Raw genomic sequence first — 51,491 nt, forward strand, 5'->3', positions numbered from 1 at the left:
CAGCTCCCCTGCAGGTAAAAATTGGCTAGGCGCAAACGCTAAATTACGACCACTCGCTCCAGCCAATACACTTAATGTTTTATTATGACTTGGCCAATCAAGCTTTGCAGTCACGTAGCTGTCGGCGTAATACCACGGCTTTACTTTAGTGCCGGGTGATTTAAGCGCCTCTTGCCATGCTTGCTCAATTAATACTTGAGCAAGCCATGCTTTTGCCTGCATATAAGCACCGTGACCAAATAATCCAAGCCCAGCTATTAGTAAACCCGCGCTTAGCCACTTTTTCATTTACGTGCCCTGCTTAATTTAAATGATCGGTTTATTTTAAGGGCGCCAAATCCTAATAATAAAATACAGCCTAGTAATATATTTAACCTGCTTTGCCCATCGGTTTGCGGTAAACGCATTGCCATACCTTGTGGTACTGCATTAGTAGCTTGCGCCGTTTGCTCTGCCACTTCTTTTATTTGAGTTTGTTCAATCGCTATAAAAGCAGTAAACGGGCTAAGTAATTGATGAGTAAGCGCAAGCTCCTGTACTTCATCTTTAACTACACTTTGCTCGTTGTATAAAAGTAATGACTTGATTTTTTGGCGCGCCCATAGTTTTGCAATACCTTGAGCGTTTGAGCTATTTTGTGTACTTAATTTAATACTTAAAGGACCTTGTGCTGTTTGCCCAGCAAGTACCAAATTTTTAGCATTATTAAGTTTTATAGCGACCATGATAGGCTCGCCAAAATATAAATCAGGTAGTGGTGACGGCCAAAAATCTAAGCTGTTACCGCTTTCATCGCTTAGCCCAAAATTAGTAATAGCCGGATGTGCAAGCTTATCAAACAACTGCTGCATTTTAGGTTGCACCTCGCTTGTGCTGCCTATAAAGGTAAATGAGCCTTTGCCTATATCTGCCGCTCGGCGCATAAAAAAGCTATTCGGTGCGCTGCCAATACCCACTGTAAATAAGCGGCTATCGCCTAACTTACCTTGAATATTTTTAAATAATGCATCTTCATTACTTACGCTGCCATCAGTTAAAAATACAACTTGGCGTACAAAACCATCAAACTCGCTGCCATCAAGTACGGCATTAAGCGCACCTTGTATTTCAGTGCCGCCGTCGGCCTCTAGGCTATAAATAAATCGCTCTGCACGGCGTAAATTAAAGTCACTGGCTATAAGTGGTTTATCGCTCATTGGAGTCACTATGTTGTCAAAACCAATAATGTTAAAGCTGTCGTCGCTATCAAGTAATGAAAGTGCATAAAACAACGCTTTTTTAGCTTGCTCCATAGATTGCCCGTGCATAGAGCCTGACGTATCAACTACAAATACCATTTCGCGAGGTAAGCGTTGAGTTTGTGTAAAGTGATCCCCTGGTGGCATTAGCATAGCAAGCCCGTATCGGTCACCATTTTCAAACTGCTGAGTAAAAAATGCGGCTTGAGCTTGCTCTTTTTGCAGCGGTTTAAACTCAAGTACAAAGTCGCGATTAACTGCATTTGTCTCATTTAACGCTATTTTATATTGTCCAAACGCGGTGTTTAGCACATCAACATTGTGAAATTTAGAATTGATATCCACCAGCTCTAAGCCTACGTCTATATCTATGTTTAAGCTAAATTGGCTGCTTGGTACGTTATCATTTTGATTACTGCTTTTAATACTGTAAACAGGGCTTAACCATCCCGTTGGGAGTGAGTTAACGTGCGTTTGGTTCTGAGTACTCACCTCAACCTCACCACTAATCGCGTGATAACGCGGTGTAATGGTAGTAGGAAATCTAATAGCAAATGTGCCGCTGCTGTAATCAATTATTTCTTGATACTCAAGCTCAATAATTACTTGCTCACCAGGGCCAATATTTGCCACATTCGTAATAAACATATTGGCGCGTTGCTGGCGTACAAGGGCCGCTTGCTTACCTGCTTTTTTAGCCTCCTCGTATTTTTTTTCGGCCTCTACCTTTTTATCAATTTGGCCTTTAATGACTCGCTCACCTATACGCATAGTCATGGCATGTACGGCGCTTTCATCAGGCAATGGAAAAACGTAGCGCGCATTAACCGCAAACGGGTTTTCGTTTTGATAGGTTTGCGTGACTACAACATGATTAATCAGGCCAGTTAAGGTCATATTGGCGTCGCTTTTTAATATTATTGCTGGGCCTGCTGGCGCACCATTGCTATCAAAAAGCTCTAACTTGGGTGATTGCGCATGGCTTTTGAAGCTCGCTAACAGCACAATCGCTATGAATATAAAAATGCTTACTTTAGTAAGCATTTTGGTCGGTTTACTCAACATAAAATCACTCCATCGAACGCTTTTTTTTACTTAGATTCAGTTAGATTTAGTTACTCGCCGTTTGGCCATTTACTGGATTCATTGAGCGAGTGGTAAGCGTTACGCGTCTATCAAAAAAGTTATCTTCCACCGTGTTGCTGTTAGCCAATGTTTGCTGCTCGCCAAATGCCTGCGTGCTTAAACGTTTGTGGCTCACACCGTGCTTTATTAAATAGCTTTGCACGGCAATTACACGCGCTTTAGAAAGTAAAAGGTTGGCTTGCTCATCGCCGCGCTGATCGGCAAAGCCACTTAAATCAAGTGCGAGTTGTGGTTGGTTGTTTAACAAGGTAACCAGTTGGTCTAACTGCAGCGCAAAATGCGGGGCAATAACACTTGAACCTGTTTTAAATTGCACCGTCATCGCCAATAAGTTATTAATTTGAACTTGAGTTAACTGCTCATTTTGATTGGCAAGTACTTCTAACTGCTTCTCTAACATATTGTTGTGGTTAAGCACGTGTTGGTAATCGCTGGTCTTTTCTTTCATAACCTTAATTGCACGCTCTTGCTCTGCAATTTTGTTATCAGCTACTTTTGAATCGCCTATTAAACCACCGGCAAATGCCCCAATAAACGCACCTATTGGCCCGCCCACTACGCCGCCAATAATAGCGCCTGCACCTAGTCCAATAGCCGTTTCTTTATGGGCTTCTTTTGATGGCGTGTTAGATGTTGAGGCAATTGCTGGAGTACAAAAACTAGCAACGAGTGTTAATGCAATTAATGTCTTCTTCATGACGTGATCCTTAAACTTACTTTTTAATTTGTGATGTTTTGTTTTGATGGGTGTATTAAAACAAGCTCAAGTGGCAGCAAAGGGGATCAAAAATGGCAAACTGCTGAGCAATTGTGGCAAAAAAATGGCAATTGCCTTTTTAAGCGTACTTAGCTTAAAAACTTCGATATAGTGCACAACAGAGCCGATAGGATAATGATTAAGATGAAAAAAATAGCCATCGTTGAAGATGAACCCGCAATCCGCGAAAACTACATAGAAATGCTGAGCGCACAGGGCTACCAAGTCAGTGGCTTTGAAAATCGCGCCAGCGCTGAAGCTGCATTTAAAAATGCCCTGCCCGATTTAGCCATTGTTGATATTGGCTTAGGCCATGAAATAGATGGTGGTTTTTTACTGTGCCAAACATTGCGTTCGCTTTCTAAAACGCTGCCTATTATTTTTTTAACCGCCCGCGATAGCGAAATAGATACCGTATGCGGCCTACGCATGGGCGCCGACGACTACCTAACAAAAGACATAAGCTTGGCTCACTTGGCTGCGCGTATTGGTGCGCTATTTCGCCGCATGGAAGCTCTTGAACAACCTGCTGATGCGAATGCACTCATAACACGCGGGCAGTTAACGCTCGACACACAACGTATGCAGGTATTTTGGCAGCAACAATTAGTTGATTTAACCGTAACCGAGTTTTGGATGCTGCATTCACTCGCCCAGCGACCAGGCCATGTTAAAAGCCGTAACGATTTAATGAGCGATGCAAAAATTTATGTAGACGACAGCACTATTACTTCACACGTAAAGCGTATTCGTAAAAAATTTATAGCACTCGACAGCTCCTTTGATTGCATAGATACCGTGTATGGCATGGGCTACAGGTGGGAACAATACTAATGCTACGATTTGGTCTACGCAGTAAATTTATATTACTTTCATGTTTTTTGTTTTTGCTACCGTGGCTTGGCTACGAGTACGTATGGGAAATGGAAAAGTTTTTACGCCAAGGCCAAGAAAAAACCCTCGTAGGCACCACTCGTGCACTTGCTACTGCATTACATGAGCGCCCTGCATTATTTGACGAGCAAACCAACTTTTTAGACCAAGTTGTAAAAGGTCGTGATTTATACGCTTATAATCTTAAAAACCCTATTCAGCTCGACGGTAAACTTAACGATTGGGACAGCTATCAACCGCTATTTTGGCATTACGACAAGCGCTACTTACAAAAAACAGATAACAAACATCAAGCCAGTGACTTATCGTTTGATCATATGGTTGGCAAGTTTGATAACTACTTATACGCCGCATTTAAAGTCACCGACAATACCCTTATTTATCGCGCTAAAAATAGTTTAAGCATTACCAATAACGATTATTTACAAATTGGCTTAAAAACACCTGACGGCCAATTTAATACCTATATAATTGCGCCACGCCAAGATGGCTGGGTTAATGCGTTTGATGCAAATACCAAAGCCCCTTTTACAAAAATTCAGGGCTATTTTGAAAGTACCGAATCAGGTTATAACGTAGAGCTGCGCTTTCCTATTAGCATGCTGGGCAACAAACTTGGCTTTGCTATTGTTGACATTGATAGTAAAGAGGCATTGCTAGAGCCTAAAATAATGTCGACCTCAAACTTAAATAACCCAAACGATTTAGGCTCGGTATTAGTCCCTTCCCCAGAAATTAGCCGTATTTTAAAAGGTATGGGCCACAGTGGTAGCCGCATTTGGGTGGTTGATAACCATCATCGTGTACTTGCGCAATCGGGTACTATTCAAAATGCAGATGGCGTATGGGCTGATGGACTTGCTAACAAAGCACCTGAAACTTGGTGGCAGCGCTTTGAGCAAAATTACTTACACCCAATTTACTATAAAATATTAACGCGCCCCGAAAATGAGTTTTTAGATACCCTGCACGATGTAGCTTCTATGCAGGGCACACATTTAGCGAAAGCATTAAAAGGACAACCTGCATCGTCTTGGCGATTAACACCCGACAGTAAAGCCGTTATTTTATCGGCCGCTTACCCTATTTGGATTCAAGACCAAGTAATTGGCGCGGTAATAGCAGAGGAAACCACAAACGGCGTACGTACGCTGCGTAACAAATCGCTCGAAAAACTCTTTAACGTTATTTTAGCTGTGATGCTAATTGGTACTGTCACCTTGTTCTTTTTTGCCTCACGTATATCGAACCGAATTAGGCGGCTGCGCGATACCGCTGAGCAAGCAATTGATGCACAAGGGCGTGTTACCGGCAGTATTAATTACAGCGATGCTAACGATGAAATTGGGGATCTGTCTCGTAGTTTTTCAAATATTGTAAGCCGACTTGGTGGCTATACCGATTACTTAGAAAATATGTCGTCACGGTTATCCCACGAGCTGCGCACGCCAGTTGCCGTAGTGCGCTCATCACTCGAAAACTTGCAAAGCTTGCCACAAAACGAGCTGAGTCAAAAATACCTCGACCGCGCCAGTGAAGGCGTTGAACGCTTAGGTAAAATAATAACCACCATGAGCGAAGCCACCCGCCTTGAGCAGAGTATTCAAAGCAACGAGTCTGAGCCTTTTGATTTACAAAAAGTAATAAATGGTTGCATGCAAGGCTACCAGCTTACTTACCCAAACCAGTTATTTACGCTTGATGTATGCCAAAGCAAATTACCTATGCAAGGTGCACCGGAGTTTATAGCCCAGCTGCTTGATAAACTTATTAGTAACGCGCTGGAGTTCAGCAAAGCCAATACGGCTATTAATGTAAGCCTTAAGCAGAGCGAAAATAAAGCAACATTAACAGTGAGTAATACTGGTCCTGCTTTACCTGAAGGACTCACTGAGCATATTTTTGACTCTATGGTGTCGGTACGTAGCCAGCAAATGCAGCAACAGCCACATTTGGGGTTAGGGCTTTATATTGTAAGGCTGGTGTGCGATTACCATAAAGGCAGTGTAACCGCGCAAAACAACGAGCAAGGTAATGGTGTAGTGTTTACCGTAACACTGCCGTTAGCTAATGGTTAGGGCTGTATTTATACCGTTATATTTGTACCGTTATATTTGTACCGTTATATTTATAGCCACAGCATTATATGCAAATAGTAAGTACGTAATAAATTAAGCTGTATATTTTTAGTTAAAAAGAGTTACTTTAATTTATCTTAACTCTATATAAATTAACAAATAACCCCTCTCATCCCTTAAAAGCTGCCGGTTACAATTTAGTACAACTTCAAATGTAACTATTCACTTTTTATTCAGTCGAATGACCATACCCTACATCATATTAAAGTATTAAATTGAAGGAATACTCATGAAACCATCACTAGAGCGTGAAGAACTAGACTTTATTTTTGACTTATACAGGCCCTCTAAAAAGCCCAAGTCCGAAGAGGTAAAACCAAAAAACACCAATTACAAAGAGCTAAGAAAGCACGACGCGACTAAAAACCAAGGTGTATCGCACTACTTAGTCTAATTTTATTACGCTTGGGACTTCTCATGTTCTAAAAATGCTTTAATGCAGTTTATTTCTGCAAGTTTTACTTCTTCGCCTATTTCAGGGCCTTTTTTGCCATTTTTAAGTGCATCTTGCACTACTTGTTTCTTATCCATTTTTTGCAGTTCAGTATGAATTGCTCGCAGCTTAGCTGCTTGCGGGTATGGCTTATCGACCAGTGTTTCACCACGCCCTTGTGCATCACATTGGCATGCTTGGGTAAACGCTATAAAACGTTCTGGGTGTACCAACGCATTTAAGTTAGTCACTATTAGCTTGTGAATGGTTTGCGGCCTTAACTGATCAATTGTATGGCAAAGGGTGTGATTATCACTGGTGAGTACGCCAACATCACGAAAACGGTTAGGCACTTTTAAGCGCTCACAAAACGCCTCAATAACTGCAACACCTTCGCGTTCGTGCCCACGTAGGTTTCCATGCTTTTTAAAACTAAGCGCTTTACCAAAATCATGGGTAAGTGCAGCAAAACGTGCTTCTAAGTTAAAATTTAAATCAGCTGCACGCCTAAGTACCAACATAGTATGAACAAATACATCCCCTTCAGGATGATGGTTTGCCGGTTGCGGTACATTAACCATGCGCTCAAGTTCTGGAAAAATACCTAAACCTTGCAGTGCTTCAAAATAAAGCTCAGGGTGCTTTTCACCCAGTGCTTTTTCAGTTTCAAGCCACACGCGCTCAGATACTAAATGATTTAGCTCACCTTTATTTTTAAGCTCGCGCATTAATGCATAGGTACTTGGGTGAATACGCCAATCACTGCCATAGCGCGCTAAAAAACGGGCAATACGCAGTACTCGAACAGGGTCTTCTACAAATGCCTCAGTGGTGTGGCGCAGTGTTTTATTTTGTAAGTCAGTTTGGCCATTAAACGGGTCAATAATATTACCGTGTTCATCAAGCGCCATTGAATTTATGGTCAAATCACGCCTTGCTAAATCTTCTTCTAGCGTAACGGTTGGGCTGGCATCAACCACAAAGCCTGTATAGCCTTTGCCACTTTTACGCTCTGTGCGCCCTAGTGCATATTCTTCTTTTGTTTTTGGGTGTAAGTAAACCGGAAAGTCACTACCTATTGGCACAAAACCAAGCGATTCCATCGTTTTTGGTGTTTCCCCAATCACTACATAGTCGTTATCTTTTGATTTTATATTTAGCAGTTTGTCGCGCACTGCACCGCCAACGAGGTAAACTTGTTTTAAGTTACTTTTCACTTTATTCCCAATAACACTTGCCCAATTATTTGACGCTAATCATATCATTAATTAAAAAATTCTGCGGTATTTGCCAAGCTTAAGTAAGCTCATTACAATGGCGCATTATTTTTAGCTATAGCCTCACAATTAATGAAAAACCATTCATCAAAAAAAGAACTCATGTTACTACCCATTTTATTAGTGGTTATTTTAATGTGTGTGGCGGGTCACTTTTTACTACAAGCAAATTTTCAAGACAGTAATGTGGTTGAATACATGTTGGCAGCACTGCCGTTTGCTATGTTTGGGTTGGTTATTGTGGCGTTTAAAATGGCGGCTAAAAGCGAAAAAGATGAGCAAAACGAGCAGGACTCTTAATCCTACTCTGTTTTAGCTACTTATTATAATTTAAAGTATGTGATAGCCAAACCAGTCTGGCTTTATCGGCTGCGATATACCGCTGGGCGTGAGCTTAATGTTTAGCTGGCTGTCGAGTAAATCAATGGCAAAGCAATCGTCCACATCATGTAAATCATCTTTATGAATATGACTAAGCCCTGCGAGCAAATCGTTTTTAGCGCGCTCTTTAGCTTCATGGCTACTGCTTGCAACATACAGTGCAAAGTCATGTTGCTCAGCCATGGAATCACTTCTGTAAGCGCCTAAATTTACAAAATAGAGTTGTTTATTTTGCTCCACATAGCTATCAACAACTTCTACTTTAAAGCCATCAATATGATTAATTGCCATGTAGCTATCCATGTGAACACTACTTCTGTCTCCTACCCACTGGCTTTTTAACTTTGAGTAGGTTTGCTCTATATTCTCCCCTACTACAAAACGAATATCATGCATTTCAATATGGCAACCTTGAATCCGGCCACCTAAATACACCATAAATAACTGCATGCTTTTCCTTAACCTAAATTATCAACATCAATATTATGCTTTTTAATCAACTTATAAAAATCTGAGCGATTGCGCTTGGCAAGCTTAGCGCCTTCAGCTACGTTACCACCTGCCATTTTTAAAGTGTTAATTACATAGTCGCGCTCAAACTCTTTTTTAGCGTCGTTTAGTGATAATGGTTCTACGTTTGTTTCGTTACTATTTAGCGCAGCTAACACTAAATGCTCTGAAATAACATCGCTTGGCGTTAATGCTACAACCTGCTCTACTACGTTTTGTAATTGGCGGATATTACCTGGCCAGTCGTAACGTACAAGCGCATGCATAGCATCGCTTGCAAAGTGTTTTTCAGTTTGGTTCATGCGCTTAGCAATGCTTGCACTAAAGTGCTGTGCTAATAAGCTTATATCTTCGCGGCGCTCACACAGTGGCGGTAATTTTAAATTAACTACGTTTAAGCGATAGTATAAATCTTCTCTAAATTGCTGGTTTAAAATAGCTTCAGGAAGATTTTTATGTGTTGCCGACACTATGCGTACATCAATTGCTACCTCTTCTTGAAAACCTACTGGGCGAATTGTTTTTTCTTGTAATACGCGCAGTAACTTAACCTGTAAGTTAAGCGGCATATCGCCAATTTCGTCTAAAAATAACGTGCCACCCTGTGCTTGTTGAAACAAACCTTGGTGATCTTTAATTGCACCCGTAAACGAGCCTTTTTTATGACCAAATAATTCGGACTCTAAAAGCTCCCCTGGTACAGCGCCGCAGTTAATTGCAACAAAAGGGCCACCGCTTACATGGCTATGCTGGTGAATCGCCTGTGCGAGTAATTCTTTACCAGTACCACTAGCCCCCGAAATAAGTACATTAACTTGCGTTGGCCCAAGTAGTTTTACTTGCTCTAACAAGTGCAGCATTGCACCACTGCGCGTAACTATATTACTTTTAGGTGCAGCTTCATCGGCGTTAACACCATGAATTTCTATCGCTTTTGCAAGGCTGTCAAATAGCTCATCTTTATCCACTGGTTTAGTTATGAATGCAAAAATGCCCTGCTTAGTTGCCTCTACTGCATCAGGAATTGAGCCGTGCGCTGTCATCATAATGACAGGTAATGCAGGGTAGCGGCTTTGCAGCTGACGATGCAGTGCCATACCATCCATTTCATCCATGCGTAAGTCGGTTATTACGGCGTCAAACACTTGGCTTTTAAGTATTTGTAGTGCGGTTAAGCCGCTTTCGCAGGTTGTTACTTCGTATCCTTTTGATTCAATACGAATAGCGAGCAGTTTTAATAAGCTAGCGTCGTCGTCTACGAGTAATACTTTTGCACCTTGTACTTTAGTTGCGGCCATAGTTACTGCTCCTTCGTTTCTTCTCGTAGTAAAAGTTGCTGCTCAATCGTTGCTAACGATGAGAGGGTTTCTTGCATTTTATTATTAAGTGCTTGCTGCTCTTTTTTAGCATTTATTTGCATAGTTACTTGCTGCTTTTGAAGCCATAAATATTGCTTTATGTCATCAGGCCAAAAGTAAGCAAGATCGAGCTTTAGCAACTGAGTCATTACCGTATTTGGATCATTATTTATGTTTAAGCACATAAATTTAAAAAAGCGTTTAAGCTCGTTTTCGCCTGTAAAAACATTTTTGCTAGGTACCAATTTAAACCCGCCACACTGATTAGCGTGCCATGCAATAACTTGCTCTGCAGGAGGATAGCTTGGTTCAATTTTTGGTCTAGGTTTTGGACTAGGGTTACTGTTTTTGTCGGTCGTTTTTTTTGTATCGACCACAGGTGCAGGTGTAATTGACACACGCTCTTCTTGCCCATTATTAATTTCACAACCTGATATAACCATGCTGCTACTGAGCACACATAAAATAGCGATTAAACGCAAGCGCATGTTAATTAACTCCTAGATTTTTTGTTATGGGAATTTTAATTGAAAACCGGCAACCATGTGGCTCGTTATGCTCAACACTAAGTGTACCTCTTAGCTGTTCAACAGACTCTTTTACAATAGTTAAACCCAGCCCACTGCCTTGCAGCGTAACATTTTTACTGTGTTTACCTTGATAAAATGCGCTGAAAATTTGAGTTTTTTCTTGCTCTTTAATACCGCACCCTTTATCAAGTACAACGATACAAAGCTGGTTTTGCTCAAGCGCTAAATTAATAGTAACGCTTTGCTTATCTTCTGAAAATTTTAAGCCATTTGAAATAAGCTGAATTAAAATCATCTCAATAAGCTCACTAGGTAAAGCAAGCGGTTTGTTAGGTAAAGTATTTTGCCACTGCAGAGCTTGCTGACGCGCAGTTAAGCGATGCTCAAAATGGCTATTAATTTTATTAATAAGAAGACTAAATTCAACTTCGCTTAGGCTATCTTTACTGGTGCGAATAGCATTATAACTCAGCAAGCTGTCAATCATTGTACGAAGGCGCACCATAGATTGGCTAATAAGCTCAAGCACTGCTTTTTGCTCAGCGGTAATTGGACCTACTATTTCATCAGTTAATAAGTCAGTGCCTTCGACCATTGAAGCAAGCGGCGTTTTTAGCTCATGAGTTACATGGCGTAAAAAAGTATCTTTTTGCTGCTCAAGCATATGAAGCTGTTCTTGTACCCATTGGAGCTTTTCTCCTAGCTCAACAAGCTCAGCTGAACCTTTCACAGATATTTTTTGCTGCCAATGCCCCTGCCCAAGCTTATCAATAACCGTAGTTAACCCTTTTAGCCGCCCACTTATGCGCCATAAAAAACCTCCCCCAACAATTAAAGTCAGTGGAATAAGTGCCACCAGCCAATTTATAAATGACGCTTGCAGGCTTGTAAGCTCTTTTTGGTTATTGGTAATTTGCGCTTCGTTTTTATCACGTAACCATAAAGTAAGTTCAGCAATTAAATCGCTCACTGGCACAAATAGCTCAGCTTGTTGTTGTTTTTGCTCAACGAGTTTTACATGCGCGGTTTGTAAGGTGGTATATAAGCGTTGCCATTGGTTGATATACTCTTTATTCGTGTTTACAAATTTGAGTTCATCAATGCTTTGTAGGGATGATTGCCATTTATCGACAATGAGCTTATCAAGCGATTCACTTTTTAATACCCAGTTTTGTCTAGTGGCGCGTTCAAGGCTGTTGAGTTCTTGCTTTAAAGTGTTAAACGATTTGGTAACTTGGTAGTTGCTACTCACAATACTTTGAGTAACCGCTAATTGCTTATTAAGCGCATTTAAAAATACGATCACCACTATAGAAAGCGGCAGTAACGAAAGCAGCATACTCATTGCAAATTGCCCAATTAAATTAGGCCGCCAGTTAAGCATTGCTTGGTATTTTTTAGCTATGGTTGCTGGCATTTCGTTTAGTCCTTTTAAGTTAAGCGTTCTATTATTAAGTGCTTACCTTATACACTAGCTGAACCAGCAATTATATTTAATACGATTAACAGCCAGCACTACAAAACAATGTGTCGCCAAATAGAGACAACGTAACTCGTTGATTTTAATAAACTCCCTTTTAACCCCGCTAAATAGTGTTGCAAAAGGCGCACAAAAATTACAATAAACCCAGTAAAAACTTCTCACTGGCTTAAAGCTAAAACAATAACCAGTTGAAAAATAACAACAATTATTATTGGCACCATTTTTGTAATAGGAGTAATAACTTTAATCAATAAGGAAATAATTATGAACAAACGCATTTTAGTAATTTCATCATTACTGGCTTTAGGCTTTTTAGGCGCTAATGCACACGCAATGGACGTTCACGCGACTTTTAACGAACTTGATAAAGACAGTAACGGCACATTAAGTGAAGCCGAAGCAGGTGAAGATGCTGTGTTACACGAGAATTTTTCTCAAATTGATACTAATCAAGATGGGCAATTGTCGCTAGATGAATTCAAAAAATTTATTCAATAAACTCATTTAATAAGGAACGTGATTATGAAACAACTTATAGCCGCTTTTTCATTAATGTTTTTAGCAATTAGTGCCACTGTAATTGCATCGCCAACAAATGTGCGTTTTGCCCACTTAGATAAAGATATGGACGGACAAATATCAATTGCAGAAGCAAAGGAAGACAAGGAAGTAATGAGACAGTTTGCCGACTTAGATGAAGACGGTGATGAAAAAGTCTCAAAAAAAGAATTTGAAAGCTTTAAACCTTAATGAGTAATTACTGATTAAGCTTTACTTAAGCTTGTTATAGGTAAACTGGAATTAAAAGCATTTGCCATAATCCCTGAGGGAGTGTGTAAAAGGATTTAATGTTGGGAGTTAAATTACGGCAAGTGCTTTTTCCTTTTCACTTTATTTTAGCCACAAACTTTAAATACATCTTTTGGAAGGAACACCATGAAGATACTTCCCCTTATTATAAGCATCTTAATGCTATTAAGCTTTGATGCCGCTGCACTTGATGTAAAGCAACGCTTTGATCACCTCGATAGCGACAAAAGTGGCTATTTAACGCATGACGAACTTGATCCCCAACCACAACTATTAAACACATTTGTAAAATGGGACAAAAACCAAGATAACCAAATTTCGTTAATCGAATTTAAAAATTACCTTACCAATAACCTCTACTGAGTATTTTTCATGAAAAAAACAAGCTATATAGCGCTTTTTGCGTTTAGTATTTTTAGCACATTAGGCTTTGCTGCAAGCAACAATGTTGCAGAGCAATTTGAAAAACTTGATAGAAACCAGGATGGTTTTTTAACACGTTCAGAAACCGCTGTAGACCCCGCTTTGTGGTCTCGGTTTTCAAGCTATGATCAAGACAAAGACGGCAAGCTAACGCTAAGTGAATACAGTTTATACGCTAGTAAATAAACCCTTTCAAAAGCTAGATATTTTATGTTCTAGCTTTACTGCTTTTTTCTTCATCATAATTTGTCTCACATATTGGTATTATAAAGTTGGGTTTGCTAGTGTTAACGCACTAACAATAAAAAATAATGCCTTATGTCGCTCAAAAAAATAATAAAACCACTCATACTAGCCAGCCTTTGCGCTAGTTCTAGTTACACTATTGCACAAACAAAAGTAATTTATAATGCCAACGGTTATACCCCTTTATATCAAGGTGAAGTACAGCAGTTTACTACCCTCGTTATTAAAAATGGCAAGGTAGTAAAACTAGGTAGCGATACACTTAAAGATAGCTACCCAGATGCCAAGCTAATTGACGCGCACGGTAATACCTTATTACCAGGCTTAATTGATGCTCATGGGCACGTTATTGGCCTTGGCGATAATTTATCGCAACTTGATGTACGCGGTGCAAAATCGGTTGATGAAGTAACGAATAAACTAAAAGTATTTGCCGATAACAAACAAGGTTGGATCATAGGGCGAGGTTGGAACCAAGAGCTATGGCCTGATACACGCTTTCCTACGGCTAAAGATTTAGACAAAGTAGTTAACGATCGACCTGTGGTGCTTTCTCGAGTTGATAGCCATGCCATTTGGGTTAATTCAAAAGCGCTCGAACTTGCAGGTATTACCGCCCAAACAAAAGCACCTGAAGGCGGTGAGATAATTAAAGACGAATTTGGCAATCCTACGGGTATTTTTGTAGACAAAGCAGAATCGCTAATTACACAGCATATGCCAGCCCCTTCAAAACAAGATATAAGTGACTCACTAGATGCAGCTGGTAAACATTTATTAAGTTTAGGCATTACCTCTACTCACGATGCAGGTATTGATAAAACCACATGGGAGGTTTACAAAGAGCGCGGCGACCTTGGTAATTTACCACTGCGTATTGTGGCAATGTTAAGTGGTGCAAGCCCTGATTTAGACACAATGTTAAAGGCAGGCCGGTACCACGACAAAAATGACTTTATGGAAATTCGCAGTGTTAAAGTTTACGCCGATGGCGCACTGGGCTCTCGTGGTGCAGCACTTATTGAAGAATATGCAGACAGACCTGGTCACCATGGTTTAATGCTTGAAACACAAGAGAAACTCGAAGCACTCTTTACACAAAGCTTTAAAAGCGGCTTTAGCGCAAATACTCACGCCATTGGCGACAAAGCAAATAAAGTAGTACTTGATGCCTATCAAAATGTGTTTAAAAAAACGGGCGGTATATTACTGCGAAACCGAATAGAGCACGCCCAAATTGTAACCCCTGATGATATCCCTCGCTTTAAAGCGTTAAAAATAATCCCTTCAATGCAGCCGGTGCATGCCACTTCAGATATGCATATGGCAGAGCAGCGTTTAACTGAAAAACAACTAAGCGGCGCCTACGCGTGGCAAACATTTTTACAGCAAGGTTCGGTGGTTGCTGCGGGCTCTGATTACCCTGTAGAGCTTGCAAATCCATTTGATGGTTTGTATTCAGCCATTACACGCATGGATCATAACAAACTACCGGAAAACGGCTGGCGAGCAAGTGAAGTACTAAGCCGCGAAGATGCATTACGTGCATTTACTCTCGGTGGCGCCTATGCAGCTCATCAAGAATTTAAGGTGGGTAGTTTAGAAAAAGGTAAATGGGCCGACTTTATTTTAGTTGATAAAGACTACTTTAAAGTACCTGTTGAGGAGATATACAAAACAAACGTACTGCAAACATGGGTAGCAGGAATAAAGCGATACGAAAAAACTAAAACAGAAAATACCACCGAAAAATAAAACTAAAAAAGGGTTAACGCAAGTTAACCCTTTTTGGTTGTGTAGGAAGGCACTTTTAGCTAAACATGTTTTTCACATCTTTTAGCATGTCGTTGTACTCATCACTTGTGAATAATTGCATAGACGGTATAACGCCTTTGTCTATATACGTTTGCAGCGCTGCAGACTTATCAGAAACCTGTAACGTGCCCTCTAAAATAGCCCCTACTCGAATAAAATCCACGTAACTAACTTTTTCAGGTTTGTAACTTGGGTCAGCCCAGCTCTGAGCTACATCAACAAACTCTTTAGGGAATTCCCACGCTTGCATAATAGATGAGCCAATTTTTCCACTCAGCTTTTGAATTGCATGAGCCAAAAAGCTTGGATTAGCAAATACCTCTGGGTGGCGCTCAGCTTCGGTTAAAATTGGTAATACACCAATATTATAAACAAGTGCGGCGAGTGTAATAGAATCACGATTTAGTGACGTGTGCTTACTATTTTTTAAATAAAATTCCATGAGTGATATTGAATGGCTAGCAACAGTTAATGTTTTTTGCCATGCCTTACCCATGTAGCCTTTAATTAGCTCATTATTTGATACAAATAATTGTTCCATAGCCATAGCTGTAGCAATGTTTTTAATTTGACGTAATCCAATACGAGTCACTGCTTGTTGTAAATTAGATACTTTTACAGAACGTCCCATAATCGCACTATTAGCTACTTTTATCATACGAGCTGAAAGCGCTGGATCTTGTGAGATTACATCTGACATTTGGATTAAATTCACATCTGGGTTATCTGCAGCTTGGCGAACCTTAATCGCTACTTCAGGTAGCGTTGGTAAAACCAACGTATCGTTATTTATTCTATCGACTAGAATCGTTAATAAAGCGTTTTCTGTAGACATAAAGCTGCCATCCTTTTGTGTTCAGCCTGTAAAGTAACTGCAAACTCAGGCAGTTAATTTTCGTATTAGTAATATAATTAGTATTGTCTAACTTACCGATAAAGTTAAGAAAATTATAGAAGTTTATTTTTATTTATAATGCTTTACCGCTCATGCTTGCCTTACAACGCCAAATACTTGCTATTTACCATTTAGTTTTGCTTTAATGCACTCACAATAAGGAAGCGTTTGTACATACTTAATATTTTAACTAAAGCAGTACAAATTATTAAACTTACTTTTTAACAGGCAATATAATGATCTTAAATAAAATTAGCCAAGCAATTATGCTCTCTGGTGTTGTTTTTCTTAGCGCATGTTCTGAACAAGCGCCGTCTTCTACCGACAACACAGCCGTAGAGCTTGCTCAAAAAAGCAGTGCACAGTCAGGCCCTAAGCTTATTAATGCAGATAAACAACGTTTAGATATTTACACCGACTTTAGCTTACAAAGTGATTTATTGCACTTAAGCGATAATCAACGAGCAATGGTTGCAAAGCTTATTGACGCTTCAAAAATAATGGATGAGTTATTTTGGAAGCAAGCATTTGGTGAAAATAAAGATGCTTTTTTAGCAAAACTAAACGATGAAAAAGTACGTAAATTTGCTGATATTAACTATGGTCCATGGGATCGTTTAAATGGTGATGAAGCATTTTTATCCAGCTATAAAGAAAAACCTCTTGGCGCACAGTTTTACCCTGCTGATATAACCAAAGAAGAGTTAAACAATGCAGACGTTGAAGATAAAACAGGGCTTTATTCTGTAATTAAGCGTGATGAGCAAGGTAAGCTTTACAGCGTGCCTTATTCAAAAGAATACGCTGATGAGCTTGCAAAAGCCGCTGATATTTTACGTGAAGCAAGCAAACTTGCTGACGATAAAGAATTTGCTAACTATCTAAACTTGCGTGCCGATGCTCTACAAAAAGATGACTTTCAAGTATCTGACTTTGCTTGGATGGATATGAAAAATAACCCAGTAGATGTGGTTATTGGTCCAATTGAAACTTATGAAGATCAATTATTTGGTTACCGCGCAGCTTATGAATCTTACGTACTTATTAAAGATTTAAAATGGAGCGAACGCTTAGCTAAATTTGCAGCATTTTTACCTGAGCTTCAAAAAGGCTTACCTGTAGATGCTAAGTACAAACAAGAAGTACCAGGCTCTGACGCCGACCTAAATGCATATGATGTTGTTTACTACGCTGGGCATTCAAACGCGGGTAGTAAAACAATAGCAATTAACTTACCAAACGATGAGCAAGTACAGCTAGAAAAAGGAACTCGTCGTCTGCAACTTAAAAACGCAATGCGTGCTAAATTTGATAAAATTTTAGTACCAATTTCAGAGCAGTTAATTGTACCAGAGCAGCGTAAACACATTACTTTTGATGCATTTTTTGCCAATACGATGTTCCATGAAGTGGCTCACGGTTTAGGTATTAAAAATACAATCACAGGTAAAGGTACTGTTCGTCAATCACTACAAGAACACGCAAGTGCACTTGAAGAAGGTAAAGCCGATATTTTAGGTCTATACATGATTGAACAGTTACTTAAAAAAGGCGAAATTACTGAAGGCACTATTGAAGATTATTACACGACCTTCATGGCAGGTATATTCCGCTCAGTTCGTTTTGGCGCATCAAGCGCGCATGGTAAAGCAAATATGATCCGCTTTAACTTTTTTGCTCAAGAAGGTGCTTTTTCTAAAAATGAAGAAGGCTTATACCGCGTTAATATGGAAAAAATGAGCATTGCAATGGCCAAGCTTTCTCGCTTAATTTTAACTCTGCAAGGTGATGGCGATTACGAAAAAGTAGATCAACTAATTGCAACGCATGGCGACATTAAAGAAGAACTTGCTAAAGACTTAGAAAAACTAAGCAAAGCTAATATCCCTGTAGATGTAACATTTAAGCAAGGTAAGGAAGTACTAGGGCTTAAATAAGTTTAGTTAAACTTAGTTAAACCCTAAAAAAGCGTTGCAGCTTAAAACTGCAGCGCTTTTTTTAGCTCTGTGATTTGTAGATCTGTATAAGGCACTGCTGGGTGTTTACCCCATATTGGCGCAGGCCATGCAGCATCACTCGTAAAACGCGCAATATGATGAATATGTAATTGCGGCACCATATTACCTAAAGCCGCTATGTTTAATTTATCAGGTTTAAATACATCCATTAATAATTTACTTAGCTTGGCTGACTCTTTTAAATAAACAATTTGATCATCCTCAGATAAATCAATTATCTCTTTTAAGTTAGCCTGCCTAGGCACTAATACAAACCACGGATACAAGCTGTCGTTCAATAAAAGTACTTTACACAACGGCCAATCGGCAAGTTCTATACAGTCGCGTTTAAGTTCTGGCGCTAGTTTAAATTCAGGGTGAGTCATTGCTATGTCCTACTTTGTCTTTGATAATCGCCACTTTATAGCATTTAGTTGCAGTTGCACACGCTTGGCTTTACCATCAAAGCAATATTTATAATAAGCTAAGGCAACCTTGTGCTAAAAAAAATAAAACACCTCTCACTAGCTATACCGTTAATGGTTGGCGCTATTAGTGTTCAAGCAAAACCTTTATCGCTGGAGCGAATTTTTGACGATCCGAGCCTTTCTGGTAAATCACCTGTACAACTTAAATTTTCGCCTGACGGCAGCCGTGTAACTTACCTACAAGGCAAAAGCGATGACTACAACCGCTACGATTTGTGGGAATACAATCTAAAAGATAACACCAACCGTGTGCTAGTTGATTCAGCAAAGTTATTTTCAGGCCCAGAAAACCTATCAGATGAAGAAAAAGCACGCCGCGAACGCCAACGTATTTTTGGTAAAGGCATACTTGAATACAAATGGTCTAAAGATGGCAAAGCACTTTTATTCCCACTCAATGGCGACCTTTATTATTACGATTTAGCCTCTGCTAAAAGTAAAAAACTAACCGACACTGAAGCATTTGAAACCGATGCACGCTTTTCACCTAAAGGTAACTACGTATCGTTTATTCGAGAGCAAAACCTTTATGCTTTAGAGCTTGAGTCTGGTAAAGAGATTCAGCTTAGTAAAGATGGCGGCGGCGTAATTAAAAATGGCATGGCCGAATTTGTTGCTCAAGAAGAAATGAGCCGTATGACAGGTTACTGGTGGTCAGGTGATGAAACTAAAATTGCCTATACCCGCGTTGACGAAACCCCTGTAAAAGAAGCTATCCGTAACGAAATTTACGCTGATGAAGTTAAATTATTTAACCAGCGCTACCCGTTTACAGGTACCGATAATGTTAAAATTCAACTTGGTGTGGTTAAGCTAAACGACCAAAAAGTAGATTGGATTGATTTAGGTAAAGATGAAGACATTTACATTGCACGCGCTAAATGGCTAAAAGACGGCAATACACTGTCGTACCAATGGCAAAATCGCTCGCAACATAAATTAGAACTGCGTTTTTATAACAGCGAAACTAAAGCCCAAAAAGTAGCGCTGACCGAAAATAGCGAAACGTGGATAAACCTACATTTTGATCTTGAGTTTTTAAAAGACAAAAAACACTTTGTATGGGCATCTGAGCGCGACGGCTTTAAACATTTATATCTGTATCGTACAAACGGTCAACTTGTTCGCCAAATTACCTCAGGTGACTGGGCTGTTGATAGCTTAAAAGGTATTGATGAGAAAAAAGGCATTGTTTACTTTGCCGGTCGAAAAGATACACCGCTTGAAAGCCATTTATACAGCGCGCCTTTATTTAAAAAAGGCGATGCCAAACGTATTACCGAAAAAGGTCAGTACCACAATGTTGTGCTAGCAAAGGACAGCAAAACCTTTATCGATAATAGCTCTTCTGATAATAAACCAAACTCAGCAGCACTTCGTAAAGTAAACGGTGAATTTATTACCTGGCTTGAAGAAAATAAGCTTGATAGTAGCCACCCCCTTACTCCTTATTTAAGCGACTTAACAAAACCAGAATACGGCACAATTAAAGCCGATGATGGTCAAGTTATGCATTACCGTTTATTTAAGCCTAGCACCATTGCTGATGGCAAAAAGCACCCTGTTATTGTTAACGTATACGGCGGCCCGCATGCTCAACGAGTGACGAATAGCTGGCGCAGTAAAAACTTGTACTTTCAGTACATGGCGCAACAAGGTTATGTAATTTTTCAACTGGATAACCGTGGTTCGTACAACCGTGGTAAAAAGTTTGAAGATGCTATTTATAAACATTTAGGTGTGGTTGAAGTTGCCGATCAAATTAAAGGCGTAGAGTTTTTACGTACACTTGATTACGTTGACCCACAACGTATCGGTGTTTATGGCCACAGCTACGGCGGCTACATGGCGCTTATGACTATGTTTAAAGCGGGCGATTACTTTCAAGCCGGCGTATCAGGTGCTCCAGTAACCGATTGGGCTCTATACGATACACATTACACAGAGCGTTATTTAGGTCACCCCGATACAAATGCTAAAGGCTATGAAGACAGCGCAGTATTTCCATATGCTGATGGCTTAAAAGGCCCATTAATGATTTACCATGGAATGGCTGATGACAACGTATTGTTTACGCATTCAACTAAGTTATTTAAACAACTGCAAGATAACGAAAAACAGTTTGAAATGATGACCTACCCAGGCTCTAAGCACAGCCTACGCGGTAAACAAGTGCAAACACACTTACATCAAACAATTACAAACTTCTTTAATCGCCATTTTGACGTTAAATAAGCAAGTAAGGTAATAACAGACTAAAGGCTGATTGATAAATCAGCCTTTTTTTTGCATTAATAGGCGTTAAGCCTAGATTAAACTCTTTTTTTAGCTACGCTTATTCTATGCGCTAAAGCGCACACTTTTTGAGGATAAATGTATGCCTAATCTACGAAGTTTTAGTATATCCCAGCGTTTTTCACTGTTAATAGCCATCGTTGTATTTGGACTAATAATACTTAGTATATCGAGCCTAACTCATCAATATAGTTCGCTAAAAGACGAGCAATACATAAAAACACAAAATGTAGTAGAAACGGCGTACAGTATAATCGAGCACTATTATGCGCTTGAACAAGATAACACTCTCACTCAACAACAAGCTCAATCACAAGCACTTAATGCAATAAAAGCACTGCGCTACGACAAAACCAATTACTTTTGGATTAACAATTACCAGCCAACAATGGTTATGCACCCTATAAAACCTGCGCTTGATGGAAAAGATTTAACTAATAACAAGGACCCTGACGGCAAAGCATTGTTTGTTGATATGGTAAATATAGTTAAACGCTCTGGCGAGGGATTTATCCCTTATAAATGGCCAAAACCAGGTAAAGATAAACCGGTTGAAAAAATCGCATTTGTTAAAGGTTTTAATCAATGGCAGTGGATTATTGGCTCGGGTGTTTACCTTGATTCAATTGAAGAAGCATTTAGCGAGCAACGTAACCTTATAGTCATCAGTGCAATAATTATGATTATTGCTGTTATTTTACTTAGTTACTTTATAGGTAAGAGTATTTTAATACCGACTCGCTTAGCAGCCGATATGATGAAAGACATTTCTCAAGGCGAAGGCGATTTAACCCGTAAATTAAATGAATCCGGTAATGATGAAATATCTGAACTATCACGTTCATTTAATTTATTTGCTCTAAAAATGCGAGAGTCACTTGTTCATGTAGCACAAAGTGCAAACGATGTAAGCGAACATGCGCATACAGTTGACGATTCAAGTAGAACAAGCCACTCATTTATTGAGCTTCAAAACGATAGTTCAACCCAAGTTGCAGCTGCCATGGAGCAAATGACTCACCAAATACACGATGTGAGCCGTAACGCTGAAGCAGCAGAGCAAGCAGCTAAGGATGCAGCACAAAACGCATCAACGGGTAAAAATGTGGTTGCGCAAACAATTACAGCAATAGAAACGCTCTCAAGCAACATTGAAACAGTCAGCCGTGTAACAGAAGATTTAGCCAACGAGAGCCATAATATAGGCTCTGTGCTTGATGTAATAAGAAGCATATCGGAGCAGACAAACTTACTGGCATTAAACGCTGCCATTGAAGCAGCTCGCGCAGGAGAGCATGGTCGAGGATTTGCTGTTGTTGCTGATGAAGTAAGAACACTGGCCAGTCGTACAGGGCAAAGTACTGACGAAATTCAAACCATGATCACTAAACTACAAGAAGGTGCAAAAGCAGCAGTAGAAGCAGTTAAATCAAGCCAAGCACTTTCAGTTTCTACCGTAGAGCAGGCGTCATCAGCCAATACTTCACTTAATGAAATAGAACGACTTGTTTCAATTATTACCGAAATGAACAGCCAAATAGCACGTGCCACAGAGCAACAAACGCAAGCTGCCGACGAGGTTAATTTGCGTATAAATGAGCTATCTCAATCAACTGAGCAATCATTAAATAATACTAAGCAGCTTACCGATGCCAGTGATAATCTCAAACAAAGTAGCGAAGGTCTTTCGAGCGTAGTTAATCGTTTTAAATTAGATTAATCGATAGCGTTCTCATAAAATGCAAAAGCCCTGAATTAACAGGGCTTTTTTATTACATGTAAGTTTTTAGCTTACAAACAATAACGTGCAAACAAGCTCGTTACTGATGCAGCTGTTGGCTTACCATGCTGCCAATCACCGCCTTCAACACCGCTACCTGCTATATCCATATGAACATAAGGTAGAGGCTGTGCAGAGTCATTACCGTGCTTATCAAGCCCACCAACAATAGCCATAAACGCCATAGGGAACTGATGTCCACGAGCAGTAACGGCAGATGCTGCGTTATTGCTAGATAAAACATCGTCAGCTAGCGTACGTGGTTTAATAAAGTCGTAGTCTTCACGGCGTGAACGCGATACTTCAGCGCCATCGGCCCACAAATCTCCAAGGTCAGCTATTTGACGTGAGACACCAGCACTACGAGCTGGACCATTTTCAACATACGCACCGTAAGGACCCATTGCACGTGCCGCATGACCCGTTAATGTAGCAACAGTAAACAGCGTTGGGTTAATCTCACCTTTAGCTAAATCTTTCATTTCGCTAAGCAGGTCGCCCATTGCTAAACGCCCTTCTGCATCGGTATTACCAATACGTACACGAACACCTTCACGGCTAGTAATAATTTCATCTGGCACAAAACAATCTGAGCCAATAGAGTTGCGAACAACAGCTAAGTACGAGACCACTTTAACGCCTTTAGGCTGATAATCAGCAACGGCTTTCATAAAGCCCGCAACAGAAGCTGCGCCGCCTTTATCACGGCTCATGCCTGCCATATGGCCGCCTACTTTTAAATCTGCACCGCCTGTATCGTATACAAGGCCCTTACCTACAAACATAAGTGTGCGAGTAATTTCGCCCTCTGGTACATATTCAAGCTTAACAACTCGTGGGTGATGGCGCTCAACTGCATACGATGCGCGAGCAACTGTACTTAGCATTGGGTAGTTTTTATCAATAGCTGCAATATCATCAATTACGTCAACCGCAATGTTTGAGCCTTTAAACAATTCAACGCAGTAATCAGCAAAACGTGGGGGAGCCATACGCTCAGGTTCAGTACCACACAGGTCACGCGCTGCATATTGGCCTGCTGCAATTGCATTAACAGCTTTAATAGTTTGCTCGCTCGCGCCAACTAAACCAATCTGTGTAATTGGTTCAATGCTTTCACCGTGATATTCACGCGCTTCTAATGGCTGCCATAAGGCTTGGCAAGCGCCTAAATAAGCAACTTCTAAAGCATGCTGATAACGGCTATCGCCATTTAAATTTGGTAAAAATAATGCAGGGTTAACACTGCCCGACGCTTTTGCTTCGTTAATTGCTAATTTAGCAGCATCAAAATAACGACGCACGTCGTCGTAATCTCTATTTAACGGACCGGTTGGCGCAAGTACAACGCGCTTGTTTTCAATTACTAATAAAGTAACTTGCTTACCGATGCGAGAATCTACGTTTGCTTGAGCTAAAATAGCATCACGTAATGAGTTATTTGGTAACTGAGAAAAGTCATTACTAATAATAATAAGCGCATCATGAGATGTGCATTCAAGGCTTGCACTAACCGCTTGAGGGTATGCCATAAATAAGGTCCTGTTAGAAAACATAAGCCCCTATTATCGTCGATTTAAATATTGAAGACCAGTAAGGAGCGATGAGCTAATCACATAACCTATCAATAAATGGCAACTTGGAGTTACAGGCTTTACAGCTTAATCGAGAATACTAAGTTGGAAGTTTTGCTCTGGCTCGTTTTTAATGCCAACGCCTATGCCAAGTAATCTTACAGGCTGTTGTAGCCCACGCTGGTAGGCCTTAGTAAGTAGTTGAACAAATATTTCTGTATTTAGCTCGTGGTATACCTGATCGGCAGAGGTCACTACAAAATTTGCAAACTTCACCTTAACACTCAATTTATTAATACGGTTTCGTAACTGCTGTTTATTAAGCCTTAAAACTAATTCGTCTAACAACCTTGGCAGCTCATCTAAGCACTCTTGCAAACTTGTTTTGTTGTACTCGTAGGTATGTTCAACACTCAGCGATTTTCTTATACGATCTGTGGATACTTTACCAACATACTCACCTGCACATTTTTGATAAAGCGACACACCAAAATTACCCACATGTTGCTGCATCCAGTTAACGCCTTTTTCACGTACATCCTTGCCGGTATATAAGCCTTTTAAATTTAGCTTTTCGAGCGTTACTTTGCCCACTCCTGGAATTTTCCCAAGCGGTAATTGCGCTAAAAAGTCATCGACCTCATCAGGCAAAACGACAAATTGACCATTCGGTTTATTTTCGTCACTGGCTATTTTGGCAATAAATTTAATCGGTGCAATACCAGCTGATGCAGTGAGCCCTGTAGCATTGTAAATATCGGCTCTTATTTGCTGTGCAATAAGTGTGGCACTGCCTTTACAAGCGGTGCTGTCTGTTACATCTAGGTAGGCTTCGTCTAAAGAAAGGGGTTCAATTAAGTTTGTATAGCGGCTAAATACTTCACGTATTTGGTTTGAAGCTTCTTTATATACAGCCATGCGCCCTGGGACAATAACTAAATCGGGGCATAATTGTTTAGCATGATAGTTCGACATAGCCGATCGCACGCCATACTCTCTAGCTATATAGTTAGCGGTTGAGAGCACGCCTCGTCGGCTATTGCCTCCAATAGCAAGCGGTACACATGCAAGTTTTGGATTATCTCGCATTTCTACTGCTGCATAAAAGCAATCCATGTCTATGTGAATAAACTTCTTCATCACCACAATAATAACTGGTTATTTATACAGTCATTATTATAGAATAAAATGTGATATGCAAGCCTAGGGCCTGTTTATCTTTCGAGGTTAAATTTGCAGCAGTATGTTTGGTATTTAGGCAAGGCAGAGCCTATGTAGTGTGGTTATTCCCCATAAATAGGCGATAACGTAGCACAAATGCCAAACATACGCTGCCCGAAGGGTTCTGCCTAGGGGCAATTTACTCTTTGTTGCTCGGTTTTTACTTAGCCCACTAGGTCACAAACCTAGCGCCGCGATTAAATAGCCCCTAGATTGAACAAATTTTAATCCTGAAAGGTCAACAGGCCCTAGTTAACGATTAAAAAAAGTGTTTATTGTCCTCCGTTCTCTTATAACCACGTAGCCAATACATAACCTCAAATAAAAATCCTGCCAACATTAAAATGATAGCGCCAGATTCATTCCCCATCGCGTAACAGGTAAAAGAGGCTATAAAAACCAAACAAGCTAAGGACCAATTAATTATATTCTGCATATTATTACCTTTGTGTGTGTTTTTGTGTGTCTGTGTAATTTAACTGTAGACCTAAAATTAAACAGGTACAATCATCTTATAAAAAAAACATGCCATTAATTACCTTGAGCTCGTAACACCATGTTGATAATCTAAGTACTTTAAAAATCAAGGGCCAATAAATAATGCAAACGTTTAAAGATCAGCACCCTATTCATACCGATATCACCGTAGCATGGGCTGATATGGATGCGCTACAACACGTAAATAATGTAGTGTATTTACGTTACTTTGAAATAGCCCGAATCGACTTTTTAAATAAAATAAATTTGTTCGACACAATAAGCCCAAACGGTGTGGGCCCAGTAATAAGCGAAAATAACGTTCGCTATAAACGCCCAGTAACTTTTCCCGACACACTCACTGTAGGCGTTACAATTACAGATCTTAAAACAGATCGCTTTACCATGAACTACACCGTTTATAGCCATGCACAAAAAGCAATAACGACTACGGGTGTATCTAAAGTTGTAATGTTTGATTTTACTACAGGGCAAAAAGCCCCAATCTCCGAGCCTCTTTTATCGGCTTTAATCAGCCATGCTCAAAACTAATTTAGTTAAGGAATTTTTATGCAATACAACCCACTAGGTAGCAGTGGCGTAAACGTATCTCGAGTGTGCCTAGGGAGTATGACTTGGGGTAAACAAAATACTCAAAGCGACGCTGATGAACAAATAGCCTACGCGCTAGAGCAAGGCGTAAACTTTATTGATACAGCCGAAATGTATGCTGTGCCTCCTTCGCCAGAGACCTATGGTAAAACCGAGGAGATTATTGGCGACTGGCTATCGCGTAATAAACAAAAACGCAGCGATGTGGTACTAGCTACAAAAATTGCAGGCAATGGATTGTCGTGGGTACGTGATGGCGGCAATATTACTCGCCAAACAGTAATAGAAGCCGTGGATGATTCACTTAAGCGACTTCAAACAGACTACATTGATTTATATCAACTACATTGGCCAAACCGCTCTACCCCTCACTTTGGCAGACAATGGCCCGGCACTCTTAAATTTACCGACGTAAATACACAAGAGCAACAAGCTAGTATGCTTGATATTCTAGAAGGCCTTAATGAATGTGTTAAAGCAGGTAAAATTAAGCACTGCGGTTTATCTGACGATACGCCATGGGGTATAAGCCAGTTTTTAAGTTTGGCCAAAGAGCATAACTTACCGCGTATGGTATCTATTCAAAATGAGTTTAGCTTAGCGCACGCTAAAGACTGGCCGTATTTAATAGAACAATGTGTACACGAAGATATTGCCTACTTACCGTGGTCGCCTTTAGCAGCCGGTTTATTAACGGGTAAATATCTAAATGGAGCTCGCCCAGAAGGTTCTCGTTGGACCTTCATGCAGCGTAACGGTATTTTTAGAGATACACCCAATGCAGAGCAAGCAACTAAGCAGTATGTTGAGCTGGCTCATGCAAACAATATTACTCCAGCACAACTAGCCTTAGCATGGTGTAACCAAGTAGATGGCGTAACTTCTTCAATTATTGGGGCAACATCTATAGCTCAATTAAAGGAAGATATAGACGCATTTAGCATAACGCTAAACGACGAAATTCTTAGTGAGATTAACACCATATTTAGAAACCATCCGATGCCTTATTAAGCATGTATGAGTTAAAAGCAGCCTTGAATGAGGTTGCTTTTTAACTAAAATATTTGACCCTACTACAACCAACACTATACTTTTATTAAGTTTTCTTAATTCAACGAACACTTATCAATGCTGAAAAACGGATACTATGCATTTTGCTTATTAATTGTATTCAACGCGCACGCCGTTGAGCAAAAAGTACAACCTCTAGAAGAGATTATTTGGCTGCAAAGTTACACGCCCCCTTTTCATATAGCTAAAAGTGAAAGCGCACCACAAGGCGGTATTTGCGACAACCTAACCGAGCAACTCATTAGAACCATAACTGATGTAAAACATACTCGCTTAATTGTTCCTCAGCAGCGTATAAATAAATATTTAAATGAAGGAAAAAATGTATGTTTTCCGTGTGTTATTTATAAAAAAAATAATAACCAACAACTTAACTACTCAAATCCAACAACGGTATATCCCCCATTTTCAATTATCACGACTAAAGATCTAAAGCCGCAATTAGAAGAAAAGCACGGCTCGCCTATTCACCTTATTAATTTATTAACCGACCCGCAATATGTATACGGGCAAGCGGCTGCACGTAAATTTACAACTAAAATTAATACAATTATTGAAAATACAAAACGAGATAAAGAGTCTTCGTTAAGTTGGAGTAGCGAAAATGAAAGTCAGGCTGTTATAGCACGCTTGAGTCACGGCTTTTTAGACTACTCAATTGATTACCCGTTTATGGCTGATTACTTTAATAAACAAGGGGAGTATACGAATATAGAAAGTGTGCCAATTGCAGAAAATGACATTCAATTTATAAGAGGAGCAATAGGCTGTGCGGCTAAAGCACCTAATAATTTTGCAGAGCAAGCCCTTAAAAAAATTAACCGCGCATTAAAAAATAATGTACTTCAATCGCCTGAGTATCAACAAAGTCAGCATAATTGGCTTAAAACCACCTTTACTGACTTTGATAAACACTACCAACAGCAAGTCATTAATTTTTACTTACTTGCCACTGATGCTCAAGCAAACACTGATCATTAGCATAAAGCGCCACTGCAAAAATACTTTTAGCTGTTACCTCACCTACGCCCGACGGTGTACCTGTCATTATTACATCACCGTCTTCTAAGCTCATAAATTCACTAATTTCTTGTAAAATTGAGTCAGGGTTGTGCAGCATAAAATGAGTATCACCTCGCTGAATCACTTCATTATTAATTTTAAGTTCAAAGGTAAAGTGCTTCATTGCATCAGTTAGCGCTACAAAATCAGTTAAAATTACAGAGCCGTCGAACGCTTTAGCGCGCTCCCATGGTAGCCCTTTATTTTTTAATTTACTTTGCACAGTACGCTTAGTTAAATCAAGGCCGAGTCCAACACCTGCAAATTTTTTATCTTTAACTACAAAGCATAGCTCGGTTTCATAATGCAGCGTATCGCCGTTGTGAGCTGCAAATAACGTATTAGTAATTGCGCTATTTGGCTTATTAAATAAAACCATTTGATCTGGCGTTTCGTTATTTAGCTCTGCAATGTGTGCAGTATAATTACGACCAACACACACTACTTTTGATGGTGTTAATTCTTCAGATACTAACTTTATTGAATGCATATAAATAATGTCTCAGTTATTGGACCTGTTGACCTTTCAGGATTAAAATTCGTTCAATCTAGGGGCTATTTAATCGCGGCGCGAGGTTTGTAACCTAGTGGGCTCGATAACTGATCCTGCGTTATTCTACTGACTTACATCCCTGTACGAATAAGTAAAAACCGAGCAACAAAGAGTAAATAGCCCCTGGGCAGAACCCTTCGGGCAGCGCATGTTTGGCATTTGTGCTACGTTATCGCCTATTTATGAGGAATAACCACACTACATAGACTCTGCCTTGCCTAAATACCAAACAAACTGCTGCAAATTCAACCTCGAAAGATAAACAGGCCCTAGCTAATAAGCGTTTCAAGTAAGCTCAAATTAATAGGTTTAAGTAAAACTCGGTCAATATTTAAATCTTTTATTTCTCTTGGATCTGGCTCTGCTCCACTTACAATCACTAAACGTAATTCAGGATATCGTTCATTAATTTGCTGGCCTAAGTCAACGCCACGACCATCAGGTAAATGCATATCTAACAATACCTTATTAAATTGCTGGTCGTGATTAAGTATTTGCAAACATTGTGCGCAGCTAGACGCAATGACGGTTTCAACGCCTAAACTTTCTAAAAGTAGTTGCGTAATTTGCGCTGCATCATGATCGTCTTCCACAAGTAAAAAGCGCTGCTTTTTCTCGGTTAAGCCATTACTACAATTTATATCTTTAGCTTGCGGTGCATGCTCTGGCGCTACCAAGTAATCTTGCAAACATTGATATAAAGCCGCGCTATCAACAGGCTTTGGTATTACATCATTAAAACCAAGTGCAGCAAGCTCCTCATGTATGCCTTTCATCGTAGCGGCAGTGAGCGCAATTATTGGGCCTTTGTAGCCCATTTTTCTAAGCTCTATGGTGGCTTCCTTGCCGCCCATTACAGGCATATGAATATCAATAAAAATAATATCGTAAGGCGCTTTATACGCATCTGCTATGCGTACTTTTTCAAGTGCTTGCTGGCCATGTTCGGCATAATCTACGCGCGCACCACAGGTACTGATCATATGACCAACTAGCATGCGTAAATCACGTAAATCATCAACCACTAACACTCGCCCATGCACTTTGCATGGAGCCGATTTACTTTGTAATTGTGGGGCACTACTAAAATTAAGTACTTGTCGTTCTACTTCGCTAATATCACCTGGATATACCGAAATCGTAAATGTAGAACCTTTGCCTATTTCAGAGTGCAAACTAATATCACCGTGCATACGCGCTAACAATTCAGCACATATTGCCAAACCTAAGCCTGCGCCACCTACAGAGCGTGATTCTACATCGGCTATTTGTTCAAATGGCTTAAATATAAGTTCTTGTTTTTCAGGGGCAATGCCCATACCTGAATCTTTAATGCTAAAAAATAGCATTTCGCGATCATCAACCCATTGCGTCCACGCATTAACAACAATTTCGCCTTTATCGGTAAATTTAACCGCATTGTTTATTAGATTTATTAAAATTTGACGAACTCTTGTTGCATCCAGTCGTGCAACCAAAGGTAATGGCTGATGTGATTCAAAGCGCAGCGTAAGGCCCTTATCAAGCACCGATACGCGCATTAGCGTGTATACATCGGCAAGCATGCTATCAAGGTTAACTTCGCTTAGGGTAAGTTCCAGTTTATCGGCAGCTATTTTAGATAAGTCGAGCACGTCGTTTAACAAGCTCAATAAGTGTTTACCATTTCGATAAATAACACCCAATTCATTTTCAGCTTGCTGACTAAAATCGCTCTGCATTAACAGTTCGGTGTAGCCTAAAATAGACGATAGAGGAGTACGTAACTCATGGCTCAAATGAGCTAAAAATCGATCTTTTGAACGGTTTTCGGCTTCAGCTTTTAAGCGTTCTACTCTCTCGCCTTCAACATCTTTACGTGCCAAAGCATAACGAATAGCACGCGCAAAGCGGCTCGAACTCATTTCTGTTTTAATTAAGTAATCTACTGCACCGGCATCAAGCGCCGCCGAGTCTAACTCGTCGTTTGACTGCCCGGTAAGCATAATAATGGGACCGCTAAAGCCATTGGCAATTGCTTCTTTTAATACATCTAAACCATTCGATGCACCCAAGCGGTAATCAAGCAGGCAAATGTCGTGCTCATTTTTACTAAGCGTTGCAATTGCCTGCTCTGGAGAGCTTATCCATTGAATGTTAAACGTGTGTGAATCCAATTGGTCCAGATAGTCGCAGGTGAGTATGTAATCATCTTCATCGTCTTCTACAAGCAGCAACTGAGTCACTTTATCTAACATACAATCTCCATTAATCGTTAAATGTTGTCGGTAGCTCTACAAATTCTACCCAGTATTTTCCTAGCGTTTTCATCAAATCAACCAAACCATCAAACGTTACTGGTTTTGTAATGTAAGATGCAGCACCTAAGTTATACCCTTTAACCATGTCTTCTTCTTGTTTAGACGTAGTTAATATAACAACCGGAATTCCCTTTAAGTTAGGGTTTCCTTTTATAGCTTCAAGCGCTTCACGGCCATCCATTCTAGGCATATTTAAATCAAGTAATATAAGTCCAGGACGCGGCGAAACTGCTTTGTCTTCAAACTTACCTTTACGCTCTAAATACTCAAGCAACTCAACGCCATCTTCAACAAAATGAAGCTCGTTAAGTACACGACTTTCAGCAAGGGCATCTTGTGTTAACAAACGATCATCTTCATCGTCGTCTGCCATTAAAATAGTAATCGGTTTTACTTTTGAATAGGGCATTTAAGCCTCTCCTTGCAATGTGAAAAGCTCAGCTTCCACAGGTAGTTTTATAATAAAGGTTGCACCTTCACCGTCTTTACTTTGGGCTGTAATTGTTCCGCCGTGGCGCTCCACAATACGCCTACATACAGAAAGGCCAATACCCGTGCCTTTATATTGTGAGCGTCCATGCAAGCGCTGAAACGGTACAAATATTTTATCGGCATATTCTTGTGAAAAACCAATACCGTTATCTTCTATGGTAATAACTTGAAAACTTAAATGAGTATTATGATCAGAGCTGAAAATATCTTCATCTTGATAACTGATTTTTATGTGTGGGTTTACGTCGGGACGCCTAAATTTAACAGCGTTCGACAACAAGTTTAAAAACAGCTGCTGCATTTGGCTTTTATCGGCCTGAATAACTGGTAAATCATCTACATCAATTTGTGCTTCAGACTCTTTTATCGCAATCTCTAAATCACTTAATATATCAGCTACAACTTCATTTAAATTCGTGTCATCAAAATCTTTACCACGCGTTGTAATTCGCGAAAACTCTAATAAGTCGTTAATCAAGTTAGACATACGCTGCGCTGCATTTTTCATGCGCCCAATGTAATCCATCCCCTTTTCACCCAATTCATCTTTAAACATGGTTTCAAGACGGTCGCTAAAGGCTTGGATTTTTCTAAGAGGTTCTTGTAAATCATGGCTTGCTACAAAAGCAAACTCTTCAAGCTCTCGGTTACTACGGCTCAATTCATCTGAATATAATGTTAGCTCTTGTGTCCGCTCAGAAACCTTCATTGCTAATGTTTCGTTTTGTTTTTCAAGCTCAAAACGATATTGTGCTGCATTTCTTAAATTAAGGCGCGTCATAATAAACATACCAATAATCAGTAACGCACTCGTTATTGCTGTTATAGCGAATGTAATTTTAGCTTCATTTTTAATCTGTGCTAATTTAGAAAAATGGCTTACTTTAAAGAGTAATTCACGGTCTTGAATTTCATTAACATACTCTCTAATTTGCTTATAAAGCTTTCTTCCTTTATGCGTATTTAATACATACAACGCACGTCTTTCTTTGTCATCTAGCGCAAGGTTTACAGTTTGTTTTAATTCTTTAATTTTACTATCTACAAGAACTAACAACTGGGCTATACGCTCAGCTTGACCGTCAATCTCAGAGTGAAGCGACTTGACATGATCTGTTTGCGCTTCAATTTGGCCTACAGCATCGTAGTACGGCGTTAAATAGTCAGTCTCTTCAGTCAATAAATAACCACGCTGCCCAGACTCAGCCTGCACTATGGATAGATGCAGCTTCTCAATTGCAGTGGTTAGCATGCTAGTGTTGTCTAAACTTTTTTGGGTTTGTGTTAAGCCTTGAATCGTATTCAATGCTAAAAATGCGTTGCCCACAATAATACCTAGCACAACCACCATAAATGTTGCCCAAGTGATATTCGCTTTACCTTGCTGTTTTTTCTTGCTCATTTAGCTTCCCGAATTAAAGTTTATACAACACTTAATATTTATTGAGAGTCTGATATTTTTTGCAAACTTTCGCTGCACTGTTGGCAATTATTGATAATTTTATCAAGTGCATCTAACGCTTTTTCTTTTGGCATATCGTTTTCAAGTACCAATTTAATCAGCTCTGCATTCATCGAAATACGATTTAGCGGCCCTCTTGCATCGTGTACTAATTTATTGAGTTGCTCTGTTTGGTTATCGGATGTCATGCCCTTCCTCAAATCTATTTATATTCGCCAATACCGCCATATGCATTAAGGCGGTTATAAAGTGTTTTAGTACTAATACCAAGCATTTGTGCAGCAAGCGTTTTATTACCTTGCACCTTATCAAGCGTTGCATGAATAAGTTCTTTTTCAACTTCTTCAATTGTTTGCCCTGCTGATACAGGCTTTTCGGCAGCTTGATTATTAACGCGCGAAAAGGGTGACTCTAAGTTATCAGGTAAAATAATGTCGCTGGTTTGTGGGTCGCTCATAATAAATGCACGGTGTATAGCATGGCGGAGCTCTCGCACATTACCCGGCCATTCATAGCTTTGCAGCTCTTTGAGCTGTGCGGCAGTCCAACTAAAGGCAGTGCCGTTTTCGTCATTAAGTTGATCTAAAAAGGCTTTCGCTAATAAAGGTACATCTTCTTTTCTATCGCGAAGTGGCGGTATATCAATAGGAAAAACAGCCAACCTAAAGTAAATATCTTCACGAATAACATTATTTTGTGCCAAATCGGTAAGCGAGCGGTTAGTAGCTGAAATAACACGGCAATTGGTTGGTATTTCTCTGTTACCACCTACGCGTGTTACCTTTTTAGTTTCAAGCACTCGCAGTAAATTTGGCTGCATATCAATTGGCATTTCAGTTACTTCATCTAAAAACAAAGTACCGTTATTTGATTGCTCAAATACACCTTCTTTACGTGCAATTGCGCCTGTAAATGCGCCTTTTTCGTGGCCAAATAACTCACTACCAATTAACTCTTTTGAAAGTGCGCCACAGTTGCTAGCAACTAATGGCCCTTCGCACTGGCTTGCGTTATGAATAGCTTGAGCCACTACTTCTTTACCTGCACCACTTTCACCCATAAGCATCACGTTAGCATTTGTTTTAGCTACGCGTTCAATCATGTTGTAAAGCTTTTGCATTGGCTCAGATTCACCAATTAAACCGCCAAAGTGGCGTACAATACCGCTCGACTTTGCTTTTTTAACTGCTTTTTTAGGGCCATTTAAAACGAGTTCTAAATCTTCACGTTGTAATGGTTTTAATAAATGCCCTACATTTGGCTCACACATATCAGCTAAAATACCTTTAACTGAAGGATGGCCCGAAATAAGTGTAATTTTTGGAGATTGCCCAATCGTTTTTAAGTGATCAAGTAAGTGCAAACCGCTACCATCAGGCAGCATAAAATCAAGCAGCACATGATCAAAGGCATTATTTTCAAACCATTGATGTGCTTCTTTTAAACTGGTAGCTGTGCTTATATTGTGGCCGAGGAATTCGACTATGTGGCAAACAACGTCACTAAATTCAACGTCGTCATCTACTAAAAGTATGTCTAACATGATAAATCCCTATGCTTTTTTCTTATTCTACGCATCCTAGATATTAATTTAAAGGTGCGCCCAGAATCTAATTTTTAAAATAAACTTAAGCGATTAAATGCTATTAATGTTACCAACCTAACATTTACGTATGCTGAAAAAAATCGATCACAAATTATGATTAATAATTAAAACCGTTTCTATTTATAGAATGGTAGCAACTATTATTATTAAAAACCTAAAAAAGGAGACGAAATGCAGCAATTAAAAACCTTAATACATTCAGGTATTAATATTGACCAAGGTACTCAATTTACACGCTTAACAGCTCGCGCTATTGTAATTAAAAATAATAAAATACTTTTAATGTATACAAACCGTTATGAAGACTACAGCCTGCCCGGCGGTGGAGTAGATGACGGCGAAAGTATTGAGCAAGGCTTAATTCGCGAACTAAGCGAGGAAACCGGTGCACAACAAATAAGTGTAGTTAAAGCTTTTGGACTCTATGAAGAGTATCGCCCTTGGTATAAAGACGATTTTGATATTATTCATATTAAATCGTATTGCTTTGTATGTAGTATTGCCGACGAGTTTGGCAAAGCGCAGTTAGAGCATTACGAGCAGCAAAATGGCATGACAGCTAAATGGGTTGATATTAACGACGCAATTGCACATAACGAGCGCACCATTGCTAACAGTGAAAAACAAGGGCTTTCTATTTTACGAGAAACTTACTTATTAAAGCGCATTGCAAAGGAGCTAATATAAAGCTCTGTGTTTGCCCCAGAGGGTGTTGTAAATTTTGCAACGCCCAGAATATTTTACTGCCTCGAGCACCTCAATTTTTATATTTAAAAAATACCCCTTCAGCAAAAATCTAAATTTAACTAATAAAATCAGATGGATAAAAACAAAAGCAACTTTTTTTTAAAAACTGGCTCTAGCCTTGCACCTTTTAAATAACTAAATTTGTAAGGAGATAGAAATGAGTAACACAGTTAAAACGATTAATCCCGCAACTGAGCAAACCATTGAAACCTATACACTACTTTCTCAAAAGGAAGCAGAACAGGTAATCGAAAAATCTCACGAAACATATTTAAAATGGCGATTAACGTCATTCACTGAACGTGCAAAATACCTTAATAAGTTAGCCTCACTCTTTGAAGATCAAAAAGAAGCTATTGCAAAACTCATGACCGAAGAAATGGGTAAAGTTTATGAGCAAGGCTTTCAAGAAGTTGAACTATGTGCAGGAATTTGTCGTTATACAGCCGAACAAGGCCCACAAGTACTTGCTGACGAAGAACGTGATATGGACGGCGGCCGCGCAATTATCAGCTACCAACCAACAGGTGTACTATTAGGTATTCAACCGTGGAACTTTCCGCTATATCAGGTAATTCGCTACAGTGCTGCTAACATCATGGCGGGTAACACAACCGTATTAAAACATGCTGGTAATGTATTTGGCATGGCTGAAAAAATAGAAGAGCTATTTAAACAAGCTGGTTTCCCAGAGTATTGCTTTAACAATCTACTTATCGACGGCAAAACAGCCAGTTCTTTAATTTCGCACAAAGCAATTAGCGGCGTAACCTTTACCGGTAGTGATGCGACAGGTAAAAAAGTAGCAGAAGAAGCAGGTAAACACGTTAAGAAAACAGTGTTAGAGCTTGGTAGTAACGACGCTTACTTAGTACTTGATGACGCAGACCTAGAGCTTGCAGTTAAAACCTGTGTAACCGGGCGCATGATCAATAACGGTGAAACGTGTGTTTCAGCTAAACGTTTTGTTGTTGTAGAGTCACTTTACGATGACTTTAAAGCGCAAATTAAAGAGCAATTTGAAGCCATGAAAATGGGAGACCCAATGGCTGACGATACAGACTTAGGCCCAATGGCTCGTGAAGATTTACGCGACGGCATTCACGACCAAGTAATGGAATCAGTTAAAGCAGGTGCAAACATAGTAACGGGCGGCGAAATACCTTCGCAAACAGGCTATTACTACCCACCTACTCTACTAGATAACTTAGCCCCTGGTATGCCAGCCTATGACGACGAATTATTTGGCCCAGTAGCTTCGCTTATTAAAGCCAAAGACAACGACGATGCAATGCGCATCGCCAACGACTCTCGCTACGGTTTAGGCGGCGGTATTTTCTCTAAAGATGAGAAAAAAGCCATTGAACTAGCTAAAAAGTACTTTGACACAGGCATGATCAATATTAACGGCTACGGTTTAGCACAACCTAACCTACCGTTTGGTGGTGTTAAAGAAAGTGGCTACGGCCGAGAGCACGGCGGCTTTGGTATGCGCGAATTTGTGAATATCAAATGTATTATGATCAATAGCTAATTTAGCCTTAAATACTAGTACATTAAAAAACCTAAAAGTGGGTAACCGCTTTTAGGTTTTTTTAACTTTAAAATTAGATTACAGAAGAGCTTAGTCTTTACTAAGTTCAAACCACAAAGCAACTAAACAGTAATAACTGTAAATGAGCAGTTTGCTTTTTAATCATTATCAATATAAAAGAATAATATAATAAATTCAGAGGCACTAATTGCAGCTAGCTGCATTATCAGCAAAAACATAATACCAATCCCAGCTTGAGGGTCAGGTTCAATACCAAAGACAAGTACTGCCGCTAAAGTAATAGTAAGTAATGCAGCTATAATTCTAATAAAAATGAGCCGTTTATTTTTATAGTTTTTAGCGTTAGCTAAAAAATATAGAAGCAAATAAGGCAACAGCATAAACGCAAAGCCAATTTCAGTTGGCATCCAGTACTTAATAGCAACAGCAACTAAAGATAAAACAGCAAGCGCCTTAACTGGATAGTACATTTTTTTATAATTCACATGCTTTCCTTTGCACGCAGTGCTTTATTAGCACCAAATAAAATATTGCCGAACAATATAAAAACTTTAACTATGCAATGCAATCTATTTCACTAGACTTAACCTGACAGGCAACAATGAGCGATAAGCGGTCATTGAGATTGGCCAAATATCGTCGTGAATTGATTGGTAAGGCTGCTCTTTGCGCATATATTCATGAAAATGAGCGCTGAGCGCATATTGTTCTATTTATCTTTTCTTTAAAGTTTCAGAAACTTAGTAATAGTAATACCTTAAACTATTTGTTAAAACTATATCATTCAGAAAAATGAGCGTGACGTCGGCAGAAATATGCGCGATGAGCGCACTATTAAATTGTTATGTTTCAGGATGAATCATGGAGATACTCTTAGACTGGAAAAAAATTGAGAAAGAGGAGGATTTCTACAATATGTTCCTCCCGCAGGTAAAAGCGCCAGAGTGGCACGGGAGAAACCTTGATGCCCTGGCAGATAGTGTGGTTACTGGAAACATAAACTCAATTGAACCTCCATATACAATTCATAGTATCAATACAAGTAACACTCCAAAACATATGGCTGAATTTCAGCTAAAAGTACTCGCCATATTCAATGAAGGTGTTACAGAAAACAGAGGCATTAAAATTGTCTCAGAATAAAAACATAACAAACAAAGGCAGCATCGCCCTGCGGGCTGGACGCGCTAACGCGCGCCGCTGCTTTGGGCGTTACCACTGTTTGCAATTGGCACTCTCCTGCCACTCGACAACATAAATAATGATTATAACTGGCAAGGTATTTTACTGTGTCGGATGGCGCTTCGCTTATCCGACCTACACTGCCTAATAGCTATAACTTTTCCTCAAACCTCGGCACTTTTCGCTTATCTGCCTTATTCATAGCAAGCTCTTGAATTTCTTCTTGCTTAAGCTCATCGGGTTTATCTTCTAGTGACTCCTGATTAGCGTTTTCGTAAGAAAGCTCAGTAAGGAGTGCAAAGTGATCAGAGCCATACTTAGCTAAGCGCTTAATACGCTTTACTTTAAAGCCTTCGCTGTGAAATAAGTGATCGAGCGGCCAACGCATAAAAAAGTAGCTTGCATGAAAGGTGTTATAAAAACCACGGCCTTTTCGAGGGTCTAAAAAGCCACTTATTTGCATAAACAAACGGGTGCTACGCGACCATGCTACGTCGTTTAAATCACCGGCAACTATGGTAGGTCGTGTTGGGTTTTTAAGTGCTTTAGCCACCATTATTAGCTCTGAGTCGCGCGGACGTGATGAGTCTTCTTCGGTCGGGCTTGGTGGTGCGGGGTGAATAAAGTGCCCTTGCATTTGCAGGCCTTCATCGTTTTCAAACAAAATATGAATTGAGGGAATATCTTCTTCTATTAGCTCACATATTTGTGCATCGAGTATTTTAAACTTGCTGTATAAGTGCATGCCATAACGATTATCTTTAGGGCATTCTATGTAATACGGGTAATTTTTTTTAATGACTGATAATTTATTTTCCCACCAGCTATCACTCTCAAGTGTAATAAGTAGGTCGGGTTGGTGCTCATCTACAAGGCTAATTAGCTGCTCGCTTTTATGGTTCGACATCAGTACATTTGCCGACATAATTCGTACGCTGTGGTCTATATGCTTTGGTGCGCTTTGCACTTCTTTTTTAGCAAGCCACGTATACGGGTAAATCCATTTACCTTGTAAAATCATTATAAGTAATGAGGTTAAGGCTATAAACACGTAGCCTATTGCGCTACTTTGCCATAATAAAAACAGCGATGTAACGGCTACAAAACTGGCAATATAAAATACTTGCAAGCGCACAAAGTCGCAGCTACGCACTAAGTAATGCTGGCTGTACGACATAGGCAACAAGGTAACCAGTAAAAAAAATCCAATAATTATAGCCAGCGCAATAAGCATTTTAATATCCTTATAAAGTTAATTTAGCGACTTAAAATTGAAAGTATTTCTCGGGTGTCGTGCACCATATGGATAACTGTACGGTCTATTTCTATACTCACTGTACCATTATCTCTAGAGCGTTCAATCACTCTACCTCGTTTATATAAATCACGATCTAAATAGTCGCCTCTGTGGTAGCTTTTACTTAGCCCTGGTGGCGTCCAACCTGCGCGAATTAACTGCTTAGCCTCTTGGTAGTCATTGTCGTTGTGTTTATGTGAATGATGCTTATTATGGCCGTGTTTATGACCATGCTTATCTTTATGCGGTTTTGCGTCTGCGCTTATTGAACATAAAGCCAATGCTATTAGTGCTGTGTATGTTAGTGCTCTCATAAATAATCTCTAGCGTAATTTATAGCTAAAGGTTAACAAACACGGCTGAACATCATATGAAACAACTTACACTTATTTAACGTTGTTTATATTGTGTTTTACAGTGGCTTCGCATAATAGCGGGATCGCGTAATTTTAAGTGTTTTGTTTTACGACCAGCATGGCGTTTACGCCACACTTTAAAACTGCCTTTTGAAATATGTTCGCGCATAAATACCACCAGCTGCGGGTATTTTAATCCGTATAACTGCTCTATTGCCTCAAAAGGGGTTCTATCTTCCCACGCCATTTCGATAATGCGTGACTGCTGCTCTGCGTTAAACATGGTATATCTCACAAAATTTAACTTATACGCTAGGTAAAAATACTTAGATCAATGCAATTAAGCTCAGTAACTGTATAATTGGCGTTCAATTTATGTATTTTAAAAGATATCGAATTTTTATTTATGCGCGCAATATTTCTGTTTTTAGCTTTAACTTTACCTTCATTATTGCTTGCAGCGCCAAGTAAGACTTTGCGCTGCGTAACAACTCACTACCCGCCTTTTACTATATTTGATGAGAAAAGCGATACGTTCACAGGTTTAGATATTGAATACTTAACCTTTATTGAGCGTAATTTGAATCTTAAGATTGACGTAATTCATCTTCCATGGGCGCGCGTTAAAAAAGAAATGGCGCTGGGCTACTACGACTGCTATTTCTCTTTGGCCAATACAGAGGAACGAGCAAAGTATTTAGATTTTACAAGCGTGCCCTTGCATACTACTAAGTATGGTTTATTTGCTTTAAACAAAGATAAACTGCTCACTGACGATTTATCAAATACCCCAATAGCAATGCTACGCGGTGTTGCTGTGCCTGAGGTTATTGCTAAAAAGTATAAACTTGATGAGAATAATCTACTTCGCTCACTTTCAACTAAAGACACTTTTGAGCTGCTAGAAAAAAAACGCGTTGAATACGCAATAACTAACTATCAAGCAGGTTTGTGGTACTCAAAGGAATATCAAAACGTATACGCTAGGCAGTTCAATGAGTTTACGTTTCCTACTTACATTGCTTTTAAGCGTGGCGTAATAGATACAAAATTAGTTGATGAGCAAATAAAGCGCTTTAAAGCACAAACTCAATAATTAACACTGTACACGTTAAGAGATAACCAATGTTTACAAAACTACCAAAGTGGGTTGAATATGGCGCGTTTACACTGGCATTTATAGCGGGCATAGTAAACGCTGTAGGCTTATTAGGGTTTGAGCACCAGGCTATTTCGCATGTATCTGGCTCTGTTACTTTACTTGGTATTAAAGCAATAACTAATCCCAGTACTGCCTTATTGTTACTTTCAATAATTGTTAGCTTTATGTTGGGTTCGGCACTGTCGGGCTTTTTGCTCTCTGGTGGCTCATTAAAACTTGGTCGTCATTACGACACTTTGCTTTTTATTGAAGGATTGCTACTGCTTGCGAGTGCTTATTTACTCAAAAACACATTCGTTTACGGCATTGTTTTAACGTCTGCTGCGTGTGGGTTACAAAATGCGCTAGCAACTAATTACAGTGGTGCTGTTATACGTACGACACATTTAACCGGTATTTTTACTGACCTTGGTTTAATGCTAGGTAAAGCGCTTAAAGGTGAGCAATTTGATACCCGTAAAGGCGTTATGTTTTTACTCATTATTGCAGGCTTTTTACTAGGCGGTATAACCGGCTACGTTTTATTTAAGCATTACTTAGTGCTGGCTTTGGTATTTCCTGCTGTGGCTTGTTTTGTTTTATCAATTACGTATCGGATTTATAGGTTACGTACGCTTTAACGCAACAAGTTTAAATGCATATTAAAACCGCATATTATAGAGGCAATGCAATATAGATTACTTTCAAGGAATGTATGAAACCTTATTTTTTGCCGCTGATATTACCCTTTAGCCACACTGCGTTTGCCAATAATCAAAATAATGATGCAATAGAAACCATAACAACTACGGCATCACGTATTGAAGCGCTATCTACCCCACTCCCTTTATCAATAAGTACACTCAGCGAAGCGCAGCTAAATAGCATAGCGCCTACCCATATTGAAGAAGCCCTGCAACGTGTAGCAGGTGCTAATATTCAACGCGGAAATGGCCAAGAATATTTACCCGCACTTCGCTCCCCCGTACTTTCGGGCGCTGGCGCTTGTGGTGGCATATTAACCTTAGAAGATGGTATACCACTGAGAGCCGCTGGGTTTTGTAACATAAACGAGTTATTTGAAGCGCACAGCGAAATGGCGCAGCGCATTGAAGTGCTAAAAGGCCCAGGCTCTGCACTTTATGGCTCAAACGCTGTGCATGGTGTTATTAATGTAATAACGCCCGACACCACACAAGGCGGTGGCTTAGTTGGTTTAGATTATGGCTCGTACGGTTATACTCGCTACAAACTACGCGCAGGGCAAGATTACGGCAACAGCGGTATCGGCATTAACGCAAGTGTTACCGACGATAGCGGTTACCGCGACGACGAAAGCGTAAAGCAACAAAAAGTAAATATTCGCCATCGCTATTCAAATAATAATTTATTACTTACCTCAGGCCTTACTTATACAAATCTTGATCAGCAAACGGCTGGATTTATTACAGGCTTTGAAAGCTATAAAAACGAAGACCTCGCGCAAAAAAACTTTGACCCTGACGCATTTAGAAAAGCACGCGCATTTAGAGCATGGAGCAATGCAACATGGCAATTAAATAACGATGATGTGCTCTCTACTACGTTATATTTTCGTGACCAAAGCATGGACTTTTTTAAGCATTTTTTACCCGGCACACCGCTTGAAAAAAACAGCCAAACAGGTTTTGGTGTGCAATCGCTTTATCAACATAATTTACAAAGTAATATAAAAATAAACCTAGGGCTTGATGGCGAATACACGCAAGCCGACTTTACTCAAAGCCAAAATGAGCCCACTCAAGGTTCTGCATTTTTAGTTGCTACAGTACCACAAGGTAAGCATTACGATTACGATGTAAACGCCACGCTTTATGCCCCTTTTGCATCGGTTGATTGGCAATTAAATAAATGGTTACTTACCGCAGGTGTGCGCTACGAGCATATGCAGTACGACTACACCAATAATATGCTAGCAGGTAGAACAAAAGACGATGGCACAGAATGCGGCTTTGGTGGCTGCCGATACAGCCGCCCAGCGAGTGCTAAAAATAGTTTTAGTAATCTATCGCCAAAGCTTGGGGTTAGTTATCAGTACAATACAAATAACACGCTTTATGCAAACTTTTCTCGCGGTTACAGAGCGCCACAAGCGGCTGAACTATACCAATTACAACGCGAGCAAACTACTGCAAATTTAAGCGCCGAAATAGCTAATAACGCAGAGCTGGGTATTAAAGGAATTTACGAAAAACTACGTTATGGCGTGTCACTTTACGCTATGAGTAAACACAATACGATTTACCGCGATAGTGACTTTTTTACGGTAAATAATGGCAGCTCTCGCCATCGTGGTATTGAGCTTGAGCTTGACTACCAGCTCACTAAGTCGCTTGCGCTTAACTTTGCTGGCACTCACGCAAAGCATACTTACACTAACAACCAAATACTTAACGGTTTAAATATAAACGGCAACGACATAGATACCGCGCCGCGTAATATTGCTAATCTCGATTTAACATGGCAGGCATTAAACAACGCGCAATTTGCTTTGCAGTGGCACCGCGTTGGTAACTACTACACCGACCCAGAAAACTTAAATAAATACCAAGGGCATGATGTTTTAAGCCTACGCGCACAGTGGCAAGTTACTAGTAATCTTGAGCTACTTGCTCGTATTATTAACTTAACTGATGAGGCTTATGCGGAGCGCGCCGATTACACCAGTTTTACCGGCGACAGATACTTCCCGGGTAGGCCTCGTAACGCGATGCTTTCGGCAACTTACACGTGGTAGTGCTTATTTAAGGGCTAAGCTGATTTAAATCGCTCATGTATTTCATGGGCGACTTTTTCATTACCTTTTTAAACATAGTAATAAATGCACTCACCGACTCATACCCTAATAACTCCGACACCTGCTGCACACTTTGCTTATCAGAAAGCGCTTTTAAGGCTGTAATTATATGCAATTGCGTACGCCATTTTCCAAATGTCATGCCTGTTTCTTTTTTAATTAACCGCGCTAATGTGCGCTCAGTTAATGCAAACTGCTTAGCCCATTGTGGTAGTGTTTTTCGGTTGTTTGGCTTGTTTATAAGCTGATCGCTCATGGTTTGAATTACCTCGTTTTTAGATAATACAAAATCCAGTGGTTGTACGGGCATATCAATAAGTTGATCAAATAACACCTGCGCTAAACGCGCTGTTTTACTATTTAAAGTATAGTGCTGATTATGCCCAGCCAACTCACACATTAGCTCTTTAACCAACGGCGTAATAGCTAACGTACAGGTATTTAGCGGCATACCGTTTTTACTACTATCAATAAATAAATGACAAAGCTGCGCGTTATCAGACGCCCTATTGCTATGCACCTTTTGTGCTGGGATCCAAATTGCACTGTGCGTGGGCACCATCCACATTTTGGCCGATACTTCACACGTTACATACCCATGCAGCGCTAAAATTAATTGCCCTTTTGGATGGGTATGTAGTGGTATTTCGTGACTTGCATGGGCATGCTCTATTTTGGCTATTATGGGCTGCGCCATAGTTTCAAAATTTTTAATGTCGTCCCAACCAATTGCATCAAACATAGTTTTGTCTGTTTTTAGTTATTTAATGTCATTATCTCTAAATTATAGTTTTTACTAAGCCTTTATACTAGCGCCCATTAAGTATTAGCTTTAATGGTCTTCCCTTTTGTTAAATAACACACCTAAATCACGCTTTGCTGGCATATTACTTGTGCTTGGCATATTACTTATTGCCGCAAATTTACGCGCCACATTTACAGGTATTGCACCTGTGCTTGAACAAATTATTAATCACTTTGGGCTTAGCGCATCGCAAGCTGGTTTTTTAACAACACTGCCACTCATAGCCTTTGCGGTTGCATCGCCAATGGCGGCAACTCTTGCTAAAAAGCAAGGGTTAGAGCGCACCTTGTTTGTGGCTTTGTTATTTATACTTGCAGGGGTTGCAGCGCGGGTAATAAATACCTCAGCCATGCTTTTTGTAGGCACCGCTATTATTGGTGTGGGCATTGCCATCGCAAACGTATTATTACCAAGTTTAATTAAGCGCGACTTCCCTGCAAAGGTTGCGTTAATGACCTCAGCCTACGTGCTTACTATGGGCGTGGTATCGGGTGGGTTTTCTACTTTGGTATTTCCGCTTAGTCAGTTAAACGGATTAGGATGGCAACTTGCGCTGGGCTCATCAGCTCTTATTACTTTGGCGAGTATTATTGTATGGATGTCGCAATTAAGTAAGCACACAAAACCCGCGAGTATTGCTCAACACACCGACACGTCAAAAAGTGTATGGCGTTATTTACTAGCATGGCAAATTACCCTACTGCTGGGCTTAAACTCGTTTTTAAATTATATAATTATTACGTGGTTACCAAGCATATTAACCGAAACTGGTCACTCAGCTACCCAAGCAGGTGCTTATCATGGTGCTTTTCAAATAGCGACTGCATTACCGGGTTTAATATTAATTCCGTTACTTGCCAAATTAAAAGATCAAAGCGCGCTTAGCTTTATTTTAGCCATGTTGAGTGCACTCAGTGCATTGGGGCTGCTTTACATGCCTAGCTTTGCTTTTGTTTGGACCCTAATGCTGGGCTTTTGCTCTGGGGCATGTTTTATATTGGGGCTGTCGTTTATTAGTTTACGAACTGACGATTCGCAACAAGCAGCGTCGCTTTCAGGTATGTCGCAAAGCGTAGGTTATTTGCTCGCGGCTATTGGTCCTATGCTAGCTGGTGCATTACACACTACAACAGGCAGTTGGAGTGCGCCATTGTGGTTGTGCGCTATTGCCGGAGTACTGTGTGCTTTATGTGGTTTGGGCAGTGGTAAAAACACCACTTTAGCTAAATCAGCTAACTAGCTGCTGTAACCACGAAAATAAACCAGACGAAGGTTTACTACTCGCGTGCTTTTGCTCATAGCGTTTATTCGTTACTTCGCGCTGTTCACGGCGCTCTTGTGCTAAATTAGCTTTTGCAGTAAAACGCAAGCGCTGCTCTTGAGTAAGCTCATCATTAAAACTAATGGCTGTTTTTTTCACTGCTCGGCTGCTTTTAGGTGAACTACACATATTATTCTCCAAATGACTGACTTGTAAGTAGACAGTCATTTGGTTAAATAAATTTCAAACCGCTTACTAAAAAGTAATACTGATAACCCCAACTAACTAGTTTTGTGGGGTTGTATCAAACGCAGGTACTTCGTGTAAGCCGCTCAACCAGCTCAATGTTGATTTAGCCCAAATTTGTGCTGTTGGCGTAAACTGATCACGCTGATCAACCGCACCAATACGCAAGCCATATACACGGTCAGCTTTAGCTTCGTTAGTTGCATAAAGTGTTGTACCACATGTGCCACAAAAACCTTGCGCACGCTTGTTACCGCTTTGCGCTGTTTTAACAAACTCTTTTGGCTCACCTTGGGTAAACACGACCGAATTTGGCTCTGCAATAATAACGGCTCTAAATGGGCCGCTCGACATACGTTGGCAATCGCTACAATGGCAAACAAGTGCGTTGTTATTTTGAGACTTTGCTTGGTATTTAATTTCACCACAGTAACAGCTTCCAGTAATTTCCATTATTTAAATCCTTAATGCTTATGAAGATTGAATCGAGATATAAGACCGGCAATATCGATTCATTATTTTTAAAATATAAAAAAACTGCTCGCCGGTTCATGTGTATGTTCGGTTAGATTTTTAATTTTTGAAAGTGATTTTTTAAAAGTTGAGCAAGTGCTAAAAACATGATCCGATGTTTTAAATAAAACAGCAATACCACGTTAAGCTAATAGCGTAACGTGGTGTGTTTAAGCTATCTTTTATGTGCGTTTAAATAATCAACAGCTAACAGGCTAAGCGCCTTAGTGCCTACTTTAAACGATGATTCGTCGGCATAAAAATAAGGTGAGTGATTACTAGCCACTGTATTTAAATCTTGCTCACTTGGTGTGCCGCCTAAAAATACAAATACACTCGGCACTTCTAATGCGTAAAACGAAAAGTCTTCTGCGCCGGTTATTTTTCCCATTTCAACTACGTTTTCATTACCTGCTGCTTTTTTAAGGCTAGGTAACATTTGCGCAGTTAACTTTGGGTTATTAATCGTTACCGGATAACCTTCGTGAATGTGTACCTCTGCAGTAGCACCTGACGATTTAGCAATGTGCGTGGCTGTGGTTTTTATTTTTTCAAATATTTGTGCTCGGTTATCCATATCAAAGTTATGAATTGTGCCTACCATTTCGACTTCTTCAGGAATAATATTATTACGCACCCCACCCGCTATCTTACCAAACGAGACAATAGCAGGCTCTTTGGTAATGTTGATTTGGCGACTAACAATATGATTTACGCCTGTTACTATTTGCGCAGCTGCGGCAATGGGGTCAACCCCAGTCCACGGTGCAGAGCCGTGTGCCTGCTTGCCATGTACTGTTATTTCAAACCGGTCTGCACTGGCCATAGCTGGGCCACTTCGATAACCAATTTTACCGCTGTGCAAACTAGATGTTATGTGTAACCCAAAAGCAGCTTCTGGTTTGTATTGTTTAAATATGCCTTCTTTAAGCATTAACTCAGCGCCCCCCTCTTCCCCCTCTGGTGCGCCTTCTTCTGCAGGCTGAAATACAAACATAATATTACCGTGTAGCTCATCCTTCATGTTTGCAAGCACTTGTGCAGCGCCCATTAGCATGGCCACGTGCGTGTCGTGCCCACAAGCATGCATTATACCTACATCTACACCACGGTAATTAGTGGTTTTAGTTGATTTAAAATCAACATCTGCTTTTTCAGTAACTGGCAGCGCGTCCATATCTGCGCGTAGCATTACTGTCGGGCCTGGCTTTGCACCTTTTAATAGCCCCACAACACCTGTATAAGCAATCCCTGTTTGTACTTCCATACCCAGCGACTTTAAGTGCTTAGCGACAATACCTGCTGTGCGGGTTTCGCGATTTCCAAGCTCAGGGTTTTGATGAAAATCACGTCGCCAATCAATAACCTGTTGCTCTATCTTTTTAACTTGCTGATCAATGTTTGCATTGGCATTAAACGCACTAAGGGCAGCAAAGCCCAACGCTATTGAAATTAGTGATTTTTTCATCCTGTTTGTCCTTATTATATTTATTGGTTTTATAATATTGATGAGCACGAACCCTTATGTATTATTGAGAACATAATTAGTTTGCTCTATAACCACTATTACTGAAGGCTCTACAATAATCAATCCCATTTAAGCTAGATGCTCAACTATGAAGGGCCACTTCACTTTTCACTGGTTTTATCTATTTTTAGTTTAAAGTTTTAGCGCTAATTAAGCCTACCACTTTTGCTTTTGTTGATTTAAAAATGGCACTAAATAGTCCACCAAAGCGCGGACAGTTGGGCTTAATAAACGTTGCGATGGATAGAGTAAATTCACGGGTAATGGGCTTGGTACATAATCGCTATTCAAACTATAAAATAAGAATAGCAATGTAGAACCTCCTAATGTTGGAGGTAATTATTTATAAGCATTCGCATTTTTAATGCTGTCAAAATCATTAAAGCGCACGTTGTGCTGCGCCATTACTTTAAGTATTTTTTTACTTAGCATTTGGCGTAAATAAAACGGCTGATTTGGCACAAAATGATGAATGGTATGCGTTTTACCAAAGTTAAAACAAAATAAGTGAAACGGCATAAATAAACGACTCGTTAGTACATGAGTTTGTTCAAGTATGTTATTAACGCCACCATAGTAATGCATGCTTGAGGTAACAAAATTAAGCGAACTTGAACGAATAATATTAGGCACAATGAGCACAACCATTAAAAATTCAAACACATCCATTGTACTTAACAACCAACTAGGTGAATTTAGCGAAAGTGGTATAAATAAATCAACAATATGAAATAAAATAACGCTATATAAAACAGCAAAATACGCAGTCGCTATCGGAAATCCCGCATTAAAAACACTCGAAAAACTAAAGCCATTAATTTCTTTTCTAAAACGTTTAGTAGAAATAATTAGCCCTAATAACCCATCTACAATAACTAGCGCACGTAAAAATGGATTTTTAATACCGTTTCCCACCAAGCGTTCTTCTAGGTCTTGTTGTGTGCCTGAGGTTTTGTGATGGTGTAAATGCATTTTACGTCGGTACCATGGGCTAATAGTATTTGGCCGCATTAACCATACTGCTAACATCATTAAGTTATGCATGAAAGGCTGATTGCTAAAGTATTGTTTATGTATAAGGTCGTGCTCTAACTCATGGGAAATAGACGCAGCAATAGCCGCAAGCACTATACACACCCAAGCAGGTATTAGGGCTAAATAATATAAAACACCAACACCAATTAATGCGCTAAGCGACAGCAATAAAATAATTAACCCTAAGGTATTTTGATGTTCAAGTAATGGGTATTTTTGACGAAGTAATGCTTCTTCTGCCTTAATAGCTTTAACAATCGATTGAATGTTCTGTTTGGCACTTAATTGGGTCATGATTATTATTTATTTTAGAGTAATCTATTAATTACTATCATACCTTAATCAAATGCATGTTAGAAATTGATAGTTAAATAGCTACCGTTGGCAGCTATTTAAAACTAAAAACTACTTAGTTTTCGTATTATCCACCTCATAGATTGGATTACCTTCAACTTCAAAGTAAGACTGTCCATAAATTAATGGGATATACCACTGCACAACTTTAACGGTAACATTTGAAAGACCCACCGCCGAAGGCGTTTGCTCGATAGCATTATCCATAGCCTCTTTCATGTTAGATATTCCTGTTGGGAAAATTAAAACAGTATGTTTAACATCCTTACCAACCACACGTGTGTCATAATCAACTTTGTGATTGCTATTTGTATGATTCATATTTTTTGTAGAGGCAATTGTAAAATCACCAATACGGTGAGTACAACCAGATAAAGCCATTGCACCAACCAACAAACCAATTACTTTTTTCATTACTCTTCCTTTGCTTCATATTTACTACCCAACTCTTGGGCGACTTCTAAATTTAGTAGCTTGATACCTAAAAATATAACTATGACCATTAATCTTAGGCATAAAAAAACCCCAACCAATTTGGTTGGGGTTATAAAAAGTGGTACCAGCGGGCGGACTCGAACCGCCACTCCTTTCGGAAGGGGATTTTGAATCCCCCATGTCTACCAATTTCATCACGCTGGCGTCATTTTTCTTTAACCTTCTAAACACGAGAAGATAAAGAAAAACCACTTTAGAGCTAAGGATTATTTATGTGCCTTTGTCTCTATGCCAAGCATTATACAAACAATAAGGTTAGCGGCAAGCGTTTTATGACATTAGCGCGATCAACCGCTTAACAATTAGGCAACCATTAACATTTGAAAGAATGTATAACTATTTAAAGCCCAGGACTAAATAAACCCTAAATACAATGTTAAAATATCTAGGTTTTTAGATAAACGTTGTTACCTCCAATAACTATTCTTCACTCCCCCCTGTTTCATGACAAAAAATATGTAATGTAGCGGTGAGTGTGTCACCTTTAAAATGGACTTTATAAAATGAAAAACATAATAACTTACACTGAAAATTTAAAAGAAAATAATTGGGTTGATTTTAACTTTGATTTAATAAAAATAAATACACTGCCAGGGTTTGAAAATTTAGATGGCTTTGATGCTATGGATATTTTTAGCGAAGCTATTTTTAAAGAAATATATAATCTAACAGCAAAGAGTACGTTAAAGTTACTCATTATTATCCCAGATCCAACGTCAGAAAAAGCGTATGGTATTGCTTTTTTACAGGACAAAGAAATTTTAACCATGCAAGTAGAAGCAACGCCTCTATTTAATCAGTGGTTTAGCTCAATTA

Annotated in this window: 50 protein-coding genes, 1 tRNA gene and 1 pseudogene (1 of these 52 only partly in view); 23 read left to right on the forward strand and 29 right to left on the reverse strand. The window is 39.7% G+C overall.

The genetic code is table 11. The annotated features are described in order from the left end of the window. The 3 genes in view from H5090_RS11130 to pdsO are tightly spaced (at most 46 nt apart) and all read right to left on the reverse strand, a layout consistent with a single transcriptional unit that may run on beyond the window. Window positions 1-288 carry the beginning of a class GN sortase gene (locus H5090_RS11130; RefSeq protein ID WP_182695725.1) on the reverse strand. It extends 318 nt beyond the left edge of the window, so only the first 288 of its 606 coding nucleotides appear in the window; its start codon is at window positions 286-288; its stop codon lies beyond the left edge, outside the window. Beyond that, window positions 285-2,303: a marine proteobacterial sortase target protein gene (locus H5090_RS11135; RefSeq protein ID WP_182695726.1), complete on the reverse strand. Its 2,019-nt coding sequence runs from the start codon at window positions 2,301-2,303 to the stop codon at window positions 285-287. Before H5090_RS11135 ends, H5090_RS11130 begins: the two co-directional genes overlap by 4 nt. A 46-nt stretch (window positions 2,304-2,349) precedes the next feature. After that, complete coding sequence (gene pdsO, locus H5090_RS11140) at window positions 2,350-3,081, reverse strand: sortase-associated OmpA-like protein PdsO (RefSeq protein WP_182695727.1); 732 nt, start codon at window positions 3,079-3,081, stop codon at window positions 2,350-2,352. A 204-nt stretch (window positions 3,082-3,285) separates the two neighbouring features. Between pdsO and pdsR the strand changes: the two genes are divergently transcribed. From pdsR to H5090_RS11155, 3 genes are all read left to right on the forward strand, one after another. After that, complete coding sequence (gene pdsR, locus H5090_RS11145; RefSeq protein WP_182695728.1) at window positions 3,286-3,975, forward strand: proteobacterial dedicated sortase system response regulator; 690 nt, start codon at window positions 3,286-3,288, stop codon at window positions 3,973-3,975. After that, window positions 3,975-6,113 carry a proteobacterial dedicated sortase system histidine kinase gene (gene pdsS / locus H5090_RS11150; protein WP_182695729.1) on the forward strand — a complete coding sequence of 713 codons (2,139 nt, stop codon included), beginning with the start codon at window positions 3,975-3,977 and terminating at the stop codon, window positions 6,111-6,113. The genes pdsR and pdsS overlap by 1 nt, the downstream gene beginning before the upstream one ends. A gap of 289 nt (window positions 6,114-6,402) precedes the next feature. Continuing rightward, window positions 6,403-6,567, forward strand: a complete 165-nt coding sequence (locus tag H5090_RS11155; RefSeq protein WP_182196201.1) for a hypothetical protein — start codon at window positions 6,403-6,405, stop codon at window positions 6,565-6,567. Between the two features lie 5 nt (window positions 6,568-6,572). On the opposite strand, the gene H5090_RS11160 is transcribed toward H5090_RS11155, so the two are convergent. Then, window positions 6,573-7,823, reverse strand: a complete 1,251-nt coding sequence (locus H5090_RS11160) for a multifunctional CCA addition/repair protein (protein WP_024597602.1) — start codon at window positions 7,821-7,823, stop codon at window positions 6,573-6,575. A 132-nt stretch (window positions 7,824-7,955) separates the two neighbouring features. Between H5090_RS11160 and H5090_RS11165 the strand changes: the two genes are divergently transcribed. Next, window positions 7,956-8,183: a hypothetical protein gene (locus H5090_RS11165; RefSeq protein WP_007581571.1), complete on the forward strand. Its 228-nt coding sequence runs from the start codon at window positions 7,956-7,958 to the stop codon at window positions 8,181-8,183. A gap of 30 nt (window positions 8,184-8,213) precedes the next feature. Here the strand turns inward: H5090_RS11165 and H5090_RS11170 are convergent, their stop codons facing one another. The 4 genes from H5090_RS11170 to H5090_RS11185 are packed head-to-tail and all read right to left on the reverse strand — an operon-like array spanning window position 8,214 to window position 12,079. Further along, a complete protein-coding gene (locus tag H5090_RS11170) occupies window positions 8,214-8,714 on the reverse strand; it encodes a DUF1543 domain-containing protein (RefSeq protein ID WP_002961636.1) in 501 nt (166 codons plus the stop codon). Window positions 8,715-8,722: 8 nt separating this feature from the next. After that, entirely contained in the window at window positions 8,723-10,072 is a 1,350-nt protein-coding gene (locus tag H5090_RS11175) for a sigma 54-interacting transcriptional regulator (RefSeq protein WP_182692549.1), read from the reverse strand. Between the two features lie 2 nt (window positions 10,073-10,074). After that, a complete protein-coding gene (locus tag H5090_RS11180) occupies window positions 10,075-10,620 on the reverse strand; it encodes a hypothetical protein (protein WP_182672836.1) in 546 nt (181 codons plus the stop codon). Window position 10,621: 1 nt separating this feature from the next. Continuing rightward, window positions 10,622-12,079, reverse strand: a complete 1,458-nt coding sequence (locus H5090_RS11185; protein WP_182695730.1) for a sensor histidine kinase KdpD — start codon at window positions 12,077-12,079, stop codon at window positions 10,622-10,624. Between the two features lie 330 nt (window positions 12,080-12,409). Between H5090_RS11185 and H5090_RS11190 the strand changes: the two genes are divergently transcribed. The 5 genes from H5090_RS11190 (at window position 12,410) to H5090_RS11210 (ending at window position 15,379) form a co-directional block, all read left to right on the forward strand. Then, the gene (locus tag H5090_RS11190; RefSeq protein WP_002961641.1) at window positions 12,410-12,643 is read left to right on the forward strand and encodes an EF-hand domain-containing protein; all 234 of its coding nucleotides are present in this window, start codon (window positions 12,410-12,412) and stop codon (window positions 12,641-12,643) included. Window positions 12,644-12,667: 24 nt separating this feature from the next. After that, the gene (locus H5090_RS11195; protein ID WP_024597597.1) at window positions 12,668-12,895 is read left to right on the forward strand and encodes a hypothetical protein; all 228 of its coding nucleotides are present in this window, start codon (window positions 12,668-12,670) and stop codon (window positions 12,893-12,895) included. A gap of 186 nt (window positions 12,896-13,081) precedes the next feature. Beyond that, on the forward strand, window positions 13,082-13,318 hold the full coding sequence (locus H5090_RS11200; RefSeq protein WP_033021630.1) for a calcium dependent protein: 237 nt from the start codon (window positions 13,082-13,084) through the stop codon (window positions 13,316-13,318). Window positions 13,319-13,327: 9 nt separating this feature from the next. Then, complete coding sequence (locus H5090_RS11205) at window positions 13,328-13,564, forward strand: calcium-binding protein (RefSeq protein ID WP_002961647.1); 237 nt, start codon at window positions 13,328-13,330, stop codon at window positions 13,562-13,564. A 132-nt stretch (window positions 13,565-13,696) separates the two neighbouring features. Next, the gene (locus H5090_RS11210) at window positions 13,697-15,379 is read left to right on the forward strand and encodes an amidohydrolase (protein ID WP_182695731.1); all 1,683 of its coding nucleotides are present in this window, start codon (window positions 13,697-13,699) and stop codon (window positions 15,377-15,379) included. 55 nt (window positions 15,380-15,434) lie between these two features. Here the strand turns inward: H5090_RS11210 and H5090_RS11215 are convergent, their stop codons facing one another. Beyond that, window positions 15,435-16,274 carry an HDOD domain-containing protein gene (locus H5090_RS11215; protein ID WP_002961652.1) on the reverse strand — a complete coding sequence of 280 codons (840 nt, stop codon included), beginning with the start codon at window positions 16,272-16,274 and terminating at the stop codon, window positions 15,435-15,437. Between the two features lie 296 nt (window positions 16,275-16,570). Here H5090_RS11215 and H5090_RS11220 point away from each other — a divergent pair, with 296 nt between their 5' ends. After that, window positions 16,571-18,271, forward strand: a complete 1,701-nt coding sequence (locus H5090_RS11220) for a dipeptidyl-peptidase 3 family protein (protein WP_182695732.1) — start codon at window positions 16,571-16,573, stop codon at window positions 18,269-18,271. 41 nt (window positions 18,272-18,312) lie between these two features. On the opposite strand, the gene H5090_RS11225 is transcribed toward H5090_RS11220, so the two are convergent. Then, a complete protein-coding gene (locus H5090_RS11225; RefSeq protein WP_024597591.1) occupies window positions 18,313-18,717 on the reverse strand; it encodes an HIT domain-containing protein in 405 nt (134 codons plus the stop codon). A 111-nt stretch (window positions 18,718-18,828) separates the two neighbouring features. On the opposite strand from H5090_RS11225, the gene H5090_RS11230 reads away from it, so the two are divergent. Both H5090_RS11230 and H5090_RS11235 read left to right on the forward strand, forming a co-directional pair. Further along, window positions 18,829-21,054, forward strand: coding sequence for a S9 family peptidase (locus H5090_RS11230; RefSeq protein ID WP_182695733.1), 2,226 nt, complete (start codon window positions 18,829-18,831; stop codon window positions 21,052-21,054). Window positions 21,055-21,196: 142 nt separating this feature from the next. After that, window positions 21,197-22,834: a methyl-accepting chemotaxis protein gene (locus H5090_RS11235; protein WP_182695734.1), complete on the forward strand. Its 1,638-nt coding sequence runs from the start codon at window positions 21,197-21,199 to the stop codon at window positions 22,832-22,834. Between the two features lie 71 nt (window positions 22,835-22,905). Here the strand turns inward: H5090_RS11235 and H5090_RS11240 are convergent, their stop codons facing one another. Both H5090_RS11240 and dinB read right to left on the reverse strand, forming a co-directional pair. Continuing rightward, window positions 22,906-24,426: a leucyl aminopeptidase family protein gene (locus H5090_RS11240; RefSeq protein ID WP_039485056.1), complete on the reverse strand. Its 1,521-nt coding sequence runs from the start codon at window positions 24,424-24,426 to the stop codon at window positions 22,906-22,908. 129 nt (window positions 24,427-24,555) lie between these two features. Continuing rightward, window positions 24,556-25,608: a DNA polymerase IV gene (gene dinB / locus H5090_RS11245; protein WP_182695735.1), complete on the reverse strand. Its 1,053-nt coding sequence runs from the start codon at window positions 25,606-25,608 to the stop codon at window positions 24,556-24,558. A 681-nt stretch (window positions 25,609-26,289) separates the two neighbouring features. Between dinB and H5090_RS11250 the strand changes: the two genes are divergently transcribed. The 3 genes from H5090_RS11250 to H5090_RS11260 all read left to right on the forward strand — a co-directional run bounded on the left by H5090_RS11250 (window position 26,290) and on the right by H5090_RS11260 (window position 28,830). Further along, a complete protein-coding gene (locus H5090_RS11250) occupies window positions 26,290-26,718 on the forward strand; it encodes a thioesterase family protein (protein ID WP_182695736.1) in 429 nt (142 codons plus the stop codon). Between the two features lie 18 nt (window positions 26,719-26,736). Then, the gene (locus tag H5090_RS11255; RefSeq protein WP_182693576.1) at window positions 26,737-27,789 is read left to right on the forward strand and encodes an aldo/keto reductase; all 1,053 of its coding nucleotides are present in this window, start codon (window positions 26,737-26,739) and stop codon (window positions 27,787-27,789) included. A gap of 117 nt (window positions 27,790-27,906) precedes the next feature. Further along, window positions 27,907-28,830: an ABC transporter substrate-binding protein gene (locus H5090_RS11260; RefSeq protein WP_182693575.1), complete on the forward strand. Its 924-nt coding sequence runs from the start codon at window positions 27,907-27,909 to the stop codon at window positions 28,828-28,830. Here the strand turns inward: H5090_RS11260 and H5090_RS11265 are convergent. The 6 genes from H5090_RS11265 to H5090_RS11290 form a co-directional block, all read right to left on the reverse strand. Beyond that, window positions 28,781-29,401: a fumarylacetoacetate hydrolase family protein gene (locus H5090_RS11265; protein WP_149602190.1), complete on the reverse strand. Its 621-nt coding sequence runs from the start codon at window positions 29,399-29,401 to the stop codon at window positions 28,781-28,783. The genes H5090_RS11260 and H5090_RS11265 overlap by 50 nt on opposite strands. Window positions 29,402-29,733: 332 nt before the next feature. Then, on the reverse strand, window positions 29,734-31,701 hold the full coding sequence (locus tag H5090_RS11270; protein ID WP_039485072.1) for a hybrid sensor histidine kinase/response regulator: 1,968 nt from the start codon (window positions 31,699-31,701) through the stop codon (window positions 29,734-29,736). A gap of 10 nt (window positions 31,702-31,711) precedes the next feature. Continuing rightward, window positions 31,712-32,173, reverse strand: coding sequence for a response regulator (locus tag H5090_RS11275; protein WP_039485075.1), 462 nt, complete (start codon window positions 32,171-32,173; stop codon window positions 31,712-31,714). Continuing rightward, complete coding sequence (locus H5090_RS11280) at window positions 32,174-33,658, reverse strand: ATP-binding protein (RefSeq protein ID WP_154903470.1); 1,485 nt, start codon at window positions 33,656-33,658, stop codon at window positions 32,174-32,176. It lies immediately after the preceding gene. Window positions 33,659-33,696: 38 nt separating this feature from the next. Beyond that, a complete protein-coding gene (locus tag H5090_RS11285) occupies window positions 33,697-33,906 on the reverse strand; it encodes a histidine kinase (RefSeq protein WP_039485081.1) in 210 nt (69 codons plus the stop codon). A 14-nt stretch (window positions 33,907-33,920) separates the two neighbouring features. Beyond that, on the reverse strand, window positions 33,921-35,261 hold the full coding sequence (locus H5090_RS11290) for a sigma-54 dependent transcriptional regulator (RefSeq protein WP_039485084.1): 1,341 nt from the start codon (window positions 35,259-35,261) through the stop codon (window positions 33,921-33,923). 234 nt (window positions 35,262-35,495) lie between these two features. On the opposite strand from H5090_RS11290, the gene H5090_RS11295 reads away from it, so the two are divergent. After that, on the forward strand, window positions 35,496-36,011 hold the full coding sequence (locus H5090_RS11295; protein WP_039485087.1) for an NUDIX hydrolase: 516 nt from the start codon (window positions 35,496-35,498) through the stop codon (window positions 36,009-36,011). 217 nt (window positions 36,012-36,228) lie between these two features. Next, window positions 36,229-37,605, forward strand: coding sequence for an NAD-dependent succinate-semialdehyde dehydrogenase (locus H5090_RS11300; RefSeq protein WP_182672851.1), 1,377 nt, complete (start codon window positions 36,229-36,231; stop codon window positions 37,603-37,605). A gap of 158 nt (window positions 37,606-37,763) precedes the next feature. Here H5090_RS11300 and H5090_RS11305 read toward each other — a convergent pair whose 3' ends face one another. Further along, the gene (locus H5090_RS11305) at window positions 37,764-38,111 is read right to left on the reverse strand and encodes a hypothetical protein (RefSeq protein ID WP_182695737.1); all 348 of its coding nucleotides are present in this window, start codon (window positions 38,109-38,111) and stop codon (window positions 37,764-37,766) included. 376 nt (window positions 38,112-38,487) lie between these two features. Here H5090_RS11305 and H5090_RS11310 point away from each other — a divergent pair, with 376 nt between their 5' ends. After that, the gene (locus H5090_RS11310) at window positions 38,488-38,769 is read left to right on the forward strand and encodes a barstar family protein (RefSeq protein ID WP_123421771.1); all 282 of its coding nucleotides are present in this window, start codon (window positions 38,488-38,490) and stop codon (window positions 38,767-38,769) included. 190 nt (window positions 38,770-38,959) lie between these two features. Here H5090_RS11310 and H5090_RS11315 read toward each other — a convergent pair whose 3' ends face one another. From H5090_RS11315 to H5090_RS11325, 3 genes are all read right to left on the reverse strand, one after another. Then, the gene (locus tag H5090_RS11315; RefSeq protein WP_182695738.1) at window positions 38,960-40,042 is read right to left on the reverse strand and encodes an endonuclease/exonuclease/phosphatase family protein; all 1,083 of its coding nucleotides are present in this window, start codon (window positions 40,040-40,042) and stop codon (window positions 38,960-38,962) included. Window positions 40,043-40,065: 23 nt separating this feature from the next. Then, a complete protein-coding gene (locus H5090_RS11320; RefSeq protein ID WP_182694402.1) occupies window positions 40,066-40,419 on the reverse strand; it encodes a hypothetical protein in 354 nt (117 codons plus the stop codon). A gap of 76 nt (window positions 40,420-40,495) precedes the next feature. After that, window positions 40,496-40,744, reverse strand: coding sequence for a TIGR03643 family protein (locus H5090_RS11325; protein ID WP_024595124.1), 249 nt, complete (start codon window positions 40,742-40,744; stop codon window positions 40,496-40,498). A 123-nt stretch (window positions 40,745-40,867) separates the two neighbouring features. Between H5090_RS11325 and H5090_RS11330 the strand changes: the two genes are divergently transcribed. From H5090_RS11330 to H5090_RS11340, 3 genes are all read left to right on the forward strand, one after another. Next, the gene (locus H5090_RS11330) at window positions 40,868-41,557 is read left to right on the forward strand and encodes an ABC transporter substrate-binding protein (RefSeq protein WP_182695739.1); all 690 of its coding nucleotides are present in this window, start codon (window positions 40,868-40,870) and stop codon (window positions 41,555-41,557) included. A gap of 29 nt (window positions 41,558-41,586) precedes the next feature. Then, a complete protein-coding gene (locus tag H5090_RS11335) occupies window positions 41,587-42,243 on the forward strand; it encodes a YoaK family protein (protein WP_138488600.1) in 657 nt (218 codons plus the stop codon). Between the two features lie 74 nt (window positions 42,244-42,317). After that, the gene (locus tag H5090_RS11340; RefSeq protein ID WP_182695740.1) at window positions 42,318-44,378 is read left to right on the forward strand and encodes a TonB-dependent receptor; all 2,061 of its coding nucleotides are present in this window, start codon (window positions 42,318-42,320) and stop codon (window positions 44,376-44,378) included. A gap of 7 nt (window positions 44,379-44,385) precedes the next feature. Here H5090_RS11340 and H5090_RS11345 read toward each other — a convergent pair whose 3' ends face one another. After that, window positions 44,386-45,180, reverse strand: coding sequence for a helix-turn-helix domain-containing protein (locus tag H5090_RS11345; RefSeq protein WP_182692930.1), 795 nt, complete (start codon window positions 45,178-45,180; stop codon window positions 44,386-44,388). A 106-nt stretch (window positions 45,181-45,286) separates the two neighbouring features. On the opposite strand from H5090_RS11345, the gene H5090_RS11350 reads away from it, so the two are divergent. Continuing rightward, a complete protein-coding gene (locus H5090_RS11350; RefSeq protein WP_154903461.1) occupies window positions 45,287-46,483 on the forward strand; it encodes an MFS transporter in 1,197 nt (398 codons plus the stop codon). Here H5090_RS11350 and H5090_RS11355 read toward each other — a convergent pair. The 6 genes from H5090_RS11355 to H5090_RS11380 all read right to left on the reverse strand — a co-directional run bounded on the left by H5090_RS11355 (window position 46,472) and on the right by H5090_RS11380 (window position 50,819). Next, entirely contained in the window at window positions 46,472-46,693 is a 222-nt protein-coding gene (locus tag H5090_RS11355) for a hypothetical protein (protein WP_154903460.1), read from the reverse strand. The two genes, H5090_RS11350 and H5090_RS11355, sit on opposite strands and share 12 nt — an antisense overlap. A 96-nt stretch (window positions 46,694-46,789) precedes the next feature. Next, the gene (locus H5090_RS11360; RefSeq protein ID WP_007377055.1) at window positions 46,790-47,203 is read right to left on the reverse strand and encodes a GFA family protein; all 414 of its coding nucleotides are present in this window, start codon (window positions 47,201-47,203) and stop codon (window positions 46,790-46,792) included. A 235-nt stretch (window positions 47,204-47,438) separates the two neighbouring features. Further along, window positions 47,439-48,731 (reverse strand): amidohydrolase, encoded by a 1,293-nt coding sequence (locus H5090_RS11365; RefSeq protein WP_182695741.1) that lies wholly within the window; start codon window positions 48,729-48,731, stop codon window positions 47,439-47,441. Window positions 48,732-49,130: 399 nt separating this feature from the next. Then, window positions 49,131-50,120, reverse strand: coding sequence for a fatty acid desaturase (locus tag H5090_RS11370; RefSeq protein WP_154903459.1), 990 nt, complete (start codon window positions 50,118-50,120; stop codon window positions 49,131-49,133). 111 nt (window positions 50,121-50,231) lie between these two features. After that, window positions 50,232-50,594, reverse strand: coding sequence for a hypothetical protein (locus H5090_RS11375; RefSeq protein ID WP_007581481.1), 363 nt, complete (start codon window positions 50,592-50,594; stop codon window positions 50,232-50,234). Window positions 50,595-50,734: 140 nt separating this feature from the next. Next, a tRNA-Leu gene (locus tag H5090_RS11380) sits at window positions 50,735-50,819 on the reverse strand. A gap of 359 nt (window positions 50,820-51,178) precedes the next feature. On the opposite strand from H5090_RS11380, the pseudogene H5090_RS11385 reads away from it, so the two are divergent. Next, window positions 51,179-51,491 (forward strand): annotated as a pseudogene (locus tag H5090_RS11385) (cell wall assembly/cell proliferation coordinating protein); the annotation flags it as partial.

The sequence above is a fragment of the Pseudoalteromonas sp. SR43-5 genome, from assembly GCF_014163835.1.
Lineage (GTDB): Bacteria > Pseudomonadota > Gammaproteobacteria > Enterobacterales > Alteromonadaceae > Pseudoalteromonas > Pseudoalteromonas distincta.

Coding starts and splice junctions, on each gene's coding strand:
- H5090_RS11375 (WP_007581481.1), bottom strand. CDS start 50,594: ATGAAAAAAGTAATTGGTTTGTTGGTTGGTGCAATGGCTTTATCTGGT.
- H5090_RS11250 (WP_182695736.1), top strand. CDS start 26,290: ATGCAAACGTTTAAAGATCAGCACCCTATTCATACCGATATCACCGTA.
- H5090_RS11165 (WP_007581571.1), top strand. CDS start 7,956: ATGAAAAACCATTCATCAAAAAAAGAACTCATGTTACTACCCATTTTA.
- H5090_RS11355 (WP_154903460.1), bottom strand. CDS start 46,693: ATGTGTAGTTCACCTAAAAGCAGCCGAGCAGTGAAAAAAACAGCCATT.
- pdsS (WP_182695729.1), top strand. CDS start 3,975: ATGCTACGATTTGGTCTACGCAGTAAATTTATATTACTTTCATGTTTT.
- H5090_RS11285 (WP_039485081.1), bottom strand. CDS start 33,906: ATGACATCCGATAACCAAACAGAGCAACTCAATAAATTAGTACACGAT.
- H5090_RS11135 (WP_182695726.1), bottom strand. CDS start 2,303: ATGTTGAGTAAACCGACCAAAATGCTTACTAAAGTAAGCATTTTTATA.
- H5090_RS11315 (WP_182695738.1), bottom strand. CDS start 40,042: ATGCTTATTGCGCTGGCTATAATTATTGGATTTTTTTTACTGGTTACC.
- H5090_RS11235 (WP_182695734.1), top strand. CDS start 21,197: ATGCCTAATCTACGAAGTTTTAGTATATCCCAGCGTTTTTCACTGTTA.
- H5090_RS11345 (WP_182692930.1), bottom strand. CDS start 45,180: ATGTTTGATGCAATTGGTTGGGACGACATTAAAAATTTTGAAACTATG.
- H5090_RS11220 (WP_182695732.1), top strand. CDS start 16,571: ATGATCTTAAATAAAATTAGCCAAGCAATTATGCTCTCTGGTGTTGTT.
- H5090_RS11175 (WP_182692549.1), bottom strand. CDS start 10,072: ATGGCCGCAACTAAAGTACAAGGTGCAAAAGTATTACTCGTAGACGAC.
- H5090_RS11255 (WP_182693576.1), top strand. CDS start 26,737: ATGCAATACAACCCACTAGGTAGCAGTGGCGTAAACGTATCTCGAGTG.
- H5090_RS11185 (WP_182695730.1), bottom strand. CDS start 12,079: ATGCCAGCAACCATAGCTAAAAAATACCAAGCAATGCTTAACTGGCGG.
- H5090_RS11170 (WP_002961636.1), bottom strand. CDS start 8,714: ATGCAGTTATTTATGGTGTATTTAGGTGGCCGGATTCAAGGTTGCCAT.
- H5090_RS11365 (WP_182695741.1), bottom strand. CDS start 48,731: ATGAAAAAATCACTAATTTCAATAGCGTTGGGCTTTGCTGCCCTTAGT.
- H5090_RS11300 (WP_182672851.1), top strand. CDS start 36,229: ATGAGTAACACAGTTAAAACGATTAATCCCGCAACTGAGCAAACCATT.
- H5090_RS11320 (WP_182694402.1), bottom strand. CDS start 40,419: ATGAGAGCACTAACATACACAGCACTAATAGCATTGGCTTTATGTTCA.
- H5090_RS11335 (WP_138488600.1), top strand. CDS start 41,587: ATGTTTACAAAACTACCAAAGTGGGTTGAATATGGCGCGTTTACACTG.
- H5090_RS11310 (WP_123421771.1), top strand. CDS start 38,488: ATGGAGATACTCTTAGACTGGAAAAAAATTGAGAAAGAGGAGGATTTC.
- H5090_RS11270 (WP_039485072.1), bottom strand. CDS start 31,701: ATGTTAGATAAAGTGACTCAGTTGCTGCTTGTAGAAGACGATGAAGAT.
- H5090_RS11280 (WP_154903470.1), bottom strand. CDS start 33,658: ATGAGCAAGAAAAAACAGCAAGGTAAAGCGAATATCACTTGGGCAACA.
- H5090_RS11325 (WP_024595124.1), bottom strand. CDS start 40,744: ATGTTTAACGCAGAGCAGCAGTCACGCATTATCGAAATGGCGTGGGAA.
- H5090_RS11290 (WP_039485084.1), bottom strand. CDS start 35,261: ATGTTAGACATACTTTTAGTAGATGACGACGTTGAATTTAGTGACGTT.
- H5090_RS11265 (WP_149602190.1), bottom strand. CDS start 29,401: ATGCATTCAATAAAGTTAGTATCTGAAGAATTAACACCATCAAAAGTA.
- H5090_RS11370 (WP_154903459.1), bottom strand. CDS start 50,120: ATGACCCAATTAAGTGCCAAACAGAACATTCAATCGATTGTTAAAGCT.
- H5090_RS11260 (WP_182693575.1), top strand. CDS start 27,907: ATGCTGAAAAACGGATACTATGCATTTTGCTTATTAATTGTATTCAAC.
- H5090_RS11210 (WP_182695731.1), top strand. CDS start 13,697: ATGTCGCTCAAAAAAATAATAAAACCACTCATACTAGCCAGCCTTTGC.
- H5090_RS11295 (WP_039485087.1), top strand. CDS start 35,496: ATGCAGCAATTAAAAACCTTAATACATTCAGGTATTAATATTGACCAA.
- H5090_RS11200 (WP_033021630.1), top strand. CDS start 13,082: ATGAAGATACTTCCCCTTATTATAAGCATCTTAATGCTATTAAGCTTT.
- H5090_RS11225 (WP_024597591.1), bottom strand. CDS start 18,717: ATGACTCACCCTGAATTTAAACTAGCGCCAGAACTTAAACGCGACTGT.
- H5090_RS11275 (WP_039485075.1), bottom strand. CDS start 32,173: ATGCCCTATTCAAAAGTAAAACCGATTACTATTTTAATGGCAGACGAC.
- H5090_RS11240 (WP_039485056.1), bottom strand. CDS start 24,426: ATGGCATACCCTCAAGCGGTTAGTGCAAGCCTTGAATGCACATCTCAT.
- H5090_RS11180 (WP_182672836.1), bottom strand. CDS start 10,620: ATGCGCTTGCGTTTAATCGCTATTTTATGTGTGCTCAGTAGCAGCATG.
- H5090_RS11190 (WP_002961641.1), top strand. CDS start 12,410: ATGAACAAACGCATTTTAGTAATTTCATCATTACTGGCTTTAGGCTTT.
- H5090_RS11195 (WP_024597597.1), top strand. CDS start 12,668: ATGAAACAACTTATAGCCGCTTTTTCATTAATGTTTTTAGCAATTAGT.
- H5090_RS11360 (WP_007377055.1), bottom strand. CDS start 47,203: ATGGAAATTACTGGAAGCTGTTACTGTGGTGAAATTAAATACCAAGCA.
- pdsO (WP_182695727.1), bottom strand. CDS start 3,081: ATGAAGAAGACATTAATTGCATTAACACTCGTTGCTAGTTTTTGTACT.
- H5090_RS11205 (WP_002961647.1), top strand. CDS start 13,328: ATGAAAAAAACAAGCTATATAGCGCTTTTTGCGTTTAGTATTTTTAGC.
- H5090_RS11330 (WP_182695739.1), top strand. CDS start 40,868: ATGCGCGCAATATTTCTGTTTTTAGCTTTAACTTTACCTTCATTATTG.
- H5090_RS11340 (WP_182695740.1), top strand. CDS start 42,318: ATGAAACCTTATTTTTTGCCGCTGATATTACCCTTTAGCCACACTGCG.
- pdsR (WP_182695728.1), top strand. CDS start 3,286: ATGAAAAAAATAGCCATCGTTGAAGATGAACCCGCAATCCGCGAAAAC.
- H5090_RS11215 (WP_002961652.1), bottom strand. CDS start 16,274: ATGTCTACAGAAAACGCTTTATTAACGATTCTAGTCGATAGAATAAAT.
- H5090_RS11155 (WP_182196201.1), top strand. CDS start 6,403: ATGAAACCATCACTAGAGCGTGAAGAACTAGACTTTATTTTTGACTTA.
- dinB (WP_182695735.1), bottom strand. CDS start 25,608: ATGAAGAAGTTTATTCACATAGACATGGATTGCTTTTATGCAGCAGTA.